Here is a 54,098-nt window from a genome sequence, read left to right as displayed (position 1 = left end):
CTTCTGGCTGGCACGCTGGTGCAGGAGGGCAGGGAGCTCTACCAGCGCATCAGTTCCGGCGAGCTGGATCTGGCGAGCTATTTCGAGCAGGTGGTAAATGCATTGCCGCAGGTGCTTCAGAATGCGCTGGCGCGATTTGGCCTGACCGATTTCTCTAATGTACAGGAGCAATTTTCCCGGTTCGGCCAGGATGCAGGTCAGGTGCTGGCCAGCCGGATGTTCAGCCTGGGCCAGGGCACCTTCCAGTTCGTCATCAGCTTTTTTGTCATGTTGTACCTGTTGTTTTTCCTGCTGCGCGATGGTCCGCGCCTGGCGGAGGGGATACGCCGCACTATCCCCCTCGGAGAACCCTACAAGCAGCATTTGCTGGCGCGTTTTACTGCAGTGGTGCGGGCTACTGTCAAGGGAAATGTGCTGGTGGCGATCGTTCAGGGAACGCTGGGCGGTATCATCTTCTTGATACTGGACCTCCAGGGCGCGCTGCTTTGGGGGGCGGTAATGGTTGTGCTGTCGTTATTGCCAGCAGTTGGCGCGGGTCTGATCTGGGGGCCGGTAGCCATCTATTTCCTGGCGAGCGGGGAGTTTGTACCCGCCCTGATTCTCACCGCCTATGGTGTGATAGTCATCGGCCTGGCAGACAACCTGCTGCGTCCAATCCTGGTGGGCAGGGGCGTCAAGTTACCCGACTACGTCATCCTGATTGCCACCATCGGCGGTCTGGTGTTGTTCGGCATCAACGGTTTTGTTATCGGTCCGATGATTGCTGCCATGTTCATTTCCGCTTGGAGTCTTTTTGCTGAAGCGCGGGAGAACCAAGGTTTTGGCGACCGGAACACCACGCAGCAGGAGCCGGATGCGATCTCCAGCGAGAGGGATACAGGCGAGTTGGTGCTCACCGGCCAGAGTTCAGACAGCAGGGATGCGTAGTGCTTGACGCTGTGCCTGCTCCCTGAGAATTACTCGCGAACCCGCCGGATCGCATCCAGCCAGCCCCGGTAGAGCTCGTTGCGCTTGGCTTCGGGCATGGCGGGAGTGAAGGCGCGTTCGCACTGCCAGTGCTCGGCGATTTCATCCAGGCTCCGGTACAGACCGGTCTGAAGTCCAGCCAGGTAGGCCACGCCCAGTGCCGTGGTTTCCGTAACCTGAGGCCGGTCCACCGGTACACCGAGGATGTTGGCCAGGGCCTGGACCACCCAGTTGTTGACTACCATGCCGCCGTCTACCCTCAATGCTGCAGTGCTGTTGGCGCCGTCAGCAGTCATTGCGTCGAGCAGATCGCGGGTCTGGAAGCATACCGACTGCAGCCCGGCGGTAACGATCTCGGCAATACCGGTATCGCGGGTCAGGCCGAATATTGCGCCGCGTGCCTTCGGGTCCCAGTAGGGTGCGCCCAGGCCGGTAAAGGCGGGCACCAGAAAGACGCCGCACTGGTCGCCTGTCTGCTCTGCCATCGCTTCGGTTTCGCCAGCATGCTGGATCAGCTTAAGTCCATCGCGCAGCCACTGTATGGCCGCGCCGGCGACAAATATGCTGCCTTCCAGCGCATAGGTGGTCTTGCCCTGCAACCGGTAGCCGACCGTGGTCAGCAACCGGTTACGCGAGGCGACTGGCACCTCGCCAGTGTTCATTATCATGAAGCAGCCGGTCCCGTAGGTGCTCTTGACCATGCCCGGCTCGAAGCATGCCTGACCGATCAGTGCCGCCTGCTGATCCCCGGCGATGCCGGCGATGGGAATGCTGGCGCCAAGCAGCTCGGGGTCGGTATGGCCAAAATCCGCGGCGCAGTCCATTACTTCAGGCAACAGGCTGGCGGGGATGTCCAGCAGCGTGAGCATGTCTTCGTCCCACTGCTGGGTGTGTATATTGAACATCAGCGTGCGCGAAGCGTTAGTGGCGTCGGTGCGATGAACCTTGCCGCCGGTCAGGCGCCAGAGCAGAAAGCTGTCGACTGTACCGAAGCGCAGTTTTCCCTGTTGCGCACGCTCGCGGGCGCCTTCGACGTTGTCCAGCAGCCAGGACAGCTTGGTGCCGGAAAAGTACGGGTCGATGATCAGGCCGGTCCGCTCGGTCACCATCGGCTCGTGGCCGGCGGCCTTGAGGTCATGGCAGAAGTCGGCAGTGCGGCGGTCTTGCCAGACGATCGCGTTGTGTAGCAGCTCGCCGCTGTCGGCATCCCAAAGCAGCGTCGTTTCGCGCTGATTGGTAATACCGATCGCGCAGATATCCTGCGCATCAAGGCCGGCTTTTTGCAGCACCTGGCGACACACATCCAGGGTGCACGACCAGATCTCCTCGCCATCATGCTCGACCCAGCCATCCTGCGGGAAATACTGCCTGAATTCGGTCTGGACCACCTTCTCCGGCTGGCCCTGGGTATTGAAGATAATCGCACGACTGCTCGTGGTGCCCTGGTCGATGGCGAGGATATGCTGGGCCATGAATGCTGCGCTCCCGTTTCTGTTCGGTTGTTATGATTGTAAGGTTCTGTTGTCGGACGTGTCGGGCAGGCGGGCAATTGGCTTGATCTGTGCGCCGGTCTGCACGGCCAGAAGCTGGGGCGCGAGTTCTATCTCCAGGCCACGCCGACCACCACTGACATACAAGGTAGGCCATTGCCCGGCGCTGCTGTCTATAAAGGTGCGCAGGCGTTTCTTCTGCCCCAGAGGACTGATACCGCCGAGCAGATAGCCGGTGCTGCGCTGGGCCGCCGCGGGATCGGCCATCGCGGTTCTTTTCACCGCCGCGGCGCTGGCGAGCGCTTTCAGATCCAGCATGCCGGTAACCGGTACCACAGCAACCAGCAGCTCGCCGGATTCGCTACTGGCCAGAAGTGTCTTGAATACGCGAGCCGGATCAAGGCCGAGCTTGTCAGCCGCCTCATTGCCGTAGGATTGCGCGGCCGGGTCGTGTTCGTAACGGTGTAGCCGGTATTCGATACTGGCTTTATCCAGCGCTTTGGTCGCGGGGGTCATGGCAGATTCCTGACAGGCGTGGCTACAGAGTAATGAGTCCCTGCGCGATCGCCAAGTCCCTGCTCATCTATCGGCGATCTTCACCACCAGTTTGCCGAAATTCTTGCCCTCCAGCAGCCCCATGAACGCCTCGGGCGCGTTCTCCAGACCTACCACCTGATCTTCCTTCACCCGCACCTTGCCCTCGGCGACCCACGGGGTCATTACCTTGAGAAAATCCGGATAGTACGGGCCGTAATTGTCAAAGATGATAAAGCCCTGCATACGAATCCGCTGGCTGAGCAGCAGACGCATCAACTGTGGCATGCGATCGGGACCCTTTGGCGCCTCGGTTGCATTGTACTGGGCTATCAGGCCACAGACAGGGATCCGCGCGTGGGCGTTAAGCAGCGGCATGACGGCGTCGAACACCTTGCCGCCGACGTTCTCGAAATACACATCGATGCCGTCGGGGCAGGCGCTGGCCAGCTCATCGGCGAGAGTGTCCTTCTTGTGGTCCAGGCATTCGTCGAAACCGAGTTGCTCAACCGCGTAGGCGCACTTTTCCGGCCCGCCGGCGATACCTACCACACGGCAGCCCTTAATCTTGGCCACCTGGCCGACTACGGTGCCTACCGGTCCGGTTGCAGCTGCCACTACTACGGTTTCCCCGGCCTTGGGCTGGCCTATGTCCATCAGGCCCATATAGCCGGTGAAACCAGGCATGCCGAGCACCCCAAGGGCTAGGGAAGGGTGTTTCATGTGCCGGTCGAGCTTGAATACCATCGGCCCGGCGGACAGTGAGTAATCTTGCCAGCCAGCGGTAAAGGACATGACCAGATCGCCCTTGACGTAGCCTCCAAGGTTCGACTCCTCGACCTGACACACCGCAGCGCAGGGCATCACGCCACCTACTGGCACCGGGTCGGCATAGGATTTGGCATCGCTCATGCGTCCGCGCATGTAGGGGTCGAGCGACATCCACTGCGCGCGCAGCAGCATTTGTCCCGCTGCGGGGCGGGGTATGGAAGTCTCGACCAGCTTAAAGTTGTCCGGGCTTGGCGCGCCGACCGGGCGTGATGCTAGCAATATCTGCCGGTTGATCTTGTCTGACTGGGGCATGGATGTCTCCTGTAGGGAGTGATTCTTGGCTACAGGATGCTTGGCGGACACACCGGGGTCAACCAGCGCGCCTGCGGTTGATGGGATGCCATTGATCCGAATGGGATAGGCCTATAGCGAAACCACTGATTCGTCCTGCAAGGCGAGCTCCCAGCTACCCAGGAAATCGCTTGCGCGTGCTCCGCGGTGTGGATACATCAGTTGCCACACATGTGCCAGTTCGTCGATATTGGTGTTATCGCCGAGCTCAAGAGTCTGCTGCCGGTAGATCAGCCAGGCGATCGCGGTCGCGTAGGCCAGGTTGTAGCCTAGCTCGGCATGGGGGTCGCGTAGAAAGCAGCGCTGGCTGGCCAAACCGCGAATCAGGCTGGCCTGGTCGGCGTTGGACGCCAGGTAGTCGTCCCAGATGCTGGTATGCAGGGCGTGCGGTATACCATAGGGACCGATTCCGCCCTGTGGCCGTTTGCCGGGCGGTAGCCAGGCCATCACCAGCAGAGTGCCGAGTAGCAGGTTCTCCGCCGACCGGGACGGAACGCCGAGGTAAGTGAGAGTCGGCCGAATGACCGCCTGGCGTAAGGTGGCAGGGGGCACGAGGGCGAGTATATTGACGGTACTGACAAGGCTGGGAGCCTGATCAGCGTGGGCGATACATTCATGTGTCAGTGGGGTGCCGGCTGTCACAAATTCACCTGAATATCAGAAGCTTATCTGCAGCATAGCCGTAAAAGTACAATGCAATATATTGTTTTTAAAATGATTTAGTTCTTCATACTGTCCCTATATCGCTCGATGATATAAAAATGACACCAGGCAATCCCAGATAACGGAATACAAGCATGATCGCCGACTCGACGATTTCACCCAGTACAGCAATAGATGAGCCCGCTCTCCTGGCACAGCAGCGGCGGTTTGCGGGTCTGCGATTCAGTCAGCAGTTCGAGCCCGCTTTCCAGGCGTACCTGCATGAAAAGATGTGCCGACGGGTCTGGCTGGTGAGTGTTTCGAGCATCGGTCTTATGTTGATATTCGTCTGGATCGATTTCACTTACCTGCCAGAGTACGTCCACGACTACACGATACCGGTCCGGCTGTTCATTGTTCTGGTGGTTTTATTCTGCCTCTGGTATGCCAACCGGCCGGGCAGGGTGGCAACGCGAAGGGCGTTCCTGGTCGCCTCTATCGGTCTCGTCTGTTCTGGCTGGATGGTTGCGATGATCATCGCGGTAAGCCGCCTCGCCGAGCTCAGGGTACCGGTCACCCACGACGGTCTTTACCTGGTGCTGCTGTCGGGTTTCTTCCTGCTCGGTTTGCCGGCACGTCATGCGGTTTTTTCCTCTGTGGCGATTGTGCTCGGGTATTTGTGGGGCGAGTACATGGTAGGCAGCGAACGCACACTGATTATTGGCATTGCGCTGTTTCTGACCTGCTTCATGTTGATCGGCAGTCTGGGTGCGTACATATACGAATACATGATGCGCAGTGCCTTTCTGAACGAGCAATTGCTGGAGGGCGCGCGGGCGAGAGCCGAGCGCGAAAGCCAGGGCAAGACACGTTTTCTGGCCACGGCCAGCCATGACTTGCGTCAGCCCCTGCATGCCATGTCCCTGTTCATCCAGCATCTTGATGAGCGTATTACCGACCCGCCCGTCCGGCTCACGGTAAAACGCCTGGCCGACTCCACGCATCTGTTGCAGGCGATGCTCAACTCGCTACTGGACATGTCTCGCCTGAGCGTCGGTATGGTCAGACCGCAGCTGCGCTCGTTCAATCTCCATTCCTGGTTGCAACGAATCTTGGGAACCTTGGAGGTAAGCGCAGATGAGCGGGGTATAGCTATCGAGCTTGAATGCCCTCAGCGTCTAGCAGTAAATAGCGACCCGTTGCTTCTGGAAAGGCTGGTGCGTAACTTTATCAATAACGCTTTGTTGCATTCCGATGCCACGGTAGTGAGAGTTGAAGTGTCCGAGGTCGAGAATCGGGTGCGTCTGGCTGTAGCGGATAATGGCCAAGGCATGAACGAGACAGAGCAGAAGCAGATATTCGAGGAGTTTACCCAGCTGCGAAATCCTGCACGTACCCTGGAGAAAGGCGTCGGTCTGGGGCTGTCGATTTGCCGCCAGGTGATCCATTTGCTGGAGTATCCTTCCGGGCTGCGCTCGGCACCGGGAGAGGGCTCGAACTTCTGGATAGAGGTGCCGAGCGGAGACTGGATAGAGGATAATGTGACGCCTAGCCGGGCTTTGCAGGAAAAACTGGGTGGACGGATCGTGCTGGTGGAAAACGATGTGATCAACCAGGAGGCGATGGAAACCCTGCTGCATCAGTGGGGGTGCGAGGTGACCTGCTACAACACGGCGGAAGAGGCTCTTGAAAACATCCAGCCAAAAATGATTGATCTGCTGCTCAGTGATTACCGGCTTGAGGGCATGCACGATGGCATAGCGCTGATTCAGGAGCTGCGGGCTTCAAGGCGCTATAACGGCCCGGCGCTGCTGGTCACGGCTGACACCAGTGATGAAGTAACCGACCTGGCGCGGCTGTCTGATATCGAGGTAATCAACAAGCCGGTGCTGCCCGCGCGGCTGCGTCGGGTCATCCAGCAATTGCTGCCGGCTACGCAGCCGGAAGCGGCGGGTTAGAAGCTGACGAGGCCAAGTTTGCGTGCGGTGCTCACGCACTCGGTGCGGTTGTGGCAGCCCAGCGCGCTGAACAGGGCCTTGAGATGGGTCTTTACGGTGTCTTCCGACAGATTCAGGCGCTGGCAGATCACCTTGTTGGGCAGACCGTCGGCGAGTAGATCGAGAATTTCCAGCTGCCGCGGCGTAACGCCGACCTCCCGCGCGGAGCCCTGTCGGTCCAGCGGCTGGGTACCATTTCCAATCACGACCTGTTCACCGAACAGCAGGCGGGTCACGGCTTCGAGCAGCATGGTTCCGTCCGCAGTCTTGCTGATGAAGCCTGCGGCGCCCAGGTGCATTGCGGCATCCAGATCGCTGGGGCTATTGCTGGCGGTGAGAATGGCGACGGGCACCAGGGAATCGAGTTTTCGCAGCTTCTGGAGTAACGCAAGGCCGCTGCTGTCGGGTAGCTGCAGGTCCAGCAGCACCAGGTCGTAGGCATTGGCCAGCACCTGTCGTTCGGCCTCTGCGGCGTTATGTGCGTGGTCGAGGATGACTCCGGCGCAGAGGTTCTGCAGTGTCAGCGAGAGGCCGTCGAGGTATATCTGATGGTCATCTATCAATAACACCCGTGTGTCGGGCGGCAGGATGGGAGCAGGCATGCCAGGTTTCCTCGGCGAGTTCATGCTGGACGGTCGATCGCGAAGATCCAAGCATGTTTTTATTATTGGCGCGATAATAAGCAAACCCACTGTTGAAATCCAGCGGCAGCGCTCTGCAACCGTATGCCGGCCGGGCAAGCCACCAGCCGCTTGAGTATGTCTCTATTCGGTTTGCTCGAAGGCGCAAAGGGTGAAGGTTGGAATGTCAGCGTCCTGCATCATGCGCGAGCCGCCCAGGTCGGGCAGATCAATGATCGCTGCCGCCTCGTACACCACAGCTCCGAGCTGATGCACCAGCCTTGCCGCGGCCAGGAAGGTGCCGCCCGTGGCAATCAGGTCGTCCAGCAGCAGAACCTGTTCGCCGCCCTGGAATGCATCGCGCTGTACTTCCAACTCGGCTTTGCTGTATTCGGTGGTATAGGTGTCCTTCAAGGTGTCGCCCGGCAGCTTGCCAACCTTGCGGAACAGGATCAGCGGTTTGTTCAGCTCATAGGCGATGACTGCGCCAAGCAGAAAGCCGCGCGCGTCGATGGCGCCGATATGGGTGACCGGAGATTCCACATAACGCTGGATCAGGCTGTCGGCGACCATGCGCATTGCCCGCGGCGAGCGGTAGAGAGGGGTAATGTCGCGGAAGGTGACCCCGGCTTCTGGAAAGTCGCGCACCGGGCGCACTAGGGATTTGATGGTGTATTCGTCAAAGATCATTCAGATGTCCTGATTGGTCGATCTACTCGGAGCTGCCGCCGGCCAGGGCGCAAAGCTCGGTGTGTTCAAGGATTTCTATGTTTTTACCTTCCGCGGCGATAAGACCCTGTTGCTGGAACCGAGTGAACACGCGCGACACTGTCTCAACCGCCAGGCCCAGATAATTGCCGATCTCGTTGCGTGACATGGCCAGGCGGAAGGAGCGGGCAGAGTAGCCCCGTGCGCGGAAACGCGCAGAGAGATTTATCAACAGGGTGGCGATGCGCTCGTCCGCAGTCTTTTTCGACAGCAGCAGCATCATTTGCTGGTCTTCACGGATTTCCCGGCTCATCAGTCGCATGACCTGCTTGCGCAGCTGGGGCATGGTTGCGGTCAGGTCGTCCAGTCGCTCGAAGGGAATCTCGCATACCGATGTGGTTTCCAGGGCGACCGCGGACATCGGATATTGCTGATTGTCCATTCCAGAAAGTCCGATCATTTCGCTGGCCAGGTGAAAGCCAGTGATCTGCTCCTCGCCGCTATCGGACAGACTGAAGGTCTTTATCGCACCCGAGCGCAGCGCATAGATGGATGAGAATGGCTCGCCCTGACGGAACAGTATTTCACCCTTTTTAAGCGGGCGGCCACGTTTGACGATCTCATCCAGGCTATCCAGCTCTTCGGCCTGCAGGGCCAGGGGCAGACACATGCCGGACAGCGTGCAGTCCTTGCAGTGTGCTTCAGGCAGAGCGCGGATACGGATGGGATTGGTCATGTATATACCTGGTTTGCCAGCATGGGTTACGCAAGGTTACATGATGGCTGCGGGTTGTTCCATGTTCTGTGAGCCAAATCAGTGGGGGTGCTGTTGCGACCCAGATATCAATGATGGTGTGTGGTGCTCTGCGACTCATCCAGCGGGGCTGTGTCTGGCGCGTTATGGCCCATCAGCCAGGCCTTGTGCGGCCCGGGCAATGTCCAGATACCAAACAGGATGACCAGTAACGCAGCAGTGACGCGTACCTTGCGGTTGCGCAGAAATGCCAGCATGCGCTCGGCCATCAGCCCGGTAGCCATCAGTGTCGGCAGCGTGCCGAGGCCGAAAGTCAGCATCAGCGCCGCCGAGAGGATGCCGTTACCATGGCTGCTGGCCCAGATCAGCGTGCTGTATACCAGGCCGCAGGGCAACCAACCCCACAGGGCGCCGAGTGCCAGCGCCCGCGGCGCGCTGGTAACAGGCAGGAGTTTGCGCGCCTGCGGCTCGATATGTCGCCACAGGCCACGGCCTACCCGCTCGATGCGCGTAAGCCCTGACCACCAGTTGGCCAGGTACAGGCCCATGGCAATCATCAGCAGGCCTGCGATTGTACGTAGGATCATGCCCAGGCCCAGATCCTGGGCCAGCCAGCCAAGGCTGCCGATCAGCGCACCGGCTGTGGCATAGCTACTGATGCGGCCCAGGTTGTAGCCCAGCAGGATGCGCCACAGGGTCCAGCCCTTGCGTTGCTGCGCCGGTATGCTCATGGTCAGCGCACCCATCAGCCCGCCGCACATACCGATGCAGTGGCCGCCGCCGAGCAGCCCGAGAGCCAACGCGGTCAGAAACAGGGGTAGCAGTTCCAGGCTCAAGGTCTGGAATCCGTGTTGTCATCCGACAAGCCTGTTTCCGCGCCCTCTGGCTCACGACCTTCTTTGGCCTGTTTGCGCGCTTCCAGGTGGGCCGGGTCTTCGTCATCGAAAAGGATGCTGTGCGCGGGTCCGTCCAGATCGTCGTACTGGCCGGTATTGACGGCCCAGGTAAATACCCAGATCGCCGCAGCGACCAGCACCATGGCAATCGGAATGAGAATATAGAGTACGGTCATGCCAGGGACTCCTGCAGTCTGCGGGTGTCGGTCGCGGCGGTCGGTAACTGCTTGATTCGGGTGAGGCGCAGGGCATTGAGCACCACCAGCAGTGAGCTCGCCGACATACCGATCGCTGCCCATGCTGGGGTAACCATGCCCAGCGCAGCCAGAGGCAATATGCATGCATTGTAGGCGCTGGCCCAGAACAGGTTTTGCAACATGATACGCCGGGTTCGACGTGCCATGTCCAGCGAGCGCAACAGAACGCCCAACTGGCTGCTGAGCAGCACCGCGTCGGCACTGGTCTTGGCCAGGTCGGACGCTTCGCCCATCGCGATCGAGATGTCGGCACTTGCCAGCACCGGCACGTCGTTCACCCCGTCGCCCAGCATCAGCAGACGCGCGCCACTGGCCTGCAACTCCTGAACGAATTCAAGCTTGTCAGCGGGGCTGGCATTGCCGATTGCTTCGGGGATCCCGAGTCGTGTGGCCATTGCGTCGACCACGTGGGGATAGTCTCCCGAGAGCAGGATCACGCGTAGCCCCTGATCGCGCAGAGTGCTGATCAGCTGAGCCGCATCATGGCGTACCCGATCATTCAGCACGAACCAGGCCAGCGGGCCTTTGGCGCCGCCAAGCAGCAGCCACTGCCCGGGTTCGTCGGGTAGCGCTGGCGCTGGCAGGTGGCTGATTTCGGCAACGTAATCAGGCTTGCCGATACGCAGTCGCTGGCCGTTGCATTGCCCTTCGAGACCGCGACCCGGATGGCTGACAACTGACTCCGCCTGGCCGGTGGTGCGCCCGAATGCCCTGGCAATGGGGTGCTCCGAGCGCGCCTCGAGCATTCTCGCCAGCTCGAGTGCCCGGTCGCCATCCTGACCAGAGAAGGGTTCGATGCGCTCCAGTGTCATGCGCCCTTCAGTCAGCGTGCCAGTCTTGTCCAGTACCACGGTATTGATTCGGGTCAGGCCTTCAAGAACGTGGCCGCGGGTAATCAGCAGGCCGAGCTTCTGCAGGCTGCCGGTGGCTGTCGTCAAAGCGGTCGGCGTGGCCAGCGAAAGGGCGCAGGGACAGGTAGCGACAAGCATCGCCAGTACTATCCAGAACGCGGTTTCACCATTGGCATACCACCACCACAGGCAGCCGACTATCACCGCCGCGCTGAGCACGGTCATCAGGAAGTACTGGGCCACCTGGTCCGCCAGGCGGCCCAGGCGCGGCTTGTCCGACTGGGCGCGCTCGAGCAGCTGGACTATGGCTGACAATCGGGTTTTCTCTCCGACCGCGTCAACACGGATGCGCAAGGGACTTTCGACATTCAAGGTGCCGGCGGTGACGCTGTCGCCCTGGCGCTTGGCCAACGGCATGTATTCGCCGGAGAGGGCCGACTCATCGATGCTGCTGATGCCGTCAACGATTATCCCGTCGGCCGGAATGCTGTCGCCGGGGCGCACCTCGAGCAGGTCGCCGGGGCGCACCTCGTCGAGCATGATGCGCTCGGGCTGGCCGGCATCATCAATGCGCACGGCGCTGGGCGGCAGCAGGCTCACCAGTCGTGCGGTGCTTTCCACCGTGCGTTGGCGGGCCCGACGCTCCAGATAGCGTCCGGCCAGCAGGAAGAATGCAAACATGGTGACCGAGTCGAAATAGATCTCGCCGGTATTGGTTACCGTGGCCCAGATGCCCGCCAGATAGGCGCCGCCGATGGCCAGCGAGACGGACACATCCATACTCAGCCGGCGATTGTTCAGATCACGCCATGCGCCCTGGAAGAAGGGTACGCAGCTATAGAAGACCACCGGGGTAGTCATCAGTAGGCTTACCCAGCGCAGGATGATTGCCATGTCCTCGGTCAGGTCCTGGTTGAATTCTTCATACAGGGCCATGGTTGCCATCATTACCTGCATGAACATCAGTCCGGCCAGGCCCAGCCGACGCAGATAGCGGCGATTCTCCGCGGCAATCTGTTCGCTGGCCTTGTCCGGTTCCCAGGGCTGAGCGGCATAGCCGATACGCTTGATCTCGGCGAGCAGGGTTGAGAGGCGGGTCTGCAGGGGGTCCCAGCTGAGACTCAGGCGGTGATTGCCCAGATTCAGTGTGGCCTGGGTGACGCCCGGCAGCTGGACCAGGCGCTTCTCGATCAGCCAGCCGCAGGCGGCGCAGCTGATGCCGTCGATCAGCAGACGTATCTGCTGCTGGTCGCCTTGTGTTTCGGTATAACGTGCCTGCACGTCCGGCCGATCGAGCAGCTCGAGCTCCTCCTGCAGTACCTGCGGTAGAGCCTGCGGATTGGCTGATCGGTCGGTGCGGTGACGGTAATAGGAGTCCAGTCCCCCAGCCACAATCGCTTCGGCTACCGCCAGACAGCCCGGGCAGCACATCGCCCGGGTTTGCCCAAGGATGCTGCAGTGCCAGTCGGAGCGAGCGGGGACGGGTTCACCGCAGTGGTAGCAGGGTTCGGCCATGGATCATTTAGAGTCGAGCTGGTAGGTGCGGTCGCTCGCCAGGAACACCTCGTCGGTCAGTCGCCAGCCGGCTTCATCAGGGCGTTCCGGATCGCTAAGATCAACGTAGTGACGGCCTTCTATTCGCTCGGCCATCTGGCCCGCGTATTCGTTCTCCGCTACCCGGTTGAGCATGATGACCTTGTCCCGGTCGGCATGGGAGGGCGAAATAAGATCTAGACGCAGGGTCGAGGGGAGCGCGGGCAGATCGCCGGCCAGTTTCAGGCTGATCTCGCCGGTCAGGTCGTCGATCTCGAAAGTGGCGCCTAGAGCCAGGTCGCGCGCCATCTGATCACGCCCCAGATGCATATTGATCGCGCGGCCTTCCTTGTAATAGTTGTCGCGTACCATGCTGTCCTGGTAGACGATGGAAATGAACAGCAGTCCGAGCCCGATCACGACGGCAAACACCAGAATGCCGATCAGAAACCAGGGCCAGAACTGTTTGTACCACGGGGCGATATCGTTATCTTGCATTGAGCATTACCTGAGTCTGGGGCCCATGAAGCGGCTTTCCGCTTCGGCTGATATGTCGCTATCATCGAGCGCTTTAATGCTGAACTCGATTGGAATATTGGTACCTTCCATGTACTGCGGATCAAGCTGAACATTGACCGGCAATTGCAGATGCTCGTTGGCCCGCACCGTCAAACGGTTTGCCGGGAGATCCATCTGCAGTTGCGGATGCCCCTCGACGTTCAGCTCGAAGCTGCGTTCCTGCTGGTCCTTGTTGAAGATCCTGACAATGTAAACATTCTCTATATTGCCCCCATTGGCCTCGCGAAACAGCACGTTGCGGTCCCGCTGCACGTCCAGCGAAACCTTGGAGAGGCTGGTTACAGTAACCGCGAAGAGACCAATCATTATTGCCAGCAGGGCACCGTAGCCAAGCAGGCGAGGGCGTAACATGTGGGTTTTCTCGCCGCTGAGATTGTGCTCGGTGGTGTAGCTGATCAGCCCGCGGGGGTATTCCATCTTGTCCATGATCTCGTCGCAGGCATCAACACAGGCGGCGCAGCCTATGCACTCGTACTGCAGACCATCACGGATGTCGATACCGGTCGGACACACCTGAACGCACATGGTGCAGTCGATGCAGTCGCCCAGGCCCACTTCCGCTGGCTCGACGCCTTTCTTGCGTGGTCCACGTGCCTCGCCCCGTCTGGGGTCATAGGCGATGATCAGAGTGTCCTTGTCGAACATCACGCTCTGGAACCGGCCGTAGGGGCACATATAGAAGCACACCTGCTCGCGCAGCCAGCCGGCGTTGATGTAGGTCGCCATCGTGAAGAAAAATACCCAGAACAGCGTCCAGCCGCCAATATCCAGGGTAAATGTATCTGGGATCAGCTCGCGGATCGGGGTGAAGTAGCCGACGAACGTCAGTGCCGTAACCAGCGACACGGTCAGCCAGATTGTATGCTTGGCCGTCCTGCGAGCCAGCTTGTTGGCGTCCATCGGCGCCTTGTCCAGCTTGATCCGTGCGTTGCGTTCGCCCTCGGTGACCTTTTCGGCCCACATGAAAATCCACGTCCACACGGTCTGTGGACAGGTATAACCGCACCATACGCGGCCAGCAAAGACGGTGATGAAGAACAGGCCGAAGGCGCAGATGATCAGCAGGAAGGAGAGCAGGAAGAAATCCTCGGGCTGAAAGGTCGACCCGAAGACGTGAAACTGTCGTGCGGGCAGGTCGAACAGTACTGCCTGACGATCGCCCCATTGCAACCAGGCTGTGCCGAAGTAGAGCAAGAACAGAAAGCCCACTCCAAGCAGGCGGATATTGCGGAACAGGCCCTTATAGGAACGCGGGTGAATCTTCTCGCGCTTGGCATACAGCTCAATAGTCTGAGCATCGCCCGGGGTGACATTCTTGACGGGGATCTTTTCGCTCATGGGAATCTGTCCTGGTCTGTGCAGGAGGGGCCCGGCCAAGTATTCCGGCCGGGACTGGTCTTTCTCAGCCACTCAAGAATAGAGCGGCTGGGTAGATTACGCCATGCGACAGGGCGTCGCGGCAGGCGCCAGGACTGTTATTGCTCGGCCTCGGTGTCCCGCTGGGAAAGGCTATAGACATAGGCCGTCAGCATGTGGATCTTGTCCTCACCCAGATGCGCCTGGGAGGGCATGTTGCCGTTGCGGCCGTAACGCAGGGTCTGTTGCACCTGCAGCATGCTGGAGCCATACAGCCACACGTCATCGGTCAAATTAGGTGAGCCAATCAGCTCGTTACCCTTGCCTTCCGGACCGTGGCAGGCCACGCAGTTGGTGTTGAACACCTGCGCACCCAGCGTGGTATCTACGCCCTCGGTTTCCAGTCCGGCGATCTGGCGCACATAGGCAGCGGTGCTGCGTACACCCTCATCGCCGATAATAGCCAGCCAGGCGGGCATGGCAGCCTGACGACCCTGGTTCAGGGTGGTCTTGATCTGTTCCGGCTTGCCGCCCCATATCCAATCGTTGTCGGTGAGGTTCGGAAAGCCGAATGCACCGCGGGCGTCCGAGCCGTGGCAGACCGAGCAGTTGATCGCATAAAGGCGCTGACCGATACGCAGGGCATCCGGGTCCTTTGCCACTTCTTCCACGCTCATGTCCGCGAAATTGGCGAAAATAGGCGCGAACTGTTCCCGAGCGTCTGCCACCTCTTCTTCGTACTGCCTTTCCTGCGTCCAGCCGAGTATGCCAGGAAACTTGCCCAGGCCAGGGTAGAGGATCAGATAGATCACGCTGAACACAATAGTCGCCAGAAACAGCATGAACCACCAGCGTGGCAGCGGGTTGTCATACTCTTCAATGCCGTCGAACGAATGACCAACGGTTTCCTCTGTTTCTTCCGGCCGCTGGCCCTTGCGTGTGGCGAAAAGCAGCCACAGCGTCAGACCCAGCATGATCAGGGTGAGGACAATGATGTATCCGCTCCAGAAATTACTCATTGCTTGCTACTCCTAGTGTCGTTCTGCTCACTGGGCTTCTTTTCGTTTTCGTTTTCGTTTTCAGGCATTTTGGCTTCTTCAGGCTCGTCGGCGAAGGGCAGCTGCGCCGCCTCCTCGAAGTCCTTTTTCTTGTAGGAGCTGTAGGCCCATACGGTGACACCGATGAATGCCAGCATCGCAAGGATCGTGGCTATTCCGCGCAAGGTGTTGATATCCATGATGGTTACCGACGATCCGAGAGCACGGTGCCCAAGTGCTGCAGGTAGGCAATCAGTGCATCCATTTCTGTTACGCCGCGAACCATTTCCGCTGCGCCGGCGATGTCTTCGTCGGTGTAGGGCACGCCCAGGCGCTGCATGGCGCGAAGCTTGGCTTCGGTATGGTCACCGCTCAGTTCGTTCTCCTGCAGCCATGGGTAGGACGGCATTTTCGACTCCGGCACCACATCCCGCGGGTTGATCAGGTGAGCGCGGTGCCAGTCATCCGAATAACGCTGGCCTACGCGGGCCAGATCCGGGCCGGTACGCTTGGAGCCCCACAGGAACGGGTGCTCCCAGACGCTTTCGCCAGCTACCGAATAATGTCCATAGCGCTCGGTCTCGGAGCGGAAAGGGCGAACCATCTGCGAGTGGCAACCAACGCAGCCTTCGCGGATATAGATGTCACGACCTTCCAGTTCGATTGCGGTGTATGGCCGCAGACCTTCAATCGGCTGAGTGGTTTCCTGCTGGAAAAACAGCGGGACGATTTGGGTGAGGCCACCGAAGCTGATCGCTATAACGATCAGCACCACCAGCAGGCCCAGGTTTTTTTCTACCAGTTCATGTTTTTTCATCGAGTGCTCCTCAGGCCATTTGCGCTGCGGCTTGTGCTTCAGCCGGCTGGTGTGCGCGAATGGTGCGCCAGACGTTGTATGCCATCAGCAGCATGCCGATCAGGAAGAACGCACCGCCGATCATGCGGACGACATAGCCGGGATGGCTGGCTTCCAGTGCTTCGACAAAGCTGTAGGTCAGGGTGCCGTCGACGTTGACTGCGCGCCACATCAGGCCCTGGGTAATGCCGTTGACCCACATGGAGACGATGTACAGCACGGTACCGACCGTAGCGAGCCAGAAGTGCACGTTGATCAGGTTGACGCTGTACATCTCTTCGCGACCGAATACCTTCGGGATCATGTGGTAGAGCGCGCCGATGGATATCATCGCAACCCAGCCCAGAGCACCGGCGTGTACGTGGCCGATAGTCCAGTCGGTGTAATGCGACAGTGCGTTCACCGTCTTGATAGCCATCATCGGACCTTCGAAGGTCGACATGCCGTAGAACGCAAGGGACACCACCAGGAAGCGCAGGATCGGGTCGGTGCGCAGTTTGTGCCAGGCGCCGGAGAGGGTCATCATGCCGTTGATCATGCCGCCCCAGCTGGGAGCCAGCAGGATCAGTGACATCACCATGCCCAGGGACTGCGCCCAGTCGGGCAGTGCGGTGTAGTGCAGGTGGTGCGGACCGGCCCAGATGTAGATCGCAATCAGTGCCCAGAAGTGCACGATAGACAGACGATACGAGTAGATCGGGCGGTTGGCCTGCTTGGGTACGAAGTAGTACATCATGCCCAGGAAGCCGGCAGTCAGGTAAAAGCCCACTGCGTTGTGGCCGTACCACCACTGGATCATTGCGTCGGTGGCGCCAGAGTACATCGAGTATGACTTGAACAGGGATACAGGCATCGCCATGCTGTTGACGATGTGCAGCACCGCAACAGTAATGATGAATGCCCCGAAGAACCAGTTGCCCACATAGATGTGCTTCATCTTGCGCTTCATGATGGTGCCAAAGAACACCAGCGCGTAGGAAACCCACACTATCGCAATCAGAATGTCGATCGGCCACTCGAGCTCGGCATATTCCTTGGTGGAGGTCATGCCCAGTGGCAGGGTGATGGCAGCCAATACGATAACGGCCTGCCAGCCCCAGAACACGAATGCGGCCAGACCGTCCGAGAACAGTCGTGCCTGCGACGTGCGCTGCACGATGTAAAGCGATGTGCCCATCAGGGCGCAGCCACCAAATGCAAAAATGACCGCATTGGTATGCAGCGGGCGCAAGCGTCCGAAGCTGGTCCAGGGCAGGTCAAAGTTGAGGGCGGGCCAGACCAGCTGGGCGGCAATAAAGACGCCAAGGGCCATGCCTACGATACCCCAGATTACCGTCATGACGGCGAACTGGCGTACCACCTTGTAGTTATAGGCTGTCGAAGTGGTAGCTGTGCTCATGCGAGATTCCACGGATAGCAATGGGTTTATGGGTTCTGAAGCGGCGGCAAGTATGAGCAAAGGTTCCCACCATTGCAATGACACAGGTCAAGGTATCAGCTGATTGCGACCGCTCTGGCCGGGCATCAGAGGCCTTTCTGTTCAATTACAATGACGGTGAGAAACGAGGCTCATCCGCCTGTATAGCGCAAGACTGGAAACCGGCCCTGATCTGTAGTTGTATGGCCGGCCCCTCTCTTGCCTCCTTACAAAGGCGGAGAGAGGACAAATGCAAGCTTAGTGGCCATACGACCATATGTGAAGTGAATACCCACAAAGTGGACGTGGCATCTTGTCGCACAGCTTAGAGAGGTGGCTACAATGCCAGGCACCCGGATTATCGACACGCCGCCCGACGCTCAGTTACGGGCTACGCTGCTTCTGGCCCATGGTGCCGGAGCACCTATGGACAGTGCGTTCATGCAGCTGCTTGTGACGGCGCTGAATGGGCAGGGCGTCGCAGTGGTGCGGTTCGAATTTGCGTACATGCGCCAGCGTCGTATCAGTGGCAAGCGGGCTCCTCCAGGTTCGATGGACCTGCTGTTGGAAAAGTTCCGGGAACATTGGGCTGAGACGGTAAGCCAGTACCGCGGACCACTGCTGATCGGCGGCAAATCCATGGGTGGTCGGGTAGCCAGCATGCTCGCTGATGAACTGGGCGCCGCCGGCCTGTGCTGTTTCGGTTACCCCTTCCACCCTCCGGGCAAGCCGGAAAAGACCCGGACCGCGCATCTTGAGAGCCTGCGTACGCAAACGCTGATCCTGCAGGGTACCCGTGACCCGTTCGGCCGCCCAGCCGACGTGGCGGGCTATGATCTGTCGACAGCGATAGAGGTGCACTGGTTGGAAACCGCTGACCATGACTTCCAGCCGCTCAAGCGCAGCGGTAATGATCAGGCGGCCATGATTGGGGAGGCCGCGGTCGCAGTTGGCCGTTTTTGCGAGCAGCGGCTGCGCTGATTCACGAGAGACGCTGTTATGTGGTGTGCCGGGATCAGATCCCCAGTGCCTGAGGCAAAACGCCGGCACTCAGGGTCCCCCAACGACGACCATTGACCTCTAATGGGACGTACAACACAAATACGATGGTGGCGGTCCCTGGCAGTACGAAACTGCCCAGGCCGAGATGCTTCACTTTGTTGAGGTTGTCCAGTTCCCAGCCCTTGGCGACCACGAAGCGCTTGTGCATGCTTTTCGCCGCGTCCACTCTCGGATCTCCGGTGGGCGCCTGGGAGGTAATACTGCGGCTGGCGCCCAGATAGCCATGATCATCGGTGGCAACCATGTAGATCACGCCGTCCTGACCTTGTGAATCCCACTGGTCAAACAGTGGTTGCACACGCTTGCGATAGGCTTCAGCCCAGCTCACGTCGTGTTTCGGTGGGTTGGTTCCGGCTATCTGGGTGTAGTGGCGGTCGAATACGTTGACGCCCTGTTTCTGCAGCGCGTCCAGTTCGCCCTCGATGATGTGCCTGCGGCCCATCAGCTTGTCGGTGGCTGCTTCAAGGTTGCCTTGGCCGAGGCGGAAGCGACACAGCTCCTGCAGGATCTGGTTGGTATTTTCGCGCTGGGTATCGGCCTGCTTGAGGGTGTCCGTCATACGCTGACTGATGGTCAGGCTCAGTTCGCGAATGGCGCTGCCATGCTCATGTGTTTCGCTGTTGGTGACGGTCAGTTGTTCCAGCGCACTGCTGACCATAAGCAGGTCATCGTTGGCCTTCTGGAAGTCGGCGACCATCTGCTCGAACTGCTCGGCGGCGGTGGTCACAGCAATACCGGCATTGTCGGACTGCTCCTGCATGCTCTGAGTCTGCTTGTCCGCCCCGGACATCGCGGTGAACATCTTCTCCATCAACTGGCCGATCTGGTCGGCCGCGCTGCCAACCTTGATCGACAGATTGCGCACTTCATCGGCTACCACAGCAAACCCCCGGCCCTGTTCTCCGGCGCGGGCCGCCTCGATTGCCGCGTTCAGCGCCAGCATGTTGGTCTGTGCCGAGAAGTCCTGCACGGTCTGGAGAATATGTCGGATCTGACCTGAGGTCTGGTCGAGCGCGGTGATGTTGTCTTTGAAACCGGACATGGACTCACTGATCTGCAGTATCTGGTCCCGTGCGGTGCCCAGCTGCTCGCTCGATTGCCGGGCGACGTCAAGATTGCGGCTGTTCATGCCGGTAATTTCGGAGGCGCGGCCGGATACGTCCTGGAGGGCGCTGGTGGTCTGTTCGGTTGCCTGGAATATTAGCTCGGACAGGCCCTGCTGTTTTCTCGCATCCAGCGCCGCCTGGTCAGCAAGCATGCGGCTTTGTGCGGAGGTGAACGCGATACGCAAACACTGCTGTTGGAAGCTGACCATCATCTCGCGCAGACGCCCGGTGAACGTATCAATCTGGTCCCGCCCTGCAGAGGAAGAGGCGCTGGCCGGCTCTTTGGCTGAGAGATCCAGTTGCTTGCCGTTGATAGATTCCAGCCATTGCATCACTGGCCCGCTATCGGATTCTGCGCGGCGCGTGTGCCACGTGAGGATCAGGGCGACCGGCGCCAGTACCAGGCTGAGACCAAACAGCAGACCGGATGTCTGCCACAACAGCACGGTGATGAAGGCGATCTGGCAGGTCATCAGTACAGCGAAAGGAATGACTGACGGAATGGGCGGGGCGTCGACAGTCAGCTCCTTGCCCGGTGCGGATTTGCTGTTCATGGATTCCTCAGCGCAAATACGTTGCGATTATTGTTATGCGGCTGCCTGTACCGGCTTCCTCTGAGGAGTATAAGGATTTCCCGATGACTCCGCTCTAGGGTTATCGGCAAGTCGGCGGAATCGATGAGCGCCAGCGCTGCCGTTTTGTCGGAGCAATGGGAGCTTTCCTGCAGACCGGCCCGCCAGCGGCCTGCCGGATCCAGAGCTTAACCGGCGAGCGAAGGTAGCCAGAGCGAGATGGAAGGAAACATGATCAGCAGCACTGTCGCCAGAAGCAGTATGAAGATGAAGGGAGGTGTGCCCTTGATCACATCGAAATATGGCCGGCGGAATACTGCCATGGCGGTGAAGATGTCGCAGCCAAAGGGCGGCGTCGCCGAGCCGATCGCGGCCTGCAACGTAACGATGACCCCCACGTGAATCGGGTCCAGGCCGGCAATCTCGACAGCCGGCTTGAACAGGGGCGTCAGAATCAGGATGACCACGATCGGATCGACAAACATGCAGCCGACAAAAAACGAGACCGCAATCAGCGCCAGGACCAGCGTCTGGCTGTCACCAATGCTCTCGATCACTGGCCCGAGAATGGCCTGGGGTATGCCGGCAAAGGAAATGGTGTAGGTGAACGCATTACCTGCAGCGACCAGAATAAACACCACACCGGTTATCAAACCGGTCGACAATGCTATGTCCCACAGCTCGCGCACCTTGACCGAGCGGAGCACGACCACTTCCAGCAACAGTGCATAGAGCACCGCGATTGCCGCAGCTTCGGTAGGGCTGAAAATACCGCCGTAGATGCCGCCGACCACCACTACCGGGAAGCCCAATGGCAGCGCTGCCTTTTTCAGCGCCTCCCAGCGGGCCAGCCAGCTGGCGCGCTCCTCGGGCTCGATGCCCATGCGAATCGAGCCGACCCAGCAATAGATGGAGAACATCAGCAAAATCAGAAAGCCGGGCAGGATGCCGGCGATGAACAGGTCGCCGATAGAGGCACCTGAGACCACCCCGTAGATGATCATGCCGATACTTGGCGGTATCAGTAGCGCAATGTCGCTGGCGTTAATGATCAGCGCAATACTGAACGCGTCCGAGTAGCCTTTCTGCAGCAGCTTGGGCCGCATCGGTCCGCCCATGGCGACTACGGTCGCCTGCGTGGAGCCCGATACCGCGCCGAACAGCGTGCAGCCTGCAGCGGTGGTGATGGGCAGGCCGCCGCGCAAATGGCCAACAAATGTCTGCACAAGGTCAAGCAATCGGTTAGCCGTGTGGCCGCGGGTCATCAGGTCGGCGGCAAAGATGAACAAAGGTACCGCCGCCAGCGCCCAGGACTGCACACCACTGATCATCTGGCCCATCAGCAGTCCAACATTGTTCATGTCCAGGACCAGAAACAGGAACATCAGCGCAGCCACCAGCAAGGGAACCATCATCGGGAAGCCGAGGAGGAGCAGAACGATCATCGTTACAATGATGAGTGTCAGCATGTGCGGATCACCTGTTCAGATGTGTTCAACGTCCACCTCCTCGTATTCTTCCTTGTCATTAAAGGAGCGATAGATGTCTTTGGAGATCAGGTTGCGAATAGCTGTCAGCCAATACTGAATGCCGGCCAGAGCAAAGCCTATGGGCGCCACCATGTATGGAATCCACAGCGGAATTTGCAGGGCCGAAGAGTCGCGGCCGCGCGACTGGATCGCTTCCACGTAGTCCCATGCATGGAAGCAGAAATAGAACATCAGGGTCCCGGTCAGAATACTGATGGTTACCAGTGCCGCCTTGCGCGGCAGACCCTTGAGCTGGTCATAGAAGGCTGACATGCAAATGTGCCGGGCCTTGCGTACTCCATAACCAAGGCCGGCGAAAGTAATGATCACCATGCTCATCTGTGTCAGTTCGACCTGGCCCGTCACGCCGGTGCCGAACAGTTGCCGGCCAATGACATGCACAATAAGCATTGCGGCAACCAGCAGCACGGTCAGTCCCAGAATCCCTTCTTCAATGTACTCGGCAAATCGGTCCAGTAGCGAGAAAGCTTTCTTGGCTGCGCGTTTAATGGATCCCTCTGCTGAGGGCTCGGCACTTCCGGGCATGTGCTTGTCCTTTCTCGGGCCTGGCAAATCAGGCGAGGCCGCGGCCCAGCGAGGGCCGCGCGCTATTATTCGATACGTGACAGCGCTGGCATCGCACTGGCACGGTGAATGCTCCTGTTCTCAACATAGCGCATTTACATTGTCTTTGCACAAAATGGACAAGTGGCGGTCATGTGTTATGGTTTGGTAGTTAACCAGAACAATTCATAAGGAGCGTTCGATGAAAATGCGTAATGGAATCATAGGTATGGCTGTACTGGCGCTGGCAGCGTGCGGTGGCGACGAGCCGGAAACCGCAGCACCGGAAACAGCAGCAGCCGAGCCGGCTGAAGCCATGGTACAGACCTGGGGTATTGGTCTGGAAGAAATCGAAGGCAGCGTTCAGTACGAGTACGGCGCCAAATTCGCCGAGCTGATCAACGAGAAGACCGACGGCGAAGTCGAGGTCAAGCTCTATCCTTACGGACAGTTGGGCGGCCTGACGGACATTTATGACCAGGTGCAGGCCGGCGCGATCGAAATGGCGTTCGGTTCCGGATTTTTGGGTGGCACCGTTCCCGAGTCGCAGCTGTTCAGTCTGAACTTTGTGCTGACCGACGACGAGAAGAAGAATACCGAGATCCTCAACGATGCGGCCTTCCGTAAAAACGAAGACCTGGTCGCGTCCTTCCGCGAGCGCGACCTGTATCCGCTGGCGATCGTGCCAGAGGGTTGGCAGGTATGGAGCGCCAACAAGGAAATCCGTACTCCCGAGGATTTTGACGGCGTTGCAATCCGTACCATGGATAACCGTCTGTTGCGCGAGACTTACAGTGCCTATGGCGCTGAGCCGACCACCATGGAATATGGTGAACTGTTCAGCGGCATGCAGCTGGGTCAGCTGGACGCCAACATCCAGCCGGTGTTCGCTCACCAAGAGATGGATTTCTACCAGGTGCAGGATTATCTGATCTTCGCCAACCAGGCCCAGTTCATTGCGACCTTCATGGCGAACGAGGACTGGTATGACGGGCTCTCTGATGAGTACAAGGAAGCAGTCGACGAAACTGTAGCCGAACTCGTACCGTACATCCACGAGGTGCAGAAGCGTCTTAATGACGAGCGTCTGGAAATCATCACCGAAAACAGCGACATCGAGCTGGTTTATCTTACTCCGGAAGAGCGTCAGGCATTCCGTGAACTCAGCTTGCCTGTACGTGACACCTTTGCCGAGATGGTTGGTGAGCGTGGTACGCGGCTCATGAACGTGCTCATCGAGCAGGTTGAAGAAGCCGAAGGGGAAGACGTTGGTGAAGAAATGGCTGCCGAGGCTGAAACCGAAACTGCAGAGTAATACTGCGAATATCGGTTGGCGGAAGGGAATAGGAGTCGAACCTACCAGACGCGCCTGGCGCATCTCACCGGGTTTGAAGTCCGGGCGCCCCACCGGGGACGATGCCCTTCCGTTGGCCGCTAGGCTAGCATAGAGACGGCGACAGGCCTAAAGCCTGCCGCCGTTTTTTATGGGCGGGACTGCCAGCGCCCTGGTTTGTCCGTCATCGGCCTTTCATGCCTTCCGGTCCGCCAGTAGGATAGGGCCATTACTTTTCCAGTCCGGATGACTTATGACCGAGATATCACGCTCCTCTATCGAACAGGCCCTGGCCCAGTATCAGGACCCCTACCTCAAGACCGACCTTATAACCGCAGGCTGTCTGCGCCAACTGGATATTACCGGTGCCGATGTGCAGGCCGAATTTGTGCTCGGTTACGCCGCCGGGGGAATTAGAAGTGGTATCGAGCAAATGCTTCAGGTTGCGGTGCAGAATGTCGAGGGTGTTGGCTCCGTGCGCGTCAGTGTCCGCTGTGAGGTCCAAGCGGCACCGGCGCAGGGCACCATAGAAGCCCTGAGCAATGTCAGGAATATCATCGCTGTTGCTTCGGGCAAGGGGGGTGTCGGCAAATCCACAACTGCGGTCAATCTTGCGCTGGCGTTATCCCGCGAGGGCGCCCGTGTCGGTGTGCTGGATGCGGATATCTACGGGCCAAGCATGGGCCTGATGCTCGGCTTGCCAGAGGGCACACGGCCGCAGGTCAAGGACCAGAAGTTCTTTATCCCGCCGCGGGCTCACGGCGTGCAGGTCATGTCGATGGCGTTTCTGGTGGACGACAACACGCCTGTGGTCTGGCGGGGCCCGATGGTTTCTGGTGCGCTGATGCAGTTGCTGACGCAGACCGCCTGGGACGACCTGGACTACCTGGTCGTCGATATGCCGCCGGGCACTGGTGATATTCAGCTTACGCTCGCCCAGAAGGTTCCGGTGACCGGGGCGGTGATCGTCACTACGCCTCAGGATCTTGCTTTGCTCGATGCAAAAAAAGGCATCGAGATGTTCGCCAAGGTGAATATTCCGGTGCTTGGCGTGGTGGAAAACATGGCCATCCACATCTGCTCCAACTGTGGTCACAGCGAGCACCTGTTTGGCGAGGGCGGGGGTGAGCGTCTTGCCACCGAGTATGCGGTGGACCTGCTGGCGTCAATGCCGCTGTCGATGATGATCCGTGAGCAGACCGATGCGGGTACACCCACCGTAGTTGCCGAGCCCGAATGCCAGATCAGCATGATCTATCAGGACATGGCCCGCCACGTAGGTGCGCGCATAGCCGAACGTGCCAGGCTGGGCTCGGCCATGCCGGAGATCAGTATCAGCGACGACTGAGGCTTGTCTGCACGCACAGCGGTGCCGGCGGGGCTTTTTCCCGCTGGCATTACCCGGTAACATGCGGTCTCTTTTCGGCACATCGCAGGGCACATCATGAGCATCAAGTCTGACCGTTGGATACGTCGCATGTCCCAGGAACAGGGAATGATCGAGCCCTACGTGGAGCGTCAGGTACGCGGCGATGAAGGCAACCGGGTCATCTCCTACGGTGTCTCCAGTTATGGCTACGATGTGCGCTGCTCGAACGAGTTCAAGGTGTTTACCAACATCCACTCGGCGACGGTGGATCCCAAGCACTTCGACGACAACAGCTTTGTCGATATCACCAGCGATGTGTGCATCATCCCACCGAATTCCTTTGCGCTGGCGCGGACTGTCGAGTACTTCCGTATTCCGCGCAATGTGCTGACCATCTGCCTGGGCAAGAGCACTTATGCGCGCTGCGGCATTATCGTCAATGTCACGCCGTTGGAGCCCGAGTGGGAAGGGCACGTCACCCTGGAGTTCTCCAACACCACTACCCTGCCGGCCAAGATATATGCCAATGAGGGTGTGGCGCAGATGCTGTTCTTCGAGTCCGACGAGCCTTGCGAAATCTCATACCGTGACCGTGACGGCAAATATCAGGGTCAGCGGGGCGTCACACTGCCACGCGCTTGAGCCTTGGCATCAGGGGCTTCAACTTTGGTCTAATTGCTGCCTCACGGACTCTTGTTGCACGCTGGTACGACACGTTGTCGAACGAGGTATTGCTGTGAAAATTCTGCGGACTCTGGGTTACTGCTTTCTGTTCGTGATGGTGCCGCTGGGCGGGGTGCTTGCGGCTTATCCGGACCAGATCAGCGGATTCATATCGGCTCTGCTGCGAACAGATGTCAGTCGCGGCGCGTTGGGTATCGCTTTTCTGTTTATCTCTGCAGTATGCATGAAGGTGGATCTGGGAATACGCCGGCGCGCGGCGGAAGCCTGAACAAAAAAAACGGACGCCTGTTTCCATGGCGCCCGCTTTATGTTCTGAAGAAACCAGAACGAATGGCTGACACCGGCGCCCTCAGGCGCCGGTGTTGTTTCAGAAGCTCTTGGCGACTGACAGGGTGAAGTTGGAGTCACAGGAATCGCTGTCCACATAAATCTGTGTGCAATCGTCACCCAGGTCGGTATCGCTGTACATCACTGCCCAGTCAAGGCCCAACATGGTCTTGCCCAGGGTCAGAGCCCAGTCATCGTACTCGGCATCGCTGCTGGTCGGTCCGATCGCGTCCTTGGTGTCTGTACGGCCGTAATGCAGGCCCAGGCCGATGTCGTAAGGCAGTTCAAAACCGTAGCCGACGTAGGTATAGAGAGCGCTACCGGGCTCGTAGGCGTATTTGGCACCTACTGTGAAGCCGTACAGGTCGACGCTGGCCAGCACTTCATCGACTGCATCAATGCCCTGGGGGAAAGTGTAGGTAGCCCATGCCAGATCGTAGCTGATGTCGTCAGTAATGCTGCCGGCATAGCCGATGTAATAGTCGAGCTCGATGCTTGCGCCGCCGAAGTCCTCATCAGCCACATTGGAGCCCCACGCCCCGATGTAGACGCCGCTCTCGTGGGCGAAGTCGAGGCTGGCCTGCACAGCGCCGGCACCGTTGGTCTGCGATTGACCACGCCAGATGTAGTCAGAAGCCAGGGTGGCGGTCATGCTCGCATCGATTGCACCGATAGCGGTCTCGAAGGTTTCGGCATGGGCCATATTGGCGAAGCCGAGGGTGCTTGCAGTAGCGATTGCGGCTGTCAGTTTTTTCATCATTTTCGTGTTCCCCATGTTTTGTGATTCCTAACGTCTTCCAAAAAGCGTTGGCATGGGAGTCATAGCATTTTGCTTGCCATGTTTTTATTTATCTATAAAAAACATAGGCTTGGGCGTATTTTATCGGTGGTATCCCAACGGGAGACAGTCATGAGACCGCGGTAATGCCCTGAACCGGTGCATTGTCAAAGCGCAGAAGGCGAGACTGGTGCGCGGATCGTTCAGCCGTTCAACCACAGCGCTATCAGAGCCTTGTTACGCTGATAGCGCTGCAGCTTGCTGGCGAGCGATTCCGGCAGCTCCGGACACACCGCAAAGCCGTGTCTGGCGTAGAGATGTTCAAGTCCCGGATGGCAGAACAGCCACACCGAGCCCTCAAGGGAGGCACAGGCATGCTCCAGCAGATACCCGGCCAGCCCTTGCCCGCGCAACGCGGGATCGACAAAAAGGCTGGTGAGCCAATGGCCGTTTGCGATTGGCTGCAGACACAGGCATGCCTGCAGCGATTCACCGCGTATGGCCCAGACCTTGTGTGCAGGCCGGGTTTTCATCTGGCTGCCATGCAAGCGATAGAACTGATCTGCCAGCGCCCGCTCGGCAGGATCGAGGAGAACGCATCGCCGCGAAGTACCTGATTGCAGTCGGTATTGATCTGCGTCAGGCACAATCACCGGCGGCCTGCCACAATTAACATAGCAGAAGGATGAAAACAGGCAGGCAGGAGTAAAAGAAAATGCATACAGTATTATTACCTTTCGACGGTTCGGAAAGCGCGTTGCGCGCCGTCGAGTATCTGGCCGACTTTTCCAAAACCCTGGGTGACGTTACCGTACACGTGGTCAATGTCCAGACCGAGCCAAAACTGTTCGGCAACTATGTCTCGCCAACGATGCTGGATCAATTGCATGCGGGTGCGCTGGATCACGCTGCCGAAGTCAACGCCCAAGCTGCGGACATGCTTCGTGCGGCGAATCTTCAGGTGCAGACACATGAGATAATAGGTGAGGTCGTTAGCGTACTGGTCGAGGCGGCACGTAAGCTGGGCTGTACGATGATCGTGATGGGTACGCGCGGTTTGGGCAGTCTTAGCAGCCTGGTGCTAGGCTCGGTAGCCAGCCATGTGGTGCATGAATCGCCCATACCGGTGCTTTTGGTCAAGTAACGCAGTTGTATTCGCTAGCGTTTACCCATTGAGCGGCGGGTGCCCTTGGGTGCCATACCGATCTTTTTCTCATGGCGCGCATTACTGCCCTTAGAGATCCGTGGTTGACCGGTATTTTTCTGGGGTGCGAAATCGCCGGGCCTGAACGGGAACTTGAAAGCAGGCACAACCGGCCTCGACTTGTCGTCGGTGGCTTCAACCTGGTCGGACTCGGCGGCAGCCAGATCCTCGGTAGACAGATGCGTAGTCATATTGCGGTCCGTGGTAAGCGTTGCGGGCGCGCGAGTATAAGCTTTTTCGATCATGCAGGTATATTTTTCAGGAACTTCCCGAGAGTTCCTCCGGTCAACCTTATTCAAGTCATTTTCTTGTGAGGTGCACCATGAGCGAAAGCGACAAAACAGACAAGTTGAAAGGCAAGGCCAATGAAGCTCTGGGCAAGGTCAAGCAGGGCGTTGGTGAGGCAACCGATAACAAAGACCTGAAAACCAAAGGCAAGGTGCAGGAAGCCAAAGGCAAGGCACAGAACCTGAAAGGTGAGGCCAAGGAAAAGGTCAAGAAGGGCGTAGACAAGGCCTGACCATTTCGGCCTGAATCTGCTCTGTTAAAGCATGACTGAAGAGCCGGCTCTCTGGTGTCGGCTTTTTTGTGGGCGACTGTCCCGCTCTTATCCCGCTCCGCTGTATATGGCGTTAGAGGCTTTACGCAGGCTTAATGGCCTCATACGGATTGAGGGGGTAACGAGATGTCGAGCAGGGATCTGCTGTTGGCGCTGGTTGTGATTGTGGTATGGGGCCTGAACTTCGTGGTCATCATGACCGGTCTGCAACATCTGCCGCCCTTGTTGCTTGGTGCCTTGCGTTTCACGCTGGTGGTTTTTCCAGCCATCCTCTTCGTCAGGCGTCCACAAATCCCATGGCGCTGGTTACTCGCCTATGGCCTGACCATTTCACTCGGCCAGTTTGCCTTTCTGTTCTCTGCCATGGCGGTGGGTATGCCCGCAGGCCTGGCATCTCTGGTACTCCAGTCACAGGCTTTTTTTACTCTGCTGTTCGCCGCAGTGTTCATCGGCGAGCGGGTACGGATGCCCAATCTTGTTGGCCTCGTGGTCGCAGCGGTCGGGCTAACGATGATCGGTATGCAAGTGGACAGGGTCATGACCCTCGCCGGTTTTCTACTGACAATCTGTGCTGCTTCCATGTGGGCTCTGGGCAACGTGGTAACTCGCCGTATCGGCAAGGTAAATCTGGTGGGCCTTGTGGTCTGGGGTAATCTGGTTCCGCCGCTGCCCTTTTTGGTTTTGTCCTGGTGGCTTGAGGGCCCGCAGGCCATCCAGATGGCAATTGCCGGCTTCAGTCTCCAGTCGGCGTTCGTGCTGGCCTACCTCGCGTTTGGCGCCACACTGCTCGGTTACAGTATCTGGGGCCGGCTGTTGTCGCGCTATCCGGCCAGCCAGGTTGCACCCTTCTCGTTACTGGTGCCGGTGGTCGGACTGACGTCGGCCTCACTGCTGCTCGGTGACCGGCTGGGCCTGTGGCAGATGATCGGAGCCCTGCTGGTGATGCTGGGTCTGCTGATTAATGTCTGCGGCGGATGGCTGGTCGGCCGGTTGCGCCCCGTGCCAGCCAGGGTTTGACTCGGCTTTTGAAACAGTCTGAAACCGCCTTCGTTCTGCCCCGCGGAACGAAGGCGATTCTGACTGGTCAACAATAGTTGGTTCGTCCAATCAGCCGCTTTAAGTGGGTGCGGCAAGCATGCTCGCGGCCCGGTAAGTGAAACTCGAGGTTCTCATATGGCTAATCCTTTTTCCTGCAAACCAGAGCCTGCTGCATCCGGCCATGCTCTGCGATCAGCATCTGGCCTTAGTGCAAGCGTGCTTGTCTGCGCCGGACTGGCGTGGGCGTCTGGTGCTGTTGCCCAGCAGAACACAGAACTGGTCAGTCTGATCAACGAGTACCGTGACTCGCCAGCCCAGTGCCAGGGTCAGGAAATGCTCGGTACCGGGCCCCTGGCGCCGAATCCGAAGCTGGCCAAGGTTGATCTGTCTTCTGGCGAATGGCAGGCGGCCTTAGCGCAAGCCGGATACCAGGCATCGGCCGCGCAGTTTGTGCAGCTGTCAGGCCCCGCGGACGCGGAGCAAGCCATGGAGATGATCCGGAACAAATTCTGCTACGTGCTGCGCGGTGGGCAGTACGCTGAAATTGGTGTGTCGCGCTCGGACAACAAATGGCAGATAGTTCTGGCCAGTCCGCTGGTCGACCGGGAATTGATGGGCCGCGACTGGATGGACGTCGGGCAGGGAGTGCTGGCTGAGGTCAATATGGCACGTCGGGAGGCGCGCACTTGTGGCGACCAGGAGTTCGGCGCCGCTAACCCGCTGACCTGGGACGCTCGTCTCGCACGGGCAGCAATGGAACACAGCGATTATATGGCCAGCAATGCCGTCCTTACCCATAGCGGGCCTGGCGGCGAGCAGGTAGACGAACGGGTAGGAATGACCGGCTATGAGTGGCGGAAACTGGGTGAAAACGTCGCAGTAGGACAAAGCTCGCCGAAGCAGGTGGTTAACGCCTGGCTGCACAGCCCGGGGCACTGCGCCAACATCATGAATCCCGAGTTTACTGATATGGGTGCTGCCTTCGAAACCCACCCTGACAGCTCGATATACTGGACCCAGGTTCTGGGTAGCCAACGCTAAGGCAATGCCCGGCCTGAATAGGGCCGGGCGTTGCTATCAGTCCTGACGGCTGGTCACTTCCAGCAGGTGATAGCCGAACTGGGTCTTGACCGGCCCCTGAACGACATTTACTGGGGCGCTGAATACTACGGTGTCGAATTCCTTGACCATCTGCCCCGGCCCGAATGTTCCAAGGTCGCCGCCCTGGCGGCCGGAGGGGCAGGAGGAGTTGTCCTTTGCAATCTGCGCAAAGTCTGCTCCGCCTTCGATGGCGCTTTTCAGTTCGTTGCACTTGTCTTCGGTTGCCACAAGAATGTGACGGGCGCTGGCTTTAGGCATGGGTGGTTGCTCCTGTAATTGAAGGGCAGGAGGTTACCGCAATCGGTTGCTGCCCGGAAGCTTTGCAAGTCACAATCGCGCTACGCGAACAACCGAGAAGCCCATGTCCTGTAACGACCCCATCCTGCACGCCGATACCGAAACCCTTAGTTTCTGCCAGATTGATCGTCTGAACAGACTGCCTAAAGGCACCGCTTTCAGGCTTTTCAAGGCTGGCCGGCAGCAGCTGATCGAAGATCAGGACTATTTTTATCTTCCCGCGGCCACCCATTCACAACTGATAGAGTCGCTAAAGGCCTCGGGTCAGGTTTATTCCACCACCATCAATCTGGTATTGCTGACGCGTGCTGGCTACGCCAGGCTTCGAGAGCGGCAGAAAGCTCCTGGCTCAGGATCCTGAGCGGCGCCGGACAAATGGGATTATTTCGGCGTCGCGGGTTTTTTCGAGAGGGCGTGTAGTGGTCCGCAGCAAATCCAGGCTCGCCTGCAGCTCAACCGCCGAGTCGAGCATCATTTGCGATAGCCTGATGCAGGCCTGCATGGGGTTGTGCGCCTTGCGCCGCTCGGCGTCGATAACAAACGCAAGTCCCTGCAATCTGCGCCTGCCTCGTGGGGAGGCGTTCTGAATTAGCTGCGCTGTAAGGCGTTGGCGAAGCTCTTCCAGCGCTTCAGGCTCCTCCTGGGCCATGATTTTCAGTTCATCGAAGCTGGGTAAACGTAATGAATGCTCGGCCATTGTTCGGTCCCCTGCGGATGGAGGCACGACTCTGCGAGGCAGCGGCAATGGCCTGGCTACCCGGAGCGGAGCCAATTTACTGCTCTGGTATTGCTAGTGACCGCGAGCATGGCAAGTAATTCAGCAAAAAAACGGAGCTGCCGCAAAGGCTGCAGTGCGCTGGCGATACCGCCAAGCTATCGCAGGGATCAGAGGTAACTTCCCAAGGTAGCGCTCAGGCTGGCCTGTCATGAGCTATATTGCCCGTATCTGCTTTGAACCTGGACAGGCTCGTTGGGCCTGCCAAAGTGCGGGTTGCAGCCACCGTTCACTCGGCTGTTTCAGGTGTTTCGCATGTCCTATCGGATAAAACCTCACAAGTCAGCAAGCAAGCAGGTCCGACGTGTCGCCCGGGAGCGGCTGGAGAAAGCGCGCAACGCTCTCCTGCTGCCGGCCGAGGAGCGTGCCCACGGCATTCATCAGGCACGCAAGCGCATAAAGGAAGTGCGGGGCTTGGCGCGGCTGGTGCGCAAGCCGCTGGGTGGCATGTTTGCGCAGGAGAACCGACGCTTGCGCGATATCAACCGCAAGCTGTCAGCCATGCGTGATGCAGGCGCGCTGATTGAAACCTGGGACGCACTAGCCCGGATAGCCCCCGAACTCTTCGCCAGCAAGGAAAAGCTAGCTGTGCGAAAACGCCTGGTGGTGCGCGGGCAGGATGGTGGCCAGACGGTGGAGGAGTCGCATCGGATCCTGAGCGAGGTGCTGGATGATCTTGCAGAAGCAGAGAACGCGGTGGCTTGCTGGCCTGTCACTGGCAAGGATTTTGAGCTGTTCGCCAATGGACTGAAGAAAAGCCTGGGCGATGGCCGCAAAGCCCTTGAGGCCGCCTGCGGGTGCGTCTCGGATGAGCGCCTGCACGATTGGCGTAAACGGGTAAAGGATCATTGGTATCACACGCGCCTGTTGCAGGCAGCCTGGCCAGCAGCGTTCAAGGTCAGAGCGAGCATGCTCAAGGAGCTCTCCGAGCTGCTCGGGCAGGACCATGACCTGGCGATGCTACAGATGGCGCTCGAAGGCGAACCAGCCCTGTTCGGCACTGCGAGACACAGAGAAGAGCTTGCCGCAATTGCAGATGAAAGACGTATCTGGCTACAAAGGCAGGCATTCAAACTGGGTAAGCGCTTATATGCGGAGGCACCTGCGGCCCTGGTCAGACGTTGGGAGCGTTACTGGGCCATTGCGCGGGCGGAACTGCGCTAGCTTCAAGGCCAGCGCATAATCCACGCGCTGAAAATGTTAAAGGCAACTAGCAGACAGAGGCCGATAGATCAGGGTTCAGAATTCGAGACAGATCTTGCCAAAGTGCTTTCCGCTTTCCTCGTGGTGGAAAGCGTCGGCGATCTCTTCCAGTGCAATGGAACGGTCGATGACCGGACGCATGTCCATGATTTCAAGCGCCCGCACCATATCCATCTGATGCCGCCTGCTGCCCACGGTAACGCCCTGTATGCGCGCCTGGCGATACATCAACTCGGCGGTAGACACCTCGCCGCTCATGCCCGTCAGCACGCCGATGAGTGCGATATGTCCGCCCACTTTGATGGCCTTGATCGATTGTGGCAGCGATCCGGGGGCCACCTACTTCTAAGACGATATCCACGCCGCGTCCGCCAGTCAGCTCTCTTACCCGTTCGCCCCAGTTCTGTCGCGTAGACCGCCGGGACCGCGCAATTGGATAGCCTTCATAAGTCTCTCTGCTGTTGTAGTTGATAGAAAGCCGGGACGGGTTGCCGTGCGGCGCCGGATCAATCCAGTGCCTGGATCCTGAATTCACCGCATTGGGCCAGATCCGCGTCATCGCAGGGCACCTGCTTCACGATCTCGCGCAAGGCTTTGCGCAAGCCTTCCTCCAGTACCGGATGGTAGAAGGGCATGCGCAGTACCTGGTGTACGGTCAGGCCTTCGCTGATAGCCAGACCCAGCAGGTGCACCATGTGTTCGGCGGCCGGCACGCACATTTCTGCGCCAACCAGCACCGCATCCTTACGCCGCGCATAGATGCGCATCAGCCCCTCGTTGCGCTGCGCCGCAACAGCGCGGCCCTGTTTCACAAAGCTGGCATCACCGATCAGCGCGTCCTTGTCGAGTTCCGCGAACCGTTGCCCGACAAAAGCGACCCCCGGCTCGATGAACACGATCCCCAGAGGAGTGCGCCGTGGAAATGCAGTCGGTTGGTTGGCCAGTGCGTTATGCGCCGCAATGTAGCCCTCATCTGCGGCCTCATGCAGGATCGGCGCGTGCTGATTGACATCACCCGCGATAAATACCGGCAGGTTGGCGATTTGCGTCGTGGCGGGATCGAAAGGCGGCATGCCTCGATCGTCGAGCGCCACGCCAAGAGATTCCAGGTTGAGGCTGTCGATGTTCGGTTTGCGACCCACGGCCACCAACACCTTGTCCACTTCGACAGTGATTTCGCCTGCCTCAACCAGCACGCTCTGGCCATGGGACCGCAGGTTTACGTCCTCGCCGGTATGGATGGTGAAATCCTTTTCCAGTGCTTCACGCAGCGTGTCATTCACCTGCGGGTCACTGAGCCCTGCGAGTTTTTCGGTTTTGTCGAATGCGTACACCCTGATTCCCAAGTAGGCCAGGGCCTGTGCCATCTCCAGGCCGACCGGTCCGAGGCCGATGACTGCGATGCGGTCGGGCAGAGTCTCTTGCTCGAATAATGTATCGGTGGTCAGTAGGCGGTCGCCCAGTTCTTTCCAGGGCGCGGGCAAGACCGGCCGGGATCCGGTCGCAATAATGATGCGGTCGGCGTGATAGGTCCGACCTTCGACTTCCACGCTATCGGGGCCAGTCAGCCTCGCTCGGCCGGTAATGCTGCGCTCATTCAGCCGGTCGGTAGCCTGCAGGGTGCCGCTGACAAAATGATCGCGAAGGTCGCGCACGTGTTGCAGCACTGCCGGTATGTCGGCAGCAATGCTGTGACTGCCGCGAATACCGAAGGCCTGCAGCTTGATGCAGTCGTGGAATGCGCGGGCGGATTCGATCAGCACCTTCGAGGGCATGCAGCCTACGCGGGCGCAGGTGGTGCCGTAGGCGCCGGCATTGATCATCAGAACCTTGTCGGTCTGCTTGGATACTTCGCGCAATGCGGCCAGCCCAGCGGTACCGGCGCCGATGATAATTACGTCCCAATGTGCAGCCATGCATCCTCCCCTTAAGGTGTTTTCTACAGCCTAGGCTACGCGCCACCAAGGCACGTAAAAAAACCGCCTGCGGACGTATCCGGCAGGCGGTTTATCAAGTGCTTAACTGCCACCCCTCAGGGCGACCTCGTCACCTGATCTTCGGCGCCATTATTCCTGGCCAGCCTTGTCATCATCGCGCTCCATGCTTTCCTTGGTGTTGTGCCAGGCAGTAGCGGTAGCGTGCTTGGTGTTCTCCCAAGCGCTTTGAGTGGTTTCTTTGGTGTTTTTCCATGCCTTATTGAGGTTTTCCTTGGTGCTGTTCCACCACTCCTCGCTGTACTCTTCAAAGCCCTTGAGCTCCTCGCCGGCAGCAGTGACATGGACGTTATAGCTCACGTCGCCAAACATCGGGTTGTCATCTGTAACACGGGCGGTGAAGTCACCACGCTTGACGACTACATCACGTTCGCCGATGCCCAGGAACTCGTTGGTCTGAACAACGATGGAGTGCAGGCCCATGTCATTGCCGAGCAGAATATCTTCAACGTTGCCGACTTCATCGCCGTTGGCGTCGAATACTTCGGCCCCGAGCAGGTCTTCTGCGGAGTAGAGACCTTGTGCATGCATTTCGTGGTCCTCGGCAAAAACCGAGAAGCTCAGGCCCATGGCGCCTGCCAGCAGCGGAATACCCATCTTACGAATTGTCGGTGTGTTCATATCAGTCTCCTCAACTGTTCATTTAATGATGCAAGAGCCTATAGAAAGACTTTTCGTTTTCGTTAATGCGTGCTGATCAGCCGGGAAAGAAAATGGCTGAGCGGCAGTACTACGTTTCCTCGAGTGGAAAGCTTCTGCGCGAGCCTAACGGCGCTCTTTGATCAACTGCATTGACCCTAAGGCTAGTTATATATCCGTAGAACGCCAGCGAAAGTCCGAAATGAATTGAGTCGATACTGCCTAAATATGGCACATTTGCCTTTATGTTCTTTCCGTGTGAACTGACTGGCGACCGGGCTGTCCATATGGCGCTTCTGCTTGAGCGCCGGTCCTGCGACGCTGTTAACATGAGCACAATATTCATTAGCCGGAAGCCCGAATGCGCAATGTAGTCAACGTCTCAGTCAGCCCCAAGGGCACTCTTGAAACGCTTTCCCAGATCGAAGTACAGCAATTGAGCGAAGCAGGATCAGGCAGCACCTACCGGTTGTTCCGCCAGTGCGCATTGGCGATTCTCAATACCGGGGTGCAGATCGATAACGCCAAGGCCATCCTCGAGGCTTACGAGGATTTTGAGGTCAGGATTCACCAGCAGGAGCGGGGAGTCCGACTGGAGCTGATCAACGCTCCCGCCGATGCTTTCGTCGACGGTGAGATGATCGCCAGCACCCGTGAAATGCTGTTCAGCGCGCTGCGCGATGTGGTTTATACCGAAAGCGAACTGGGCAGCCCGCGCATAGACCTGACCAGTTCCCAGGGCATCACCGACTATGTTTTCCATCTGCTGCGTAACGCCCGCACCATGCGGCCAGGCATCGAACCGAAGATGGTCGTTTGCTGGGGCGGCCACTCAATCAATACCGAAGAATACAAGTACACCAAGAAGGTTGGTCATGAGCTGGGCCTGCGCAGTCTGGACATCTGCACGGGCTGTGGACCGGGTGTGATGAAGGGCCCGATGAAAGGCGCAGCGATCGCCCATGCCAAGCAGCGAATAACCACAGGCCGCTATCTGGGCCTGACCGAGCCAGGCATTATCGCTGCCGAGGCGCCCAACCCGATCGTCAATGAGCTGGTTATCCTGCCGGACATCGAAAAGCGTCTGGAAGCATTCGTACGTGTGGGGCATGGCATCATCATCTTCCCCGGCGGGGTGGGCACCGCTGAAGAGTTTCTCTACCTGCTCGGCATTCTTCTGCATCCGGACAACGAGTCGCTGCCGTTCCCGGTTGTGCTTACTGGTCCGAAGAGCGCCGAAGCCTACCTGCAACAGCTGCATGCCTTTGTTGGCGCCACGCTGGGCGAAGAAGCGCAACGGCGTTACGAGGTCATCATCGACGATCCCACCGCCGTTGCTAGGCACATGGCGAAGGGGCTACGCGATGTGACCGGATTCCGGCGCGAGCGCAACGATGCCTACCACTTCAACTGGTTGCTGAAAATCGAGGACGGCTTCCAGCGACCGTTCGATCCTACCCATGCGAATATGGCCAGTCTGCAGTTAAGCCGGGATCTGCCACCCCATGAGCTGGCTGCCAATTTGCGCCGCGCGTTCTCCGGTATCGTTGCCGGTAACGTCAAGGACAAGGGCATTCGCCGGATCGAGAAACATGGTGTGTACGAGATCCAAGGGGACATGGCCGTTACTGCACCCCTGGACAAGCTGCTCGAAGCCTTTGTGGCGCAGCACCGGATGAAGCTGCCGGGTGGTGCCGCGTATGTCCCCTGTTACCGGGTGGTTGCCTGAGGCTCGATCACTGCTACGCTGGGAACACCCCGTCGCAGCGCGGGTCCATTGCAGAACACGCTTACGTGGAGATACAGCATGAAGCAATCAACACAAGCCAGTCTGGTCCGTAACGTTGAGGCTCTTGAGCGCGGCGCGTTTCTTTTAGGCGGGCTGATGCTGGCAGGCAAAGGGCTTCGCCGCGGCGGTTTGCTAGGCATCATCCAGTTTGCGATCGGCGGCGTCGTTCTGGCTCGTGGCATCAATGAGCAGGCTGAAGCTGACTCGGTGGCTGCTACTCCAGCTGCTGGGCAGAATCTTCTGCCAGAGCGTTACAGCCACATGCCGATGGACTCCGAGGTGCATAGCCCCGATTTCGAGCATGGTGCCGTAGAGCTGCCCGATGCCACGCAGATGGGTCACGAGGCACGGGAAGATCGGCGGTAAACACAGGAGTCCAACTCCATAGTCCGCACATGAATGCCGTGCTAGATCTTCATGTGGGCTCCCAGCTTGTCCCGTAGCTGCTCGGGTGTATTGCCGGCGGCCTTGTCCAGATCGGCCAGCTCACTCGGCACGAACCAGTGCAGGGTTTCCGACTGGTAGGCTTCCCATACCGTCCGAGCGACTTCGATCGCCTCGATAACGCGAAATGGGCCTTTAGGTGGTGCGCTGGCAAGCATGTCTTCCGCAGGCATGCCGGTGCGGATCAGCCCAGGCAGGACATCAGCGCAACGGACATCAAAACGACGAAACTCGTTGGACAGAGCCTCGGTCAGCCCCTTGACCGCATGCTTGGTGGCGGCATACACAGCGATCAGTGGCATGCCCATCGTGGCGGAAGAGGACGAGGTGGTGAAGCATAGAGCGTTGGGAGTGGCCTTTAGCAGCGGCAGCGCGGTGTAAATACCGTTGAGCACGCCAACGAGATTCACCTGAATCATGCGCAACTGGTCCTCCAGGGGCATTTCGTCAAAGAAGCCACGCATGGCGATACCGGCATTGTTGAACAGGATATCCATGCGGCCCCCGGTCGCCGTCGAGAACGCGGCGATTGCGGCCTCGAACTGACCCTTGTCGCTCACATCCAGCGCATGCACCAGACAGTTGTCGGCGCCCAGTTCGGTCTGCAGTGCCTCAAGCCCGGCGCGATCCACATCGAAGGCACCGACGAACCAGCCCTGCTGGCTGAAAAGCCGTGCCGTCTCGCGGCCCATGCCAGATGCCGCACCGGTAATAAAGATCGATTGCCTGCCCATTGCCTGAGTCATTGCGCGTACTCCTGCTGTCGAATAAGCGAGCAGGCTAGCGCGGGATTGTCCATTTGTCCGCTACAGTCACAATCGCTGATCAGGTGACCGTGGCGACGGTTATGGGCCATGGGCAAAATTCCGACGGCAAAATGCCGGCCCCATCAGGAATCCGGCATTCAGGGTATTGCTGACAGGTTCTGCGTGCTGCTTAGTAGGGGCAGTTACCGCGGTACTCGGATATGTCGCGATCAGACTCGTGGTCAGGCCCACAGAGGAACTGGTTGTAGCGCTGATCCTGATCCAGGTGCAGCTTCATCCAGGACACACCGAATCGGCTGAGCACGTCGTCATTAACGCCGCCGCCATTGGCGCAGTAATGGCTGCCATTGTTGATCTCGACAAAGGCTTTCTGTGTGCTGTCCGGAATATCGTTGTAGAACGCCGAAGCATGCTGGTACACGGGTGCTACCACATCCGATTCGCAGGCAAAGATGAGGGCTGGCGTATACACGTCGCGGAAGTTGGTAGTGTCCCACGGTGCCAGCGGAATAACCGCATCGAGTCGGCCTTCCTCGGCCACACGCAGGCTGCCGCCACCGCCCATGGACCAGCCGATCACGCCGAGACGATCTACATCGATCATGCCATTGACCGGGCTGAAGCGTGAATCATTCTGATTGAGCAGGTAATCCAGGGCGTTGTTGATCTGGCGCGCGCGGCTGGGCGGTTGATCGAAACCGCTGTTGGTGTCGATGGTCATGACTACGAAACCATGGGAGGCGAGCTTGGGGCCCCACCATTCGATTGAAGATTCAGCCGACACAAAGCCCGGGATGACCACAATCGCAGCCATGGTGCCGGTGGTGCCAGTAGGATAGTGAATGGTGCCTCCGCCGAAGCCGCTGGAGAAGCTGGACACGTTGCTGGTGCGTACTGAGTAGGGGCCGGTACGGGCTTCCAGGAAGGAAACACTGGGGTCCGGTCCTCGCTGATAGGGGCTTGGCTCACCAGGTGTCGGGTCGGGATCGGTAGGTGGAGGGGGGTTCATTGCCATGGCACCGGCGGAAAACATGAGCGCGCCTGCTGCCAACAGGGACAGAGCAGACTGGGAGAGAGTTCTTGTATTCATTGTGACTCCAGGATTTGCGGATTTGATTATTAACAACGTCCGGTCGGCGATTCGCGTGCACGGGAGCACTGCCAACGGGGAGACGTTTTAATACCTGGAGGACATGATGTGAACTGTTGGTTCCAGTAAACATGAACAGGTACGCAAAATGAGACATTTAACCTGTTTGGGCTATGTCGAGATGGTTTCAGAAAGCGGAGAATCAAGCAGGGGCGGAGGGGCCTCTGAGGGAGTGCCGGTCAGGAGGTGATTCTCTCCATTGCCAGACGAATTGGGCTCACGCTGACCGGCCGCACTACGCGATCCAGTTCCTGGCCGTCCTTCAAGAAAATCAACGTGGGCCATAGCTTGACGCGAAAGGAACGCCCCAGTGGTCGCCCAGGCCCGTCTTCTATCATCAGGTGGTATACGCCTGGATGATCCTCGAACACGGCGGCGATAAGCGTCTGAGCAGACTGGCAGTGGCCACACCAATCTGTGCCAAACTCGATTACAGCGGGCCCTTTAAGCGCCTCGATCTCGGAGCGAGATGGCTCGTTGGTTGTGTGGTTCCTGGGCATCTCGCAGCTCCTCTGGGCTTTTACCGTAAGATGGCGATCAATATCGTGTTCATTCAGCGTAGCTTGATCTCCAATCAGAGCCACCCGGTATCGATAAACGGGCATCCTGGCAGCGCTCGACAGGCGGATTCGCTCTGCACAGCGCATTGTGTCCTCCTGGCCTGTTTCAGCGGGTCGGCAGGACCCGTTACTCCACCGCTCAATGCGCTACTCAAGCCTTGTGATACATCTTCCTGTCCGACCTGCTTCAGGCGTCCTAGAAGGCGTAATAGAAGAGCTCTTTTTCAGCTGCCGTATGAACCTTCCAGTTCTGCTTCGATTAGCCAATAGGACCATAGGCGATTTTGGGGGCGCTGGAATGCGGTTTTGAATCTGATTCGTTATGTGTGTCAAAAATATACATATCAGAATATTGCATCTATACGCGCAGGGTTTAATACTTGGATTCTTGGCGCCGCTGACGAGGAGGAGTGCATGAGTCGTTTCAAGTCTTTCGATGGCGTAGAAATCTACTATCGGATCTGGGGGAACAGTTCGGCCCGTCCACCTGTTTTGCTCCACCATGGTTACGTTGCCAACTCTCGGGTCAACTTGGTCATGCCCGGGATCGTGCGGCGACTCACCCGGGCCGGACGCCGGGTGATCACCTTCGACGCGCGGGGCCATGGTCGCTCCGGCAAGCCGCATGGCCAGGCGGCCTATGGTGAGTCGCGCATGGTCACTGATTTAGCATGCCTGCTGGACGAACTCGGTCTCGAGGAAATCGACCTGGTCGGCTACTCGATGGGGGCAACCGTTGCACTATTGGCTGCGACACAGGAGTCGCGGATACGGCGCCTGGTGGCCGGAGGCGTTGGCGGCGATATACTGAATCTGGACAGCCCGCACAGGGCGCACGGTAGAAAAGCGCTGGCGAATGCAATGCTGGCCAACCGCTGGGGTATCCGCAATCGAACGCTCGCCGGGTTTCGTCTGCTCGCAGAGATGGTCTGGGCCGACCGCAAGGCCATGGCTGCCCAGGCGCTCGCCTTTCATGCCGAACGTATCCCCTTGGAACAGATAACTGCGCCGACGCTGATTGTCGTCGGCGACAACTATCCCTTTGCACTGCAGCCCGGAAAACTGCAGAAAGCTATCGCCGGAGCGGAGCTCAAAGTGATAGCTGGTGATCACACCAGTGTGCTGGTCAAGCCGCGCTTTCAGAGAGCCATCGTCGATTTTCTGAACTGAAAATTGCGGCGCGGATGTTCAGCAAGCGGGGCAACTCTTGAGTCCCTGCGGCTGACAATGGCTCTGCTCTTCGCGATTAGGGCAGAGCCGTTGGTCAGTGGCGGATAATCCTTACATGGCAGGCAGCACAGCGATGTCGATAATGCCTGCTGGCAGGTCCGCAATGTCACCCAGGGGCGTTGGCGTGCCGGTCTTCAGGTCAACGGTGTGCAGCGTCAGGCCGGTCAGTACATAGGCCGTATTGCCGCCCATGCTGTCACTGACGATGTCCATTGCAGCGGCATCGAGCCCTTTGGCCAACTCGCCTACCGGTTGCTGCACGCCATCATTCGGCGGATTCTGCAGCATCAGCATGCCGGTGGTCAGATCCACGGTATACAGCTCAGTCTTCTCGGTTCCGGCATAGGAGTTGGTATACGCGCCAGCGACGACTTCCTGCATCATGTCGTCAGTGGCTAGGCCTTCAGCATAGGCAACGCTACCGTCAGTAGCGACTTCGCCCGTTTCGACATTCACGCGGAAGTTGGTCCCGTCGGCAGCGAGCAGGCGCAGTCGGTCTGCCACAGGATTGAAGTCGACCACCGCATGCTCACTACCCGGCAGGCTTTTCTGTAACTCGGCACCTGCGGTCGCTTTGCCTGTAGCCATGTCAACGGTATAGAGCTGGGTGCCGCCGCTCAGTGCGTAGAGCATGCCATTGGCAGGGCGTACATCAATGCCACGCAGATCGCTGGCGCCGTCTACCTGCATGCTCGCAGTCACACTCAGGGCGTCGGTATCGATTTTGTGCAACATGCCGTCGGCGCCGAGGGCGAGCAGTTGAGCGGCACTTGCCGTGCCTGCGGCCAGGGTCAGTGAAGTCGTCAGAATCAGTTTATTGAAAGTGTTCATTCAGGTTCCTCCCATTCGTGGGGTGGGTTGAGCCCACCGGGCAAGGTGCTTTTAATAGCCACCTTCAAGGTAATACGCACGAAAGCGAGTCCTGGATGCACTCAACTGAAAATCAAAGTTCTCTCGGCAAGCGCAGACAGTCCATTTTGCCGAGAGCACTAGCCGCCGAAATAGTACCTGAGCATCCATACACCCATGCCCATCATCATCAGGTTCTCGGTCAATGAGGTGAACCCCAGCGGCACGCTGCTGCTGCCACCCACGCAGGCGCATTTGAGCTCGCGTCTGTCGATATAGACCGCCTTGAACACCGATACGGCACCTACCGTACCAATGAACAACGCCACCGGAATGGCCAGCCAGAGCATCGCCCCTGCTACCATCAGCACACCGGCCAATAATTCGGCGTAGGGATAGACGTAGGAGTAGGGTACCTTGCGCTGGGCGAGCAGGTCGTAATTGAGAAACATTGTGGAAAAGCTTTCAACGTCCTGCAGTTTCAACATCGCCAGAATCGACATGCTGAAAGCGATGAACAACTCACCGGTGCGGATGGTGAACAGACCGCCGAGCATCCAGCCCACAGCCAGCGCCAGCAATGCAGCCACAGCAAATACCGCCAGTACCGGACGGTAGCTGGTCTCGTCTTCGGACTTCACGTTCTTGCCGAAGTATTTGCGCAGTTCCTCATAGCCGCCAATGCGTTTGCCGCGGATGTAAGTCTGCGGCGTGGTATCCACATTGTGCTTTTCCATGAAGGCATCGGTTTCTTCGCGGGTGGTCAACTGATGATCTTCCACGTCGTAGCCTTCGCGTTCGAGCAGGTCGACTGACTTCAGGCCGAATGGGCACAGATGCTTTTTCATCACCATGCGATACACAGTGGCGTTAGCCTTGCTGTTGGACTCCTTCGCCTCTGACGACGCCGCTGTCGACATCCGGGGCTGCTCGGACTCTGTATGGGTTGATTCCGGAATAACTGGCTCTATCGCCATGCGCCTCTCCTTTTGTACTCTGCGATCAATTCTTCAGGCAAGTCTAGCAGCCAGAGGTTCCTTTCAAGCCCAGGGCCATCCGGTGCACTGAAACCCAACCGAACAACAAGGAGGCTCCGCATGAAAACCATAGGCCTTATTGGCGGAATGAGCTGGGAGTCCAGCCAGACCTATTATCGGCTGATCAATCAGGGCGTGCGCGACGCGCTAGGCGGGCTGCATTCGGCAAGACTCGTGCTCTACAGTGTGGATTTTGCCGAGATAGAAGCCCTGCAGCATCAGGGCGACTGGGACGCTACTGCAAAGATACTCGGTGATGCTGCTCAGTCGCTGGAGGCAGCTGGCGCAGATTTTCTAGTGCTCTGTACCAACACCATGCACAAGGTCGCTGTACAGATCGAACAGGCAGTAAGCATCCCTCTGCTGCACATCGCCGACGCCACAGCTACTGTCCTCAGGCAGGCTGGGGTCACCTCTGTCGGGTTGCTGGGTACGCGGTTTACCATGGAGCAGGCGTTCTATCTTGATCGTATCCAGGAGCACGGCATACAGGTTGTGGTGCCGGAACAATCCGGACGTGACCTCGTGCATTCGGTCATCTACGAGGAGCTGTGCCGGGGCGAGATCAGGCCAGAATCCAGGTCGGAGTACCTTGAAGTAATAGCATCACTGGCTGATCGCGGCGCCCAGGGCGTTATCCTCGGCTGCACGGAGATAGGGCTGCTCGTGCAGGCTGCAGATACAGAGGTGCGGCTGTTTGACACTACCGCAATACATGCCCAGCAGGCCGTCCGCTTTGCTCTAGAAGGCAAAGTGTCTGAATAACGCCGCAACCAGGATGCCGCCAGCGATCGCGGGTAACGGTTTCTTTACCACCAGCATCATCACGGCGGTGGTCAGCAGAGCGAAACGCGCCCCCCAGTCCCCTTCAACTGCCATCGGCGCCAGTAGCGCGACCAGCACGGAGCCGGACACCGCCTGGATGAATTGCTTTACCCGGTAGCCGATCGGCACGAACGACATCACATAGACGCCGCCCCAGCGGGTGGCCAGGGTCACCAGCGCCATGGCCAGAATAACCAGCAAGGCTCCCATGCCGGCGGTTTCAATGCTCATTGTGCTGCCTGCCCCAGAGGGTTCCGGCAACGCCGCCGGCCAGTGCGCCAACGACCACATGGCTGTTTTCCGGCAGGTACCAGTAGGCCAGCAGGGAGCAGCCCGCTGCCACCGTCCAGATCCCGAACATCCGCAGGTTCTTTTCTCCGCCCACCACCATGGCGAGCAAAAAGCAGCCCATGACCATATCCAGCCCCAGGCTTCTGGGTTCGCTGACCAGATTGCCAAATGCCATTCCCAGCCAGGTGCCGAAGATCCAGAATGACCACAGTGCCAGTCCACCGCCGAACAACAGCCCCAGGCCGGGCTTTCCGCGAGTGAACGCCTGCATCGACATTGCCCAGTTGGCATCGGAGGCTATCAGCATCACGCCATAGCGTTTTGCCGGTGGCAGTTGGCTCAGCCAGGGATACAGCGTTGCACCCATCAGCAGGTGCCTGGCATTGATAGCGAACACCGTAATCAGCATCGTAAACAACGGCACCTGCGGGCCCCAGAGATCCAGCGCTGCAAACTGGGACGCGCCGGCAAAGACCAGGGCGCTCATCGTCAGAATCATCGGATCGCTCAGCCCTGCCTGCTTGGCAGCCAGCCCAAAGGCCGCGCCAAACGCGATCACAAAGATCGAGATCGGAGCCAGCTGTTTGAAGCCTTCCCAGATGAGTTGTCTATTCAGCTGATGCAACGCCGTGTCGGCCTTTGCCATTTACTGCTCCTGGTCAGAATTTTCCGGGCTGCGCACACTCGCGCGGCGCAGCATCGGCCGCAGAACCATTGGCGCTAGCAGGCTGGTGATCGCAGTCACGACGACCAGGGCCGCGTAGAGCTGATTGTCAAGAACCCCCATTTGCTTGCCCTGTTGCGCCACAACCATGGTTATTTCAGCCCGCGGCACCATGCTCACAGCGAGCAGCAGAGCGCCGCTGCGCCCGATCAGCGGCCAGGCCGACAGACCAACGCCAACAACCTTCGAGCCGATAGCCACCAGCGCCAGGATCAGGCCCCAGCTCCAGCTTTGCGTCAATGCCTGCAGTTCTATCTCCCCGCCGATACCGATAAAGAAAAAAGGTGCGAAGAGCGCATAGATGTCATCGAAATTGGTTTCGCGGTTTACCGCCTCCGGGTCGCGGCTGAAAACCAGGCCAGCGAACAGCGCGCCAACGGCCAGTGAGAATCCCAGCCAGCCGGCGATGGCTGCAATAACCACCGCAAGGCCCAGCATTGTCAGCATTACGCCGGAATTGGTCTCGAGGCGAAGGCTCCAATGGGTTATCGGCTTTTCAAGATATTGGCTGAACAGGAGGCAACCGGCCGCAAACAGGATGAACTTGAATGCATAGCTCAATGCCGTGGTGCCCAGAGTACTCCACAGCTGACCATTGGCCTGCTGCAAGGTAGGGATAATCGCCAATAACAAACCCATTAGTACGATGCCGGCAATATCATCCAGCTCTGCCACATCGAGCAGCATGCGCCCGTTGTGACTGTCCACCAGGCCTTCTTCCTCCCAAGAGGCGAGAGACACGCCGACGCTGGTCGCTGTCATTGCCACGCCCACCGCCAGTGAAGCAATCAACTCGAGCCCAAGCGCATAACGGGCAGTCAGATAACCAAGAACCGCAGCAAGCGACAAATTGGCGATGCCGACGACTGATGCGCGCGGAAGCTCATGGGCCAGCGCCTCGGGCCGGCTCTCGATGCCGACACGGAACAGCAAAGCCACCAGCCCCATTTTGGCGAGAAACTCCAGAACATGATCCAGCAGCGCCGTCATGTAGCCAAATTGTTGATCGGTGGCGTGTAATACCACCCCGATCAGGATATAGCCCACCAGCGAAGGCACACCGACACGCCGCAGCAAGGCATTGGCCAGTGTAGTGGCCAGTACCAGAACGCCTATCACCACGATTTCGGCGGCGGAATTGTTTTCCACAGTGGGCTCCTCTTTGCCTTTCAGGCGTTAGCCTAGTTCCCAGGGAGGGGGAGGGCAAAACAGGGAAGGACTTATTGACGCGCCAACCCTACTGGAAGCCCGAATGCGACCTGCCGCACATGACCTCACACTTGTGTGTTTGTGACTTCGCGCCGGATCTGGCAGATTTCCTGCGAGCTGGCTGGCCAGCTCGATCTGGAGGTGTGACCGACAGGCGGCTTAACGCTGCAAGCTGATCCAGGTCGCCTCGGCGCAGGCCACGCGCTCGCCATTGCCACGGAACAGGGCACTGCCGGCTTTATGTTTGCGGCCATCATGCGTGATGGCCCAGGCCGACACGATCAGGGTTTCGCCCACCTGCACCGGTTGCTCGATACGCGCGCTGTAGCGCCCCAGCAGGGCCATGCCTGAGACCGGCTTGACGGCAAAGAAGCCCGGACAGTCCAGCGCGGCCCAGAGATACTCGCTGGCTACGTTGCCGTCCGCTTCCGCCAGATCGTTAGCAGGTTGCCAGAGTGCCGCAACCTGGTCCTCGTGCTCGCAAACACCTCCGGTAAAGATACGCAGGCCGTCGCCCGGATCCCGATTGGTGCCACAGACAAAACAGCCCGGCAGGTCATGGTAGCTGATGCCGACGAAGCGCTGCTGAGCCGCTTCCGCCTCCTGCATGGAGGGTGGCGGCGGGATTTCCAGATCCAATGTATAGGGGCGGGCCGAGGCCAGCAGTTGCTCGCCAAGCTTCAGCTGCAAACCGCCCTCATGGGGGTGCAATTGCAGATCGGTATCCAGTGGCGGCGGTGCGTGCAGGGTTACCTGGCAGGGCTGCTCCATGTGCCTGGCGATAAGACCGGAGACATAGCCGCCATTGCCGCTGTTAGGCGGGCCGCAAAAACGGCGGGCAATGTGTAGTGTTGTCGTGTTCATGATGTCTCCGGTGGTCAGCTAAACCCCCATATTACCTGCTTGGCTCGGCTTGCGGCTTGGGGAAACCGCACCATCCAGAATGCTGATGGTGGTGTATTTTGCCGTGCCTGGGAGGATTCTTCTGCGTGGCGAGGCCGCCGTAACGCCCCGTCGATTTTGGCAGACGTTCCTGGCCATGGACGGGATACACCGCTATGCCCAGGCTCGGGGCATTGGTCAGCGTCTGGCCATCCAGCAGGTAGGGTGCGCTCAAGGCCGCCAGCACCTTCTCGGCGATCAGTGCAGCGTCTTGCAGATTGCTGATGTCCTCCAGCAAAATGGCAAATTCGTCGCCACCGAGACGGCCGATGGTATCGGAGTCGCGCACACATAGACGTAGCCGCTGGGCGACCTCATGCAGCAGCAGATCGCCCACGCGGTGCCCGAAGGCGTCGTTGACCAGTTTGAAGTTGTCCATGTCCAGATACATCACCGCCAGACGCAGATTGCCGCGCAGTGATCTCTTCAGGGCGCTCTGCAAACGGTCCAGAAACAGGGCCCGATTCGGTAGCTCGGTCAACTGGTCGTACTAGGCCAGATACTCCAGCCGTGAATGGGTGCGCTTGCGCTCGATCGCATCGGCCACCTGGCTCGACATGAACTGCATCAGCTCCATGTCCAGGGGCTGCCCGCATTGATGTGCTGGACGAGCGCAAGGCTGGCGTCCCTGTCTTCCGGATGCATCATCTCGAAGGCGGTACGACCGATCATCTCCTCGGGCCGAAAACCAAACACCCGTTCACTGGCAGCGCTAACTGAGAGAAAACGCCCGTCGATATCGATCACGCACACCACGTCAAGTAGCAGGTCGAGGAGTTTGTCGTGAGGAATGGGGAGCCTTGGCGTAATGAGAGCCACTATACTGCCACCTCTGGCGGGCGCGCTAGCACCCTGATGATACATAGCCCGCCCAGAACGGGAACGAAGCGCAGTGAGACCGGGATGCTCGACCTGAACTTCAGAAGACACCTCTCGCCTATACTGCTTTTAAGCTTCACGCGTCTCTGGGACAGGGTTTTTGTGATGATCGAAAGCAGGCTGCAAAGGGGTCGTATGCACATGCCGGTGTGGGTTGTTGTTGGATGCGCCTTTGCAGTTGCGGGTTGTCAGGAGCCCCATGCCCAAGTGCCGGAGCGCGTGACTTCGCTATCCGTCGAGGTGGCGCCCGTTACCGGCGGCAGTTGGTATCGACCGCCGGTGGGTGTTACCTGGCAATGGCAGCTGTACGTCGATGATGAGCACCCGCTGAACACCACCTACGACGTGACTATCTATAATATCGACCTGTTCAACACCGGCGAAGCCACCATCAACGCACTGCAGGACGCGGGTCACAGGGTGGTCTGCTACTTTTCCGCCGGTTCCTGGGAAGACTATCGGCATGACCGCGATCAGTTCGCAAGCGAGGAGCTGGGCAATACACTGGACGGCTGGCCCGCCGAGCGTTGGTTGGATATTCGCTCGCCCAATGTGCACCGCATCATGACGGAGCGGTTGGACCTGGCTGCTGCAAAAGGCTGTGACGCGGTAGAACCGGACAATGTTCAGGGCTACCTGGAAAACACGGGGTTTGCTCTTGGCGCCGAAGATCAGCTGGCCTATAACCGCTTTATCGCCAACGAGGCGCGTACGCGTGGGCTGGGAGTTGCCCTCAAAAACGACCTCGAGCAGGTCGATTCCCTGGTCGATTACTTTGATTTTTCAGTCAACGAGCAGTGCTTCCAGTACAACGAGTGCCACCATTTGCTGCCTTTTATCCGGGCCGGAAAGCCTGTGCTCAATGCCGAGTACCCGGAACAAGATGACGATCTTTCCCCCGATGACCGTCCGCTCACTGCCCTCTGCAGGGCCGCCAATAACCTGAAATTCAGTACCCTGGTTTTACCGGTCGCGCTGGACGACAGTTTTCGGGCCTCCTGTCAGATTCCGTCGCCTCGTGGGAAAAGCAGATAACCGCAGGGGCGGAGCCGGTGACCAAAGGGCATGACTTCCCACTCAAAAGCCGGATAATGGCGGCCAATTCGTCCCGCTCGTAATTCTGGTGCCCCCCATGGAAATCAAGGTCAACTTTCTCGACAACCTCCGGCTTGAAGCCAAGTTCGATGACTTCACGGTGGTGTCCGACCAGCCCATTCGCTACAAGGGTGAAGGCTCTGCGCCGGGGCCGTTTGATTACTTTCTGGCTTCATCGGCCCTGTGCGCCGCGTATTTCGTGAAGCTGTACTGCAACACCCGCGACATCCCCACAGACAACATTCGCCTGTCGCAGAACAATATCGTCGACCCGGAAAACCGCTACAACCAGATCTTCAAGATTCAGGTCGAATTGCCTGCGGACATCACGCCCAAGGATCGCCAGGGCATCCTGCGTTCCATCGAGCGCTGCACGGTGAAGAAGGTGGTGCAGACCGGCCCCGAGTTCGTGATCGAAGAGGTCGAGAACCTGGACGCCGACGCCCAGGCATTGCTCATGCCGCTGGCCGCCGAAGGGGAGGGCACCCGTGTGTTGGGCAAGGACCTGCCGCTGGAGCAGACAATCGCCAATATGTCCGGCATCCTGGCCGACCTGGGCATGAAGATCGAGATCGCCTCCTGGCGCAATATCGTCCCCAACGTCTGGTCGCTGCATATCCGCGACGCGCAGTCGCCAATGTGCTTTACCAACGGCAAGGGCGCGACCAAGGAGGCCGCGCTGGCCTCGGCGCTGGGCGAGTTTATCGAGCGGTTGAACTGCAACTTTTTCTACAACGACCAGTTCTGGGGCGAGGACATCGCCAATGCACCCTTCGTGCATTACCCCGACGAGCGCTGGTTCAAGCCGGGCCGCAAGGACGCGCTACCCGCCGAGATCCTCGACGACCACTGCCTGGAAATCTACAACCCCGATGGCGAGCTGCGTGCCTCGAATCTGATCGACACCAACTCCGGCAACACCGAGCGCGGCATCTGCGCGCTGCCCTATGTGCGTCAGTCAGACGGGGAGGTGGTGTATTTCCCCTCCAACCTGATCGAGAACCTGTTTCTCAGCAATGGCATGAGCGCCGGCAACACGCTGGCCGAAGCACAGGTGCAATGCCTGTCGGAGATCTTCGAGCGCGCGGTTAAACGCGAGATTCTGGAAGGTGAAATCGCGTTGCCCGATGTACCCCAGGACGTGCTGGCGAAATACCCGGGCATCCTGGCTGGCATTCAGGGCCTGGAAGAGCAGGGCTTTCCGGTGCTGGTCAAGGATGCGTCCTTGGGCGGGCAGTTCCCGGTCATGTGCGTCACGCTGATGAACCCGCGCACGGGCGGCGTATTCGCTTCCTTTGGCGCGCATCCGAGCTTTGAAGTCGCGCTGGAGCGCAGCCTTACCGAACTCCTGCAGGGCCGCAGTTTCGAAGGCCTGAACGATCTGCCCCAGCCTACCTTTGAAAGCCAGGCCGTGACCGAGCCAAACAACTTCGTCGAGCACTTCATCGATTCCAGCGGTGTGGTGTCCTGGCGCTTTTTCAGCGCCAAGGCAGACTTCGAATTTGTCGAATGGGACTTTGCTGCCGAAGGCGAGCACGCCAACGCCGAGGAGGCCGCCACCCTGTTCGGGATCCTCGAAGAGCTGGGCAAGGAAGTGTACATGGCGGTGTACGACACCCTGGGCGCTAACGCCTGCCGCATCCTGGTGCCGGGCTATTCCGAGGTGTACCCGGTCGACGACCTGATCTGGGACAACACCAACAAGGCGCTGCTTTTCCGCGCCGACATTCTCAACCTGCACAGCCTGGACGACGACAGCCTGCAGGCGCTGATCGACCGTCTGGACGAAAGCGAGCTGGATGACTACACCGACATCAAGACCCTGATCGGTATCGAGTTCGACGACAATACCGCCTGGGGCCAACTGACCATTCTCGAGCTCAAGCTGCTGATTCATTTGGCCCTGGAGCAATTTGAAGAAGCCAAGGAACTGGTCGAAGCCTTCCTGCAGTTCAACGACAATACCGTCGAGCGCGGTCTGTTCTATCAGGCCCTGAATGTGGTGCTGGAAGTCGAGCTGGATGAGGAGCTGGATCTGAACGACTACGAGACCAACTTCCGCCGCCTGTTTGGTAACGAACGCATGGACGCGGTGATCGGCTCGATGGAGGGCAACGTCCGCTTTTACGGTCTCGAGCCCACCAGCACGCAACTGGAAGGGCTCGAACGGCACCAGCGGTTGATTGAAAGCTACAGGAAACTGCACCAGGCGCGGGGCAGGGCGGCGCAAACGAATATGGTCTAATCACCTATCTGGCAAAATGGACAGTGTTCATGCCATCCGATATCACCCTGCGGCTTCAGATAACGCCGCCGGAGGCGCCACATTGCTCATCGCATTGCCATAACTGCTACCCGGCACCTGATCAAACACGCCATCCCCGGTGGTGTCGGGACAATCATGGGACTTGCACAACTGTGCGACGGAAGCTTTACTGCTTTTATTAGCCAGCAGCGACGCATAAGCACCACTTCATCACAAGCCAAACGGTGTTCGCCGCCCGGCCGATGCACTAATACTTAAGTCGCAGAGTGATCTTCTTCGGATTCTTTGCCATCCCAAACCGTGCTAGCTTGCTTTTATGGAGTCCATGGATCCGGCCAGATTTTTCCGGAATTCCAGAGTGCAACGGAAATACTCCATGTTGTCATTTACAACAATTACAAAAAAGGAACGCTGAACCATGAAGATCCGTTCTGCTCTGGCCGCTCTGGCCGTTACACTCGCCACCGCGTTTTCCGCCGGGCCCGCTTCTGCCCAGGAAACGTTCACCCTTCGTCTGGCCGAGACCTGGGGAGCCAACTTCCCGATTTTCGGCGACGCCAGCAAGAATATGGCTGCCATGGCTGAAAAAATGTCCAATGGCCGACTGAAAATCCGCATCGACTCGGCCAACAAGCACAAGGCCGCACTCGGTGTCTTCGACATGGTTAAAGCAGGCCAGTACGACATGGGCCACTCTGCCTCTTATTACTGGAAGGGCAAGGTTCCAAACACCCTGTTCTTCACCAGCATGCCGTTCGGCATGACTGCGGACGAACAGTACGCCTGGTTTTACCACGGTGGCGGTATGGAACTCATGCAGGAAGTCTACGAGCCCCATAATATGCTGTCTTTCCCCGGCGGCAACACAGGCGTCCAGATGGGGGGGTGGTTCCGCAAGGAAATCAAATCTCTGGAGGATCTGAAAGGCCTGAAGATGCGCATTCCCGGCTTCCAGGGCGAGGTGTTCGCGGAAGTGGGCGTCAACCCGACCAATATTGCTCCCGGCGAGCTTTACACGGCACTTGAGCGCGGCACGATTGATGCGGTCGAGTGGGTAGGCCCGGCCTTGGACCTCCGTCTGGGCTTTCAGCAGATTGCTGACTACTACTACACCGGCTGGCACGAGCCGGCCACGGAACTGCAGTTCCTTGTCAATCAGAAAGTGTGGGACAAGCTGCCCGCCGATCTGAAGGAAATTCTGCGAGTCTCCATGCGTACCGCGGCCTACGACATGCTGATTCATTCAGTACATGAGAACTCCAAAGCATGGGCAACCATTCAGGAAAAGCACCCGAACGTGCAGATAAAAAACTTCCCTGATGATGTGCTGACTGCCATGGTAAAGGCCAACGACAAGCTGCTTGCCGAAGCCGCCAAGGGCGATGCCCAGGCCAAAAAGATCATCGACTCCCAGGCGATGTATCTGAAAAATACCCGCAACTACACTGACATCTCCCTGCGGGCCTACCTGAACACCATGGCAAAATTGAACGAGTAACCACCGGGCTCGGAATGGTTGGCGTACGGTGCCGGGAAGGCTTCATTCAGAAGCGCCCGGCACTTTTCGTTTGGAAACACTGATGGCTGGCCGGGTTCAAAACCTTGGCAGCAGAAAAAGGACGGGTTATGAGATGGATAATTGCGCTGGATAACGGCCTGGCGCGGCTTTCTTACCTCTGCGGCTGGATCGCGAGTGCTGCCTTCTTACTCATGGTGTTCAACATCCTTTACGACGTTATAGCGCGTTACGCATTCAACGACGTATCCATCGGCATGCAGGAAATGGAGTGGCACCTCTACGCAGTTGTTTTCCTGCTGGGCATCCCCTACGCCATGCGCACCGACGGCCACGTCAGGGTTGATGTGTTGTATGACCGCTGGGAGGACCCGATGAAGGCATGGGTCAACATTATCGGGGCCCTGATCCTCGTTCTACCCTTCGCCTTTCTCATCATCTACTACGGCTACAGCTACACAATGGAAGCATACGAGCTCGGGGAAGGCAGCGGCGATCCAGGGGGCCTTCCCTATCGCTGGATTATCAAATCACTCATGCCCATTTCGGGGGTATTCCTTGCCACCAGCGGTCTGGGGATGGTGACCCAAGGTATCCGTGTTCTCAAGCTTGGCGAATCCTATACCAGCGATAAATCTCAGGGAGGTTTGGCATGATCGGCATTATCATGTTCGGGGTGGCCCTGCTGATGCTGATGTGGGGGTTTCCTGTTGCTTTCGTATTTGGCGGGCTTGCGCTTCTGTTTGGCGTAGCCGCGGTTGGGCCCGATCTATTTG

The 54,098-nt window shown here is 58.6% G+C and carries 58 protein-coding genes, 1 tRNA gene and 1 pseudogene; 21 read left to right on the top strand and 39 right to left on the bottom strand.

Annotated features, from left to right (window positions below):
* On the top strand, positions 1 to 927 hold a 927-nt coding region (locus ABYA88_RS04535), incomplete at its 5' end, for an AI-2E family transporter (RefSeq protein ID WP_373185698.1).
* A gap of 29 nt (positions 928 to 956) precedes the next feature.
* On the opposite strand, the gene glpK is transcribed toward ABYA88_RS04535, so the two are convergent.
* The 4 genes from glpK to ABYA88_RS04515 form a co-directional block, all read right to left on the bottom strand.
* The gene (glpK, locus tag ABYA88_RS04530) at positions 957 to 2,438 is read right to left on the bottom strand and encodes a glycerol kinase GlpK (RefSeq protein WP_373185697.1); all 1,482 of its coding nucleotides are present in this window, start codon (positions 2,436 to 2,438) and stop codon (positions 957 to 959) included.
* Positions 2,439 to 2,468: 30 nt separating this feature from the next.
* Positions 2,469 to 2,972 carry a Cys-tRNA(Pro) deacylase gene (gene ybaK / locus ABYA88_RS04525; RefSeq protein WP_373185696.1) on the bottom strand — a complete coding sequence of 168 codons (504 nt, stop codon included), beginning with the start codon at positions 2,970 to 2,972 and terminating at the stop codon, positions 2,469 to 2,471.
* 63 nt (positions 2,973 to 3,035) lie between these two features.
* A complete protein-coding gene (locus ABYA88_RS04520) occupies positions 3,036 to 4,073 on the bottom strand; it encodes an NADP-dependent oxidoreductase (protein WP_373185695.1) in 1,038 nt (345 codons plus the stop codon).
* A 111-nt stretch (positions 4,074 to 4,184) separates the two neighbouring features.
* Positions 4,185 to 4,754 carry a hypothetical protein gene (locus ABYA88_RS04515; protein ID WP_373185694.1) on the bottom strand — a complete coding sequence of 190 codons (570 nt, stop codon included), beginning with the start codon at positions 4,752 to 4,754 and terminating at the stop codon, positions 4,185 to 4,187.
* Between the two features lie 155 nt (positions 4,755 to 4,909).
* Between ABYA88_RS04515 and ABYA88_RS04510 the strand changes: the two genes are divergently transcribed.
* A complete protein-coding gene (locus tag ABYA88_RS04510; RefSeq protein WP_373185693.1) occupies positions 4,910 to 6,712 on the top strand; it encodes an ATP-binding protein in 1,803 nt (600 codons plus the stop codon).
* Here the strand turns inward: ABYA88_RS04510 and ABYA88_RS04505 are convergent.
* From ABYA88_RS04505 to ccoN, 12 genes are all read right to left on the bottom strand, one after another.
* On the bottom strand, positions 6,709 to 7,353 hold the full coding sequence (locus tag ABYA88_RS04505) for a response regulator (RefSeq protein ID WP_373185692.1): 645 nt from the start codon (positions 7,351 to 7,353) through the stop codon (positions 6,709 to 6,711). The two genes, ABYA88_RS04510 and ABYA88_RS04505, sit on opposite strands and share 4 nt — an antisense overlap.
* A gap of 162 nt (positions 7,354 to 7,515) precedes the next feature.
* A complete protein-coding gene (locus tag ABYA88_RS04500; RefSeq protein ID WP_373185691.1) occupies positions 7,516 to 8,061 on the bottom strand; it encodes an adenine phosphoribosyltransferase in 546 nt (181 codons plus the stop codon).
* Between the two features lie 22 nt (positions 8,062 to 8,083).
* On the bottom strand, positions 8,084 to 8,815 hold the full coding sequence (fnr, locus tag ABYA88_RS04495) for a fumarate/nitrate reduction transcriptional regulator Fnr (RefSeq protein ID WP_373185690.1): 732 nt from the start codon (positions 8,813 to 8,815) through the stop codon (positions 8,084 to 8,086).
* A 107-nt stretch (positions 8,816 to 8,922) separates the two neighbouring features.
* Positions 8,923 to 9,669 carry a sulfite exporter TauE/SafE family protein gene (locus ABYA88_RS04490; RefSeq protein ID WP_373185689.1) on the bottom strand — a complete coding sequence of 249 codons (747 nt, stop codon included), beginning with the start codon at positions 9,667 to 9,669 and terminating at the stop codon, positions 8,923 to 8,925.
* Positions 9,666 to 9,905, bottom strand: coding sequence for a cbb3-type cytochrome oxidase assembly protein CcoS (gene ccoS, locus ABYA88_RS04485; RefSeq protein ID WP_373185688.1), 240 nt, complete (start codon positions 9,903 to 9,905; stop codon positions 9,666 to 9,668). The genes ABYA88_RS04490 and ccoS overlap by 4 nt, the downstream gene beginning before the upstream one ends.
* Positions 9,902 to 12,352, bottom strand: coding sequence for a heavy metal translocating P-type ATPase (locus ABYA88_RS04480; RefSeq protein WP_373185687.1), 2,451 nt, complete (start codon positions 12,350 to 12,352; stop codon positions 9,902 to 9,904). Before ABYA88_RS04480 ends, ccoS begins: the two co-directional genes overlap by 4 nt.
* Before the next feature lie 3 nt (positions 12,353 to 12,355).
* Positions 12,356 to 12,868: a FixH family protein gene (locus tag ABYA88_RS04475; RefSeq protein ID WP_373185686.1), complete on the bottom strand. Its 513-nt coding sequence runs from the start codon at positions 12,866 to 12,868 to the stop codon at positions 12,356 to 12,358.
* Positions 12,869 to 12,874: 6 nt separating this feature from the next.
* Complete coding sequence (gene ccoG, locus ABYA88_RS04470; RefSeq protein ID WP_373185685.1) at positions 12,875 to 14,287, bottom strand: cytochrome c oxidase accessory protein CcoG; 1,413 nt, start codon at positions 14,285 to 14,287, stop codon at positions 12,875 to 12,877.
* A gap of 137 nt (positions 14,288 to 14,424) precedes the next feature.
* Positions 14,425 to 15,324: a cytochrome-c oxidase, cbb3-type subunit III gene (ccoP, locus tag ABYA88_RS04465; RefSeq protein WP_373185684.1), complete on the bottom strand. Its 900-nt coding sequence runs from the start codon at positions 15,322 to 15,324 to the stop codon at positions 14,425 to 14,427.
* Positions 15,321 to 15,542 carry a cbb3-type cytochrome oxidase subunit 3 gene (locus ABYA88_RS04460; protein WP_373185683.1) on the bottom strand — a complete coding sequence of 74 codons (222 nt, stop codon included), beginning with the start codon at positions 15,540 to 15,542 and terminating at the stop codon, positions 15,321 to 15,323. The genes ccoP and ABYA88_RS04460 overlap by 4 nt, the downstream gene beginning before the upstream one ends.
* 5 nt (positions 15,543 to 15,547) lie before the next feature.
* Complete coding sequence (ccoO, locus tag ABYA88_RS04455) at positions 15,548 to 16,159, bottom strand: cytochrome-c oxidase, cbb3-type subunit II (RefSeq protein ID WP_373185682.1); 612 nt, start codon at positions 16,157 to 16,159, stop codon at positions 15,548 to 15,550.
* A 10-nt stretch (positions 16,160 to 16,169) separates the two neighbouring features.
* Positions 16,170 to 17,597 carry a cytochrome-c oxidase, cbb3-type subunit I gene (ccoN, locus tag ABYA88_RS04450; RefSeq protein ID WP_373185681.1) on the bottom strand — a complete coding sequence of 476 codons (1,428 nt, stop codon included), beginning with the start codon at positions 17,595 to 17,597 and terminating at the stop codon, positions 16,170 to 16,172.
* A gap of 360 nt (positions 17,598 to 17,957) precedes the next feature.
* On the opposite strand from ccoN, the gene ABYA88_RS04445 reads away from it, so the two are divergent.
* The gene (locus ABYA88_RS04445; RefSeq protein WP_373185680.1) at positions 17,958 to 18,596 is read left to right on the top strand and encodes an alpha/beta family hydrolase; all 639 of its coding nucleotides are present in this window, start codon (positions 17,958 to 17,960) and stop codon (positions 18,594 to 18,596) included.
* A 34-nt stretch (positions 18,597 to 18,630) separates the two neighbouring features.
* Here the strand turns inward: ABYA88_RS04445 and ABYA88_RS04440 are convergent, their stop codons facing one another.
* The 3 genes from ABYA88_RS04440 to ABYA88_RS04430 all read right to left on the bottom strand — a co-directional run bounded on the left by ABYA88_RS04440 (position 18,631) and on the right by ABYA88_RS04430 (position 22,430).
* Positions 18,631 to 20,337, bottom strand: coding sequence for a methyl-accepting chemotaxis protein (locus tag ABYA88_RS04440; protein WP_373185679.1), 1,707 nt, complete (start codon positions 20,335 to 20,337; stop codon positions 18,631 to 18,633).
* A 206-nt stretch (positions 20,338 to 20,543) separates the two neighbouring features.
* Positions 20,544 to 21,824: a TRAP transporter large permease gene (locus tag ABYA88_RS04435; RefSeq protein ID WP_373185678.1), complete on the bottom strand. Its 1,281-nt coding sequence runs from the start codon at positions 21,822 to 21,824 to the stop codon at positions 20,544 to 20,546.
* Between the two features lie 15 nt (positions 21,825 to 21,839).
* On the bottom strand, positions 21,840 to 22,430 hold the full coding sequence (locus ABYA88_RS04430; RefSeq protein ID WP_373185677.1) for a TRAP transporter small permease: 591 nt from the start codon (positions 22,428 to 22,430) through the stop codon (positions 21,840 to 21,842).
* Positions 22,431 to 22,650: 220 nt separating this feature from the next.
* On the opposite strand from ABYA88_RS04430, the gene dctP reads away from it, so the two are divergent.
* Positions 22,651 to 23,763: a TRAP transporter substrate-binding protein DctP gene (dctP, locus tag ABYA88_RS04425; protein WP_373185676.1), complete on the top strand. Its 1,113-nt coding sequence runs from the start codon at positions 22,651 to 22,653 to the stop codon at positions 23,761 to 23,763.
* 16 nt (positions 23,764 to 23,779) lie between these two features.
* On the opposite strand, the gene ABYA88_RS04420 is transcribed toward dctP, so the two are convergent.
* A tRNA-Sec gene (locus ABYA88_RS04420) sits at positions 23,780 to 23,874 on the bottom strand.
* A 160-nt stretch (positions 23,875 to 24,034) separates the two neighbouring features.
* On the opposite strand from ABYA88_RS04420, the gene apbC reads away from it, so the two are divergent.
* The 3 genes from apbC to ABYA88_RS04405 all read left to right on the top strand — a co-directional run bounded on the left by apbC (position 24,035) and on the right by ABYA88_RS04405 (position 26,102).
* Positions 24,035 to 25,129, top strand: coding sequence for an iron-sulfur cluster carrier protein ApbC (apbC, locus tag ABYA88_RS04415; RefSeq protein WP_373185675.1), 1,095 nt, complete (start codon positions 24,035 to 24,037; stop codon positions 25,127 to 25,129).
* A gap of 96 nt (positions 25,130 to 25,225) precedes the next feature.
* Positions 25,226 to 25,792, top strand: a complete 567-nt coding sequence (gene dcd, locus ABYA88_RS04410) for a dCTP deaminase (protein ID WP_373185674.1) — start codon at positions 25,226 to 25,228, stop codon at positions 25,790 to 25,792.
* A gap of 94 nt (positions 25,793 to 25,886) precedes the next feature.
* Positions 25,887 to 26,102 (top strand): hypothetical protein, encoded by a 216-nt coding sequence (locus tag ABYA88_RS04405; RefSeq protein ID WP_373185673.1) that lies wholly within the window; start codon positions 25,887 to 25,889, stop codon positions 26,100 to 26,102.
* 99 nt (positions 26,103 to 26,201) lie between these two features.
* Here the strand turns inward: ABYA88_RS04405 and ABYA88_RS04400 are convergent, their stop codons facing one another.
* Positions 26,202 to 26,936: a TorF family putative porin gene (locus tag ABYA88_RS04400; protein WP_373185672.1), complete on the bottom strand. Its 735-nt coding sequence runs from the start codon at positions 26,934 to 26,936 to the stop codon at positions 26,202 to 26,204.
* 206 nt (positions 26,937 to 27,142) lie between these two features.
* Entirely contained in the window at positions 27,143 to 27,586 is a 444-nt protein-coding gene (locus tag ABYA88_RS04395; RefSeq protein ID WP_373185671.1) for a GNAT family N-acetyltransferase, read from the bottom strand.
* A 68-nt stretch (positions 27,587 to 27,654) separates the two neighbouring features.
* On the opposite strand from ABYA88_RS04395, the gene ABYA88_RS04390 reads away from it, so the two are divergent.
* Complete coding sequence (locus ABYA88_RS04390; RefSeq protein ID WP_373185670.1) at positions 27,655 to 28,083, top strand: universal stress protein; 429 nt, start codon at positions 27,655 to 27,657, stop codon at positions 28,081 to 28,083.
* 14 nt (positions 28,084 to 28,097) lie between these two features.
* Here ABYA88_RS04390 and ABYA88_RS04385 read toward each other — a convergent pair whose 3' ends face one another.
* Complete coding sequence (locus tag ABYA88_RS04385) at positions 28,098 to 28,334, bottom strand: hypothetical protein (protein WP_373185669.1); 237 nt, start codon at positions 28,332 to 28,334, stop codon at positions 28,098 to 28,100.
* Between the two features lie 131 nt (positions 28,335 to 28,465).
* On the opposite strand from ABYA88_RS04385, the gene ABYA88_RS04380 reads away from it, so the two are divergent.
* From ABYA88_RS04380 to ABYA88_RS04370, 3 genes are all read left to right on the top strand, one after another.
* Positions 28,466 to 28,663, top strand: coding sequence for a CsbD family protein (locus ABYA88_RS04380; protein WP_373185668.1), 198 nt, complete (start codon positions 28,466 to 28,468; stop codon positions 28,661 to 28,663).
* Between the two features lie 165 nt (positions 28,664 to 28,828).
* The gene (locus ABYA88_RS04375; protein WP_373185667.1) at positions 28,829 to 29,719 is read left to right on the top strand and encodes an EamA family transporter; all 891 of its coding nucleotides are present in this window, start codon (positions 28,829 to 28,831) and stop codon (positions 29,717 to 29,719) included.
* A gap of 237 nt (positions 29,720 to 29,956) precedes the next feature.
* Entirely contained in the window at positions 29,957 to 30,781 is an 825-nt protein-coding gene (locus ABYA88_RS04370; protein WP_373185666.1) for a CAP domain-containing protein, read from the top strand.
* A gap of 36 nt (positions 30,782 to 30,817) precedes the next feature.
* Here ABYA88_RS04370 and ABYA88_RS04365 read toward each other — a convergent pair whose 3' ends face one another.
* Entirely contained in the window at positions 30,818 to 31,099 is a 282-nt protein-coding gene (locus ABYA88_RS04365) for a peptidylprolyl isomerase (RefSeq protein ID WP_373185665.1), read from the bottom strand.
* 103 nt (positions 31,100 to 31,202) lie between these two features.
* On the opposite strand from ABYA88_RS04365, the gene ABYA88_RS04360 reads away from it, so the two are divergent.
* On the top strand, positions 31,203 to 31,499 hold the full coding sequence (locus ABYA88_RS04360; protein ID WP_373185664.1) for a hypothetical protein: 297 nt from the start codon (positions 31,203 to 31,205) through the stop codon (positions 31,497 to 31,499).
* Here ABYA88_RS04360 and ABYA88_RS04355 read toward each other — a convergent pair.
* Entirely contained in the window at positions 31,488 to 31,835 is a 348-nt protein-coding gene (locus ABYA88_RS04355) for a DUF3135 domain-containing protein (RefSeq protein WP_373185663.1), read from the bottom strand. The two genes, ABYA88_RS04360 and ABYA88_RS04355, sit on opposite strands and share 12 nt — an antisense overlap.
* Before the next feature lie 333 nt (positions 31,836 to 32,168).
* On the opposite strand from ABYA88_RS04355, the gene ABYA88_RS04350 reads away from it, so the two are divergent.
* Positions 32,169 to 33,077, top strand: a complete 909-nt coding sequence (locus ABYA88_RS04350) for a CHAD domain-containing protein (protein WP_373185662.1) — start codon at positions 32,169 to 32,171, stop codon at positions 33,075 to 33,077.
* A gap of 75 nt (positions 33,078 to 33,152) precedes the next feature.
* Here the strand turns inward: ABYA88_RS04350 and ABYA88_RS04345 are convergent.
* The 3 genes and pseudogenes from ABYA88_RS04345 to ABYA88_RS04335 form a co-directional block, all read right to left on the bottom strand.
* Positions 33,153 to 33,528, bottom strand: a pseudogene (locus ABYA88_RS04345) (zinc-binding dehydrogenase); the annotation flags it as partial.
* 94 nt (positions 33,529 to 33,622) lie between these two features.
* On the bottom strand, positions 33,623 to 35,032 hold the full coding sequence (locus ABYA88_RS04340; RefSeq protein ID WP_373185661.1) for a dihydrolipoyl dehydrogenase: 1,410 nt from the start codon (positions 35,030 to 35,032) through the stop codon (positions 33,623 to 33,625).
* 150 nt (positions 35,033 to 35,182) lie between these two features.
* Positions 35,183 to 35,731 carry a PRC-barrel domain-containing protein gene (locus ABYA88_RS04335; protein WP_373185660.1) on the bottom strand — a complete coding sequence of 183 codons (549 nt, stop codon included), beginning with the start codon at positions 35,729 to 35,731 and terminating at the stop codon, positions 35,183 to 35,185.
* 379 nt (positions 35,732 to 36,110) lie between these two features.
* Between ABYA88_RS04335 and ppnN the strand changes: the two genes are divergently transcribed.
* Together ppnN and ABYA88_RS04325 are read left to right on the top strand one after the other, a co-directional pair.
* The gene (gene ppnN / locus ABYA88_RS04330; protein WP_373185659.1) at positions 36,111 to 37,478 is read left to right on the top strand and encodes a nucleotide 5'-monophosphate nucleosidase PpnN; all 1,368 of its coding nucleotides are present in this window, start codon (positions 36,111 to 36,113) and stop codon (positions 37,476 to 37,478) included.
* A 78-nt stretch (positions 37,479 to 37,556) separates the two neighbouring features.
* Positions 37,557 to 37,904, top strand: coding sequence for a hypothetical protein (locus ABYA88_RS04325; RefSeq protein ID WP_373185658.1), 348 nt, complete (start codon positions 37,557 to 37,559; stop codon positions 37,902 to 37,904).
* Positions 37,905 to 37,945: 41 nt separating this feature from the next.
* Here ABYA88_RS04325 and ABYA88_RS04320 read toward each other — a convergent pair whose 3' ends face one another.
* The 3 genes from ABYA88_RS04320 to ABYA88_RS04310 all read right to left on the bottom strand — a co-directional run bounded on the left by ABYA88_RS04320 (position 37,946) and on the right by ABYA88_RS04310 (position 40,399).
* Complete coding sequence (locus ABYA88_RS04320) at positions 37,946 to 38,728, bottom strand: SDR family oxidoreductase (protein ID WP_373185657.1); 783 nt, start codon at positions 38,726 to 38,728, stop codon at positions 37,946 to 37,948.
* 190 nt (positions 38,729 to 38,918) lie between these two features.
* Complete coding sequence (locus tag ABYA88_RS04315) at positions 38,919 to 39,839, bottom strand: alpha/beta hydrolase family protein (protein ID WP_373185656.1); 921 nt, start codon at positions 39,837 to 39,839, stop codon at positions 38,919 to 38,921.
* A gap of 239 nt (positions 39,840 to 40,078) precedes the next feature.
* The gene (locus tag ABYA88_RS04310) at positions 40,079 to 40,399 is read right to left on the bottom strand and encodes a thioredoxin family protein (RefSeq protein WP_373185655.1); all 321 of its coding nucleotides are present in this window, start codon (positions 40,397 to 40,399) and stop codon (positions 40,079 to 40,081) included.
* A gap of 474 nt (positions 40,400 to 40,873) precedes the next feature.
* Between ABYA88_RS04310 and ABYA88_RS04305 the strand changes: the two genes are divergently transcribed.
* Positions 40,874 to 41,629 carry an alpha/beta fold hydrolase gene (locus tag ABYA88_RS04305; RefSeq protein ID WP_373185654.1) on the top strand — a complete coding sequence of 252 codons (756 nt, stop codon included), beginning with the start codon at positions 40,874 to 40,876 and terminating at the stop codon, positions 41,627 to 41,629.
* A gap of 111 nt (positions 41,630 to 41,740) precedes the next feature.
* Here ABYA88_RS04305 and ABYA88_RS04300 read toward each other — a convergent pair whose 3' ends face one another.
* Positions 41,741 to 42,520 (bottom strand): DUF4394 domain-containing protein, encoded by a 780-nt coding sequence (locus ABYA88_RS04300; RefSeq protein ID WP_373185653.1) that lies wholly within the window; start codon positions 42,518 to 42,520, stop codon positions 41,741 to 41,743.
* A 158-nt stretch (positions 42,521 to 42,678) separates the two neighbouring features.
* Complete coding sequence (locus ABYA88_RS04295) at positions 42,679 to 43,458, bottom strand: MauE/DoxX family redox-associated membrane protein (RefSeq protein ID WP_373185699.1); 780 nt, start codon at positions 43,456 to 43,458, stop codon at positions 42,679 to 42,681.
* A 177-nt stretch (positions 43,459 to 43,635) separates the two neighbouring features.
* Here ABYA88_RS04295 and ABYA88_RS04290 point away from each other — a divergent pair, with 177 nt between their 5' ends.
* Positions 43,636 to 44,340, top strand: coding sequence for an aspartate/glutamate racemase family protein (locus ABYA88_RS04290; RefSeq protein ID WP_373185652.1), 705 nt, complete (start codon positions 43,636 to 43,638; stop codon positions 44,338 to 44,340).
* Here the strand turns inward: ABYA88_RS04290 and ABYA88_RS04285 are convergent.
* The 6 genes from ABYA88_RS04285 to ABYA88_RS04260 all read right to left on the bottom strand — a co-directional run bounded on the left by ABYA88_RS04285 (position 44,317) and on the right by ABYA88_RS04260 (position 48,385).
* Positions 44,317 to 44,631, bottom strand: coding sequence for an AzlD family protein (locus ABYA88_RS04285; protein ID WP_373185651.1), 315 nt, complete (start codon positions 44,629 to 44,631; stop codon positions 44,317 to 44,319). The genes ABYA88_RS04290 and ABYA88_RS04285 overlap by 24 nt on opposite strands.
* Entirely contained in the window at positions 44,621 to 45,337 is a 717-nt protein-coding gene (locus tag ABYA88_RS04280; RefSeq protein ID WP_373185650.1) for an AzlC family ABC transporter permease, read from the bottom strand. Before ABYA88_RS04280 ends, ABYA88_RS04285 begins: the two co-directional genes overlap by 11 nt.
* Entirely contained in the window at positions 45,338 to 46,564 is a 1,227-nt protein-coding gene (locus tag ABYA88_RS04275) for a cation:proton antiporter (RefSeq protein WP_373185649.1), read from the bottom strand.
* 219 nt (positions 46,565 to 46,783) lie between these two features.
* Complete coding sequence (locus ABYA88_RS04270) at positions 46,784 to 47,488, bottom strand: hotdog fold domain-containing protein (RefSeq protein ID WP_373185648.1); 705 nt, start codon at positions 47,486 to 47,488, stop codon at positions 46,784 to 46,786.
* 31 nt (positions 47,489 to 47,519) lie between these two features.
* Positions 47,520 to 48,047 carry a diguanylate cyclase domain-containing protein gene (locus tag ABYA88_RS04265; protein ID WP_373185647.1) on the bottom strand — a complete coding sequence of 176 codons (528 nt, stop codon included), beginning with the start codon at positions 48,045 to 48,047 and terminating at the stop codon, positions 47,520 to 47,522.
* Between the two features lie 86 nt (positions 48,048 to 48,133).
* Positions 48,134 to 48,385, bottom strand: a complete 252-nt coding sequence (locus ABYA88_RS04260; protein WP_373185646.1) for a PAS domain-containing protein — start codon at positions 48,383 to 48,385, stop codon at positions 48,134 to 48,136.
* Between the two features lie 279 nt (positions 48,386 to 48,664).
* On the opposite strand from ABYA88_RS04260, the gene ABYA88_RS04255 reads away from it, so the two are divergent.
* The 4 genes from ABYA88_RS04255 to ABYA88_RS04240 all read left to right on the top strand — a co-directional run bounded on the left by ABYA88_RS04255 (position 48,665) and on the right by ABYA88_RS04240 (position 53,978).
* Positions 48,665 to 49,480, top strand: coding sequence for an endo alpha-1,4 polygalactosaminidase (locus ABYA88_RS04255; protein ID WP_373185645.1), 816 nt, complete (start codon positions 48,665 to 48,667; stop codon positions 49,478 to 49,480).
* Between the two features lie 97 nt (positions 49,481 to 49,577).
* Positions 49,578 to 51,785, top strand: a complete 2,208-nt coding sequence (locus ABYA88_RS04250; protein WP_373185644.1) for an OsmC domain/YcaO domain-containing protein — start codon at positions 49,578 to 49,580, stop codon at positions 51,783 to 51,785.
* Positions 51,786 to 52,224: 439 nt separating this feature from the next.
* Positions 52,225 to 53,304: a TRAP transporter substrate-binding protein gene (locus ABYA88_RS04245; RefSeq protein ID WP_373185643.1), complete on the top strand. Its 1,080-nt coding sequence runs from the start codon at positions 52,225 to 52,227 to the stop codon at positions 53,302 to 53,304.
* Between the two features lie 128 nt (positions 53,305 to 53,432).
* A complete protein-coding gene (locus ABYA88_RS04240) occupies positions 53,433 to 53,978 on the top strand; it encodes a TRAP transporter small permease subunit (RefSeq protein ID WP_373185642.1) in 546 nt (181 codons plus the stop codon).
* The last annotated feature ends 120 nt before the right edge of the window (positions 53,979 to 54,098 follow it).

The sequence above is a fragment of the Halopseudomonas sp. genome (assembly GCF_041579695.1).
GTDB lineage: Bacteria > Pseudomonadota > Gammaproteobacteria > Pseudomonadales > Pseudomonadaceae > Halopseudomonas.
Note: the sequence above shows the minus strand (reverse complement) of the source record. Positions and strands in the feature narration are given on the sequence as shown.

What these genes read in the sequence shown, in the direction of transcription:
- ABYA88_RS04460 (WP_373185683.1), bottom strand. Translation starts at nt 15,542, where the DNA reads ATGGATATCAACACCTTGCGCGGAATAGCCACGATCCTTGCGATGCTG.
- ABYA88_RS04365 (WP_373185665.1), bottom strand. Translation starts at nt 31,099, where the DNA reads ATGCCTAAAGCCAGCGCCCGTCACATTCTTGTGGCAACCGAAGACAAG.
- ABYA88_RS04375 (WP_373185667.1), top strand. Translation starts at nt 28,829, where the DNA reads ATGTCGAGCAGGGATCTGCTGTTGGCGCTGGTTGTGATTGTGGTATGG.
- apbC (WP_373185675.1), top strand. Translation starts at nt 24,035, where the DNA reads ATGACCGAGATATCACGCTCCTCTATCGAACAGGCCCTGGCCCAGTAT.
- ABYA88_RS04350 (WP_373185662.1), top strand. Translation starts at nt 32,169, where the DNA reads ATGTCCTATCGGATAAAACCTCACAAGTCAGCAAGCAAGCAGGTCCGA.
- dctP (WP_373185676.1), top strand. Translation starts at nt 22,651, where the DNA reads ATGAAAATGCGTAATGGAATCATAGGTATGGCTGTACTGGCGCTGGCA.
- ABYA88_RS04355 (WP_373185663.1), bottom strand. Translation starts at nt 31,835, where the DNA reads ATGGCCGAGCATTCATTACGTTTACCCAGCTTCGATGAACTGAAAATC.
- ABYA88_RS04360 (WP_373185664.1), top strand. Translation starts at nt 31,203, where the DNA reads ATGTCCTGTAACGACCCCATCCTGCACGCCGATACCGAAACCCTTAGT.
- ABYA88_RS04320 (WP_373185657.1), bottom strand. Translation starts at nt 38,728, where the DNA reads ATGACTCAGGCAATGGGCAGGCAATCGATCTTTATTACCGGTGCGGCA.
- ccoS (WP_373185688.1), bottom strand. Translation starts at nt 9,905, where the DNA reads ATGACCGTACTCTATATTCTCATTCCGATTGCCATGGTGCTGGTCGCT.
- ABYA88_RS04270 (WP_373185648.1), bottom strand. Translation starts at nt 47,488, where the DNA reads ATGAACACGACAACACTACACATTGCCCGCCGTTTTTGCGGCCCGCCT.
- glpK (WP_373185697.1), bottom strand. Translation starts at nt 2,438, where the DNA reads ATGGCCCAGCATATCCTCGCCATCGACCAGGGCACCACGAGCAGTCGT.
- ABYA88_RS04480 (WP_373185687.1), bottom strand. Translation starts at nt 12,352, where the DNA reads ATGGCCGAACCCTGCTACCACTGCGGTGAACCCGTCCCCGCTCGCTCC.
- ABYA88_RS04305 (WP_373185654.1), top strand. Translation starts at nt 40,874, where the DNA reads ATGAGTCGTTTCAAGTCTTTCGATGGCGTAGAAATCTACTATCGGATC.
- ABYA88_RS04335 (WP_373185660.1), bottom strand. Translation starts at nt 35,731, where the DNA reads ATGAACACACCGACAATTCGTAAGATGGGTATTCCGCTGCTGGCAGGC.
- ABYA88_RS04475 (WP_373185686.1), bottom strand. Translation starts at nt 12,868, where the DNA reads ATGCAAGATAACGATATCGCCCCGTGGTACAAACAGTTCTGGCCCTGG.
- ABYA88_RS04315 (WP_373185656.1), bottom strand. Translation starts at nt 39,839, where the DNA reads ATGAATACAAGAACTCTCTCCCAGTCTGCTCTGTCCCTGTTGGCAGCA.
- ccoP (WP_373185684.1), bottom strand. Translation starts at nt 15,324, where the DNA reads ATGAGTAATTTCTGGAGCGGATACATCATTGTCCTCACCCTGATCATG.
- ABYA88_RS04295 (WP_373185699.1), bottom strand. Translation starts at nt 43,458, where the DNA reads ATGTCGACAGCGGCGTCGTCAGAGGCGAAGGAGTCCAACAGCAAGGCT.
- ABYA88_RS04340 (WP_373185661.1), bottom strand. Translation starts at nt 35,032, where the DNA reads ATGGCTGCACATTGGGACGTAATTATCATCGGCGCCGGTACCGCTGGG.
- ABYA88_RS04250 (WP_373185644.1), top strand. Translation starts at nt 49,578, where the DNA reads ATGGAAATCAAGGTCAACTTTCTCGACAACCTCCGGCTTGAAGCCAAG.
- ABYA88_RS04385 (WP_373185669.1), bottom strand. Translation starts at nt 28,334, where the DNA reads ATGACTACGCATCTGTCTACCGAGGATCTGGCTGCCGCCGAGTCCGAC.
- ABYA88_RS04500 (WP_373185691.1), bottom strand. Translation starts at nt 8,061, where the DNA reads ATGATCTTTGACGAATACACCATCAAATCCCTAGTGCGCCCGGTGCGC.
- ABYA88_RS04240 (WP_373185642.1), top strand. Translation starts at nt 53,433, where the DNA reads ATGAGATGGATAATTGCGCTGGATAACGGCCTGGCGCGGCTTTCTTAC.
- ABYA88_RS04285 (WP_373185651.1), bottom strand. Translation starts at nt 44,631, where the DNA reads ATGAGCATTGAAACCGCCGGCATGGGAGCCTTGCTGGTTATTCTGGCC.
- ABYA88_RS04325 (WP_373185658.1), top strand. Translation starts at nt 37,557, where the DNA reads ATGAAGCAATCAACACAAGCCAGTCTGGTCCGTAACGTTGAGGCTCTT.
- ABYA88_RS04290 (WP_373185652.1), top strand. Translation starts at nt 43,636, where the DNA reads ATGAAAACCATAGGCCTTATTGGCGGAATGAGCTGGGAGTCCAGCCAG.
- ABYA88_RS04520 (WP_373185695.1), bottom strand. Translation starts at nt 4,073, where the DNA reads ATGCCCCAGTCAGACAAGATCAACCGGCAGATATTGCTAGCATCACGC.
- ABYA88_RS04280 (WP_373185650.1), bottom strand. Translation starts at nt 45,337, where the DNA reads ATGGCAAAGGCCGACACGGCGTTGCATCAGCTGAATAGACAACTCATC.
- ABYA88_RS04510 (WP_373185693.1), top strand. Translation starts at nt 4,910, where the DNA reads ATGATCGCCGACTCGACGATTTCACCCAGTACAGCAATAGATGAGCCC.
- ccoG (WP_373185685.1), bottom strand. Translation starts at nt 14,287, where the DNA reads ATGAGCGAAAAGATCCCCGTCAAGAATGTCACCCCGGGCGATGCTCAG.
- ABYA88_RS04310 (WP_373185655.1), bottom strand. Translation starts at nt 40,399, where the DNA reads ATGCCCAGGAACCACACAACCAACGAGCCATCTCGCTCCGAGATCGAG.
- ABYA88_RS04390 (WP_373185670.1), top strand. Translation starts at nt 27,655, where the DNA reads ATGCATACAGTATTATTACCTTTCGACGGTTCGGAAAGCGCGTTGCGC.
- ybaK (WP_373185696.1), bottom strand. Translation starts at nt 2,972, where the DNA reads ATGACCCCCGCGACCAAAGCGCTGGATAAAGCCAGTATCGAATACCGG.
- ABYA88_RS04430 (WP_373185677.1), bottom strand. Translation starts at nt 22,430, where the DNA reads ATGCCCGGAAGTGCCGAGCCCTCAGCAGAGGGATCCATTAAACGCGCA.
- ABYA88_RS04440 (WP_373185679.1), bottom strand. Translation starts at nt 20,337, where the DNA reads ATGAACAGCAAATCCGCACCGGGCAAGGAGCTGACTGTCGACGCCCCG.
- ABYA88_RS04245 (WP_373185643.1), top strand. Translation starts at nt 52,225, where the DNA reads ATGAAGATCCGTTCTGCTCTGGCCGCTCTGGCCGTTACACTCGCCACC.
- ABYA88_RS04400 (WP_373185672.1), bottom strand. Translation starts at nt 26,936, where the DNA reads ATGGGGAACACGAAAATGATGAAAAAACTGACAGCCGCAATCGCTACT.
- dcd (WP_373185674.1), top strand. Translation starts at nt 25,226, where the DNA reads ATGAGCATCAAGTCTGACCGTTGGATACGTCGCATGTCCCAGGAACAG.
- ccoN (WP_373185681.1), bottom strand. Translation starts at nt 17,597, where the DNA reads ATGAGCACAGCTACCACTTCGACAGCCTATAACTACAAGGTGGTACGC.
- ABYA88_RS04505 (WP_373185692.1), bottom strand. Translation starts at nt 7,353, where the DNA reads ATGCCTGCTCCCATCCTGCCGCCCGACACACGGGTGTTATTGATAGAT.
- fnr (WP_373185690.1), bottom strand. Translation starts at nt 8,815, where the DNA reads ATGACCAATCCCATCCGTATCCGCGCTCTGCCTGAAGCACACTGCAAG.
- ABYA88_RS04300 (WP_373185653.1), bottom strand. Translation starts at nt 42,520, where the DNA reads ATGAACACTTTCAATAAACTGATTCTGACGACTTCACTGACCCTGGCC.
- ccoO (WP_373185682.1), bottom strand. Translation starts at nt 16,159, where the DNA reads ATGAAAAAACATGAACTGGTAGAAAAAAACCTGGGCCTGCTGGTGGTG.
- ppnN (WP_373185659.1), top strand. Translation starts at nt 36,111, where the DNA reads ATGCGCAATGTAGTCAACGTCTCAGTCAGCCCCAAGGGCACTCTTGAA.
- ABYA88_RS04435 (WP_373185678.1), bottom strand. Translation starts at nt 21,824, where the DNA reads ATGCTGACACTCATCATTGTAACGATGATCGTTCTGCTCCTCCTCGGC.
- ABYA88_RS04445 (WP_373185680.1), top strand. Translation starts at nt 17,958, where the DNA reads ATGCCAGGCACCCGGATTATCGACACGCCGCCCGACGCTCAGTTACGG.
- ABYA88_RS04380 (WP_373185668.1), top strand. Translation starts at nt 28,466, where the DNA reads ATGAGCGAAAGCGACAAAACAGACAAGTTGAAAGGCAAGGCCAATGAA.